The organism is Thermococcus sp. LS2, assembly GCF_012027375.1.
GTDB lineage: Archaea > Methanobacteriota_B > Thermococci > Thermococcales > Thermococcaceae > Thermococcus_B.
In genome coordinates, this window is the sequence record NZ_SNUI01000012.1 from 1 (window position 1) to 43,208 (window position 43,208).

Below are 43,208 nucleotides of genomic sequence, written 5' to 3' on the forward strand. Positions count from 1 at the left end.
GGGGTTTGGGTTATGATTTTCCTGGTAGGGTTTATTTGAGGGGGGCTCCTGTTGGGTTGAAGTTGTGGTGGTTGTTCAGGGGGGTGAGTGCTGTATGACATCCGCGAAAAAATTTCAGGATACAACAGCTCTTCAGTCTTTGCCTTATTCTGCAATAAGAGAAGAGCTTGAGAAGGAACACGAGAGCCTTACGGAATTTCTACACAGTATTGCAAATGCATATATTGTATATTACTGTGATCCAGTCTTACGCTCCCTGTTCTTCTACACACTAGCCGTGAAGAGCAAGATAAAGGAAGTTGAGGAAATTCACAAGACATTCTGCACGGAGGCTATTTCCAAGGGTGCTAAAAAGATATCACAACTTGCAAATGTAGATGAAAAAACCGCTATGGTTGTTTTTAAGGCGTTCTATGGCGCTCTACTTTCAAGATTGATCTTTGTTGAGTACTTGTGCACTCCAGATGTCGATTATGTCTCGGAAATTATCAGATTGATAGAGAAAAGTTTGAAAAATTAACACATTAAAAAGGAATATTTTAAATATTTTTTTGCATAATCTCATTTTTTCTGAGCATATTTGTACATTTGAACATTGTTGCTAAAAGTTAGTAAACAGGATTACTAATGGATTTTTATAATGTTAATTAGTTTGTTTTAAGTGAACAATGCTCTTTTGTATACATCTTAATGTTGCGCTCCAAAGTGCAACTTCATGTACACGGAATGTTACCCATTTTAGCATTTTCATGTTAGTTTGAATAATATAATTTAAATAGAATTGCAAAATTTATAACATATTGTCAGTAATTGACTAAATGGTCATAAATTTACATCAAAAAATCAACTATGTGTATAACACAACGTAAGGAAAAAATATTTAAATGGTTCATTGCTTACCATATCCGAATAAACTGACTAGTCAGTCACAGCTAATTGGGTGGTGGGTATGGCAGAGAAGCTTGTGCCAGTAGTATGTCCATGGTGTTCTGTTGGTTGTAGGTTCTATATAGTAAGCGTCAATGGATATCCTAAGAAAATTGAGTTCGATTATGAGCATGATACCAGGAACCATGGCAAGCTTTGTCCAAAAGGTGTTTCCTCATTCCAGTACCTCAGACATCCAGACAGGCTTAAGAAGCCCCTCAAGAGAGTTGGCGAAAGAGGTGAAGGTAAGTTCGTCGAGATAAGCTGGGAAGAGGCAATTAGGGAAATTGCGCAGAAGCTTAAAGAAATAAGGGAGAAATACGGTCCTGAGGCTCTTGCTTTTCTCGGAAGTGAGAGGTGTTCCATAGAGGAGAACTATGTCCTCCAGAAGCTGGCTAGAGCTTTGGGAACCAACAACCTTGACTACGTTTGTAGAATGTGTCAGTCAACGGCCGTCGCCGGCAAGGGAATGGTTCTTGGGCATCCTGGCCTGACGAATCCATTCGAGGACATTCTCAAGGCCAAGGTCATTGTTCTCTGGGGATACAATCCAGCCGCAACTAATCCGGTCTTCTTCGGTCAGTACATTGAGAAGGCAATTCTCGACAATAACGCCACTCTCATTGTCGTTGACCCAAGGAAAACGAAGACCGCCAAATACGCGGACATACACCTGCAGCCGTATCCCGGAACCGACCTTGCTGTTGCCTTGGCTATGCTCAACGTCATAATCACTGAGGAGCTTTACGACAAGGACTTCGTGGCGGAGCGTGCGGAAGGTCTTGAGGAGCTCGCTAAGACCGTTGAGAAGTACACTCCAGAATGGGCCGAGAAGGTCAGCGGTGTTCCGGCTGAGCTCATAAGGAAGGCCGCAATTACCTTTGCGACTGCTGGAACTGCCGCCTTGCTGACGAACGAGGGTGTTAACCAGCATGCCAACGGAACGAGGACAGTTATGGCCCTCACCGAGATGATGGTTCTCTGCGGCTACTTCGGAAAGGAGGGCGTTATGTCTGGAGCCATACCAGGTGCCCACAACGGTATGGGTGCTGGACTCATGGGTATTGAGCCAGATGCACTGCCAGGAAAGTTCCCACTTCACGCTGAAGAGCACAAGAAGAGAATTGAGGAAGTATGGGGCTTCGAGATTCCGGAGAAGCCTGGAATAACTTACGTCGAGATGATTGACGCAATCCTTGAGGGTAAGCTCAAGGCTCTCTACGTTATGGGAACTAACCCAGCAAAGTCCCTCCCGAACCTAAAGAAGGTTGAAGAAGCGTTTAAGAACATCGAGTTCCTCGTTGTCCAAGACATCTTCCTCACTGAAACCGCGAGATACGCCGACATAGTTCTTCCAGCTGCCGCTTGGTTCGAGAAAGATGGAACTGCTATAAGCTTCGAGAGGAGGGTTCAGAGGAGCTTTAAGGCTGCTGATGCACCAGGAGAGGCCAAGCCAGACTGGGAGATTATCGTAATGCTCGCGAAGGAGCTCGGCCTTGGGGAGTACTTCAACTACTCCGACGTAGACGACATCCTGAGGGAGATAAACAGAACGATTCCACCCCTTGCTGGCGCGACACCCGAGAGGCTCAAGAAGAACCTCCAAGGCTGTATGATACCGTGTCCAGACGAGAGCACCGAAACACCGAGGCTTTTTGTCCAAGGCTTCCTGACGCCAAATGGAAAGGCTCAGCTCATCCCCGTGGAGTATAAAGAGCCTGGAGAGGTTCCTGACGAGGAATATCCCTTCTGGCTCACCAACTACAGGCTTGTTGGCCACTTCCACACTGGAACCATGAGCCACAGGAGCAAGAGCCTGAGCAAGAGGTGGCCGGAGGAGTACATTGAGATCAACGAGAACGACGCGAAGAGGCTCGGCATAAAGGACGGCGACCTCGTAAAGGTCGAGACCAGGAGGGCAGCGCTGGTTCTCAAGGCTAGGGTCACGCCGCACATTAGAGAAGGCGTTGTCGCTGTTCCATGGCACTGGAACTTCAACTACCTGACCAAGGACGTTCTCGATGAGTATGCCAAGATGCCCGAGCTGAAGACAGCCGCTTGTAGAATTTCTAAGGTTGAGGGGTGATTTAAATGGGCAAGAAGATATTTATCGATTTTAGGCGCTGCATCGCCTGTAAGGCTTGTGAAGTTGCTTGTGAGATGGAGCATGGAGAGGCTAGAATTAGGGTTTTTGAGTTCCCCGACTTGACCAGCGTTGCCTTCAACTGCCGCCACTGTGAAAAGGCTCCGTGTATGGAAGTCTGTCCTGTCAACGCGCTCTCCAAGGACGAGGATGGCGCAGTTATTCTCGATCCCCTCAAGTGTATCGGCTGTCTTATGTGTGGTCTTGCATGTCCATTTGGTGTTCCAAAGGTAGACGAGTACAACAAGATAATGGACAAGTGCGATCTCTGTGCTCACCGCAGAGCAGAAGGAAAGCTCCCTGCCTGTGTCTCAGCGTGCCCAACTGAGGCTCTCAAGTACGGTGACATAAACGACGTTCTCTGGGCTAGAGAAGGAAGGATAATCGCTCAGCTCAAGGACATCGGCGACAGGACTAATGTCCTCGAGGCGTACATCATTAGGTGATAGGAGGTGCTGAGATGAACGCCTCTCTCTTCATCATCTCTTTTTTGATTCCACTGCTCTTCGGTCCGTTTCTGTTCAAATTAGATGGTAGAAAGGCTGATGTCTTCATGCTTATTGCGGTTGTGTCTTCTTTCTTGGCTAACCTAGCGGGAGTTATTGAGTATTTAAATGTGGGTGGCTCTTATCACATCGTTTACCTCAAAACTTCTTCCCTCGGTGAGGTCTACGGCATTATAATTGACCCGATGAGCGTTTTGGTGGGCTTCGTTGTTAGTCTCGCGGGTGTTCTGTTCCTCCTCTACGCGGTTGACTACATGAGCGAGAAGAACAAACAGCACCCCGTTTACTCCGATAAGGGTAGGTTCTACGCTTGGATGGTCATCTTTGTTGGAGCTACGCTGGCCTTCATATACTCCTCCACGACACTCCAGCTGCTCATATTCTTCGAGATAATGGGACTCGCCTGCTGGGGTGTTGTTGGCTATTATAAGAGTTCAAAAGCCGAGAGAGCTGCATACAAGGCTCTGCTCGTGCCGAACTTCGGTGCGATGGTTGGTCTTTATACTGCTGTTGGTATTGGCATCCTCAAGCTTCATGATCTGAGCCTTTATGCTCTTCAGAACCTGAGCGACGACCTTAAGCTTCTGGTCTTCTTGGGCATAATGGTTGCTGCTTTCACTAAGAGCGCCCAGTTTCCACTCTACTCATGGCTTCCGGATGCAATGGCGGCCCCAACACCTGCTTCTGCTTTTCTCCACGGTGCGGCAATGATTGAGATGGGTGTATACCTGCTCGCCAGGGCTGCCCAGTTCATGCAGCCGATTCCAGAGACAGCTTTCTACGTCATGCTGGCCTTCGTCTCGCTGACTTTACTCATAGCGATTCTTTATTACCCACTTCAGAAGGACGCCAAGAGGCTTTTAGCTTACTCCACTATAGCAGAGGCTGGAGTGATGTATGTCGGTGTGCTCTATGCTGTGCTCGGCTCCGCCTACGGCCTTCAAGCCGCGATGTTCCAGCTGGCTAACCATGCGTTTGTTAAGGGTTTAGCTTTCCTCACTGCGGGAACCTTCAGCTACGCCTTTGGAACGCTTGACATGGAGAAGATTAAGGGTCTTGGAAAACTCGCTCCCGTCGTCGGTGCAAGCTGGTTCCTGGCCCTCCTTGGATTGGCTGGAGTCCCTCCGCTCGGCCTGTTTTTCAGCAAGGCCTACCTCTTCATCAACGCCTCAGCGACAACTGACTGGGTCGGGTGGATTCCGCTCCTCCTCGTACTGGCAGATGCGACGGTTTTCCTCATGGTGTCACTCGGATGGATTAAGAGGATGGTCTTCAGCGAGCCAGCGGTGGAGAGTGCGGAAGTGTCCCCGCTGATGCGCTTTGTCCTTGTGGTTCTAATAGTCCTCGCCATAGTTGCCCCGTTCCTAAGCATGAAGCTCGTGACCAAGATAAGCTTCGTGGGGTGATGTGAGATGATTGAAATACCCATTGCGCTCTACTCAATCTCAGCGGTTTCTGGTCTTATTGGGGACTTTAAGAGGAGCATCAAGGTTTCGAGTGTCCTCTCTGCTGTAGCATCCTTGTCGCTCATAGGCATAGTTGCGGATGCATTATCCAAAGGGCTTCCTGTTCAGGAGAGCTTCTTGGGTGTATCTCTCACGATAGACAGCATCTCCCTTCCATTTCTCTTCATCCTTGCACTCCTCAGCCTCGTGGTTTCAGTATACTCTTTTTCATATATGGAAGTCCATAGAGACGTGGAAAGACCCTTTGCTTACACGCTCCTCTACGGCACGTTTGTAGTATCGATGGTGTTCGTGGTATTGGTTTCAAACTTGCTTTGGTTCGTTTTCTTCTGGGAGCTGATGACGCTGACGTCTTTCGTCTTTGTGAGCTGGAAGGAGCAGAACGCTGGGATTAAGTACCTCCTCACAATGCAGCTCGTCAACACGGTACCCCTATTTATAGCCCTCGGAGTAATCTACTCCGCCACAGGAAGCTTCATCGTTGACTATGCCACCCTTAAGGATGTCGTAGTGTCACTCTCCTCGACTCAGCTCAGGCTACTCTACGTGATGTTCCTCGTGACGTTCCTTGCAAAATCCGGAAGCGTGCCCTTCCAGTTCTGGGTACCTGATGCCTATGAGGCTGCTCCTAGCAACATAGCCTCCCTGATGGCTGGAGCCATGGAGAAGATGGCAGTTTACGGCCTGATAAGGCTCCTCTGCAACGTCCTTCCGTGCAATGAGACCATCGGCTATGTCCTCGTTATCATCGGAATACTTACCATGACCTTCGGCACCCTCTACGCCCTTAGAGAGACCCACGCGAAGAGGCTCCTTGCCTATTCAAGCGTTGGTCAGATGGGTTACATCTGGTTCGCGGTGGGCATGGGTATGGTCTTCTTAGCAAAGGGCATGGAGAGCCTGGCTTACCTGGCCTTCCTCGCCGGAGTCTTCCACTCCTTCAATCACACCCTCTTCAAGGGGCTACTCTTCCTTATCTCTGGCAACTTCGAGTACTCTGCAGGTACGGCAGACCTCAATGAGCTGGGCGGTCTGAGGAAGGCAATGCCATACTCATCGCTCTTCACTGTTATAGGCGCGCTTTCCCTCGCTGGAGTGCCCCTCTTCAGCGGCTTCCTCTCCAAGTGGATGATTTACCAAGTAGGCTACTACTCTGGAATCTCTCTCTTTGTCCTCGGTTCAGTTATGGCAGTGTTCATGAGTGCTGTAACCCTAGCGTATTCGCTCAAGCTTTACACATCTGCTTTTGGAGGTGAACCAAACAAGAAAATAGAAAACGCCGAGGAAGTTCCCTTAGGAATGCTCCTCGCCGAGGGGATACTTGCCATAATGTCACTCGCGGTTGGAGTCTTCCCAGCCATCGCTTATCCGATACTGACGGTTTCGCTGGAGGGGAACAGCGTTACAGTTACCGTTGACTCTATATTCACTGGCTTTGATTACTTCTCACCAATAGCCCTGCTCCTTGCGGTTTCATTCGTTGCAGTTGCTTTGTACTTTGTCCTTAGACCAAAGACGACCGATGTCAAACCTTGGAACGTGGGAGCTCTCTTTCTCCCAGAAGAAAGATACGGAGCAAAGGCTAGGGACTATTATGAGCAGTACTTTAGTGAAATGGAGGGTGTGTATAAACTTGGAAAAACCGCTGGTATGGTCGGAAAGGTCATTCTTTCAGCTTTACTATCTTTTTATCTCATCCTTGCCAAGGGACTCGTATATACAGGCAGAGAGAAAAAGCGCTCTTTCACCCTCAGTGAGCTTCGTCATCACAGCGCTAGATACCTAGACGAGGCATTCTTTGTTCCGATAATGGACTTGGTCAAGAACATTGTTGTGCTAATTTCTGGCATTTCAGTGTCCATGGATGATCTCTTCTTGGCCTCAATGCTGACTACGGCAATAATACTTGCACTCTTGGTGCTGTGAGGTGATGAGGATGGATTATGTAAGTTTAATTGCTGCTCCAATAGTCATTTTCCTCCTTCCTCCACTCCTTGATGGAATAGGACGAAAAATAAAGGCAAGGATTCAATACAGGAGAGGTCCACCGATAATGCAGACATTCTACGACCTTGAAAAGCTGCTCAAGCTACCGTCAGTGCTTCCAACCGAGAACCTTATCTTCAGATTAGCACCCTATATCGCACTGGCTTCTGCTGTTGCTGGAGGATTAATGCTTCCCTTTGGTAAAGAACCAGTATTAGCCTTTGGAAAAAGCCTCATAGTTTTCTTCTACGTTATGACAATGGTCAGCGTGGCTATGGTGTTAGCAGCTTTCTCCGTCCAGAATGCGTTCTCGCACATAGGAGGACATAGGGAGGTTATGCTGATACTTTCGATTGAGCCAGTGTTGGCCAGTGTCTTCGGTGTCCTAGCATTCAAACTTGGAACACTCAACGTTGCCGAGATGCCCTTCAGTGTTGGTCTTTCACTTTCCGTTGCCCTCGCTTACATCCTGCTGGCTTACGCGGTCTATGTTGAGGGTGGTTTCGTACCTTTTGATATAGCCGAGGCAGAGACCGAGGTAATTGGAGGGCCTCTCACCGAGTACAGCGGGAGACTCCTTGGGATATTCAAGTACTCCCTTCTAATAAAGAGGATAGTACTGCTCTGGCTACTGTCTTCATTGGTCATGATTCCCGCTCTGGATTTCCTCGGTATAACTAGCTCTATAGTAGTGTTTATCGCTCAACTTGTCATGACTTTCTTGTTGTATTCACTTGCTGTGGCATTAGAGGCTGCAAATGCTCGTTTGAGAATTGACCAAGCAGTTTCCCTGAATAAGAAGATATTCCTCATGTCCCTGGTTGTTTTGTTAATAGCGTTAGCGGGGTGGTGAATTATGGAGTGTAGCGTGTGTGCTGGTGGATGCAAATCTGCTGAAGTTGATGAGACTCTTGAGGATGGTCATCTGAGGAAGTTTGTGGAGAAATTCAAAGAAGTTATTTTTGAATGTAAAAAGCTTACGAGAAACCAGTACTTGTTCGTAGTCGATAAGAACGCCCTTCCAGAAATGGTGCTCTACTGGCACAACAACTCTGAGCTAAAAGAGACTCACTTCTCGATGGGAATTGGAACTGACGAAAGGAGCATTGCTGGAAAGTTTGCATACGCTCCGGTGATAAACGTTACCGTTGAGCCTGGAAATGGAGATAAGAACTACTGGGTTATCTTGAAAGCATATCTTGACGAGGACAACCCTGAATTTCCGTCAATAGCTGCAGAGCTTCCAGCTGCACTCTGGGCAGAGAGGGAGGTTTACGATCTTCTTGGCTTTAACCCTAAAGGTCATCCTGACTTAAGGAGGCTTGTCCTGCCTGAGGACTGGCCTGAGGGTGTTTATCCACTCAGAAAAGATCACGACTACAAAGCATCTCCGATGGATACTCCCAAGTGCTACTACAAGCCTGGACCACCAGACACCATGACAGTTCCGATAGGTCCTTATCATCTTGCACTAGATGAGCCAGCTCACTTTAGAATATTCGTCAAGGGAGAAACAGTAGTTGACGTTGATTACCGTGGCTTCTACTCCCATAGAGGAGTTGAGAAGATAGGAGAAGGGAGGCTGACCTACAACCAGGTTCTCTTCATAGCTGAGAGAATCTGCGGAATCTGTGGCTTTCAGCATTCAACGAGCTATGCTCAAGCAGTTGAGAACATTGCTGGTGTTGAAATTCCTGAAAGGGCAATGTACATAAGGACGATAATGCTCGAGATCGAGAGGATCCATTCCCACATGCTTTGGGCTGGCGTTGCTGCACACCTAACAGGATTTGATACTGGATTCATGCACGCTTGGCGCGTCAGAGAGCCAGTCATGTGGCTCGCAGAGAGGCTTACAGGGAACAGAAAAACCTACGGAATCAACATCGTTGGTGGCGTCAGGAGGGACTTCCTCGACTACCGCAAAGAGATGATAATGGAGAAGATTAAGGAGCTCAGAAGGCAAGTTGAGGAGTTTATCGAGATAGCGACCGGTACGGCAACCTTTGTCAAGAGGGCTGAGGGAGTTGGAATTCTGCCGTACAAGGTGGCCAAGGCTTACTCAGTCCTCGGTCCGAACGGAAGGGCCAGCGGGAGGAACATTGACGTTAGGAGAGACCAGCCCTTCGCGGCATACAAGGATCTGGACTTCAAGGTGCCAGTTTACAAAGAGGGTGATGTTTTAGCCAGATTCCTCATCAGAATGGACGAGGTTCTTGAGAGTATCTGGATAATTGAGCAGGCCATTGATCAGATGCCAGGAGGAGACGTCTTCGTACCAATAGGCGAGCTCCCGGAGTATGAGGAGGGTCTCGGCTACAGCGAAGCTCCAAGAGGTGAGGTCATCCACTACGTTATGACTGACAAGAAGAACAAGGTCTATCGCTGGAAGGTTAGGGCTCCAACTTACAACAATCTGCCAGCAGTTCCGGAGATGCTCAAAGGCTACAGCGTTGCCGATGCTCCTCTTATCATAGCGAGCATTGATCCGTGCTACTCCTGTACTGAGAGAGTCCAGATAGTGGACGTTGAGACTGGAAAAGCTAAGGTTCTGAATGAGCAGCAGTTCAACATGCTCTCAATACAGAAGGGCAAGGGGGTGGCATAATGGCCCAGACGATTTCATTCACTGACAGGCTCAAGTTCTGGAAGAGACCAGAGGAGGAAGTTAAGAAAGCTCCCGTTACTACACCATATCCCTTTGTTGACATCGAAAAGCCGCCTGAATACAGGGGAATACCCTACATAGATCCCCATCTCTGCATCGGTTGTGGCGCCTGTGTTAGGGCCTGTCCACCAGACGCGCTCACGATAGAGTGGGACTTTGAGAATGGGAGGAAGAGAATTGTCTTCAATGCAGCGCGCTGCATAAGGTGCCACCGCTGCGTCGAAGTTTGTCCAACCGGTGCGATGCAGGGCACAACGAGGTTCGAGATAGCAACACCGAACAAGGAGGACCTCATCGAGGTTGTTGACCACAAGCTCTACAGATGTCCGCGCTGTGGGAAGTACGAGGAGTTCACGGAGAGGCAGATACAAAAGATGTTCCAGATTCTTCCGAAGGAAGTCATCGACCAGCACGGCATAGCCGAGAGAGCTTTTCTCTGCAGGGAGTGCAGGATGGAGGAGAGTGCTAAGACCTTGGCGGTTCAAGGTCCCTATGCGGATAGCCTTCTCCTTTCCCTCTATCCGAGAGGTTCAAAGGTGATGGGTGAGAGGAGATGAGCAGGTTGAAGTCTGTTTGGGTCTTCCATGTTGACAGCGGCTCATGTAATGGTTGCGACATCGAGATACTCGACGTGCTCACGCCATACTACGACGCCGAGAGGCTGGGAATAAAGCTTGTGCCGAGCCCAAGGCATGCAGACGCCCTTCTCGTCTCGGGCCCGCTAACGAGGCAGACTTATTACGCTGTCAAAGCAGCCTACGAGGCAATGCCGCCAAAGCCAAGGATAGTTGTGGCTATAGGCACCTGCGCGTCCAGCGGTGGTATATTCTACAATGGATATCCAATCTACAATCCGAACCCGGAGAGGGGAAGTGACAGGCTCAGGACTGGTGGAATAGAGGTTCTTTTAGCGGAATACGGGAAAAAGCCCGATATGTACATCCCGGGATGTCCACCAAGTCCAGAGGAAATACTCTACGGGTTGGCTCAGCTCCTCGGCCTGAAGGAGAAAAAGATGAAGGGTGAGTACTACTATGCAGATGAGATTGAGTTCATTTTGCCTGACAGACCTATTGAGGAAAGGATTTATCTGACACTCAGAGAATCCCTGAGGCGCGTTGTGGGTTACTTCGATAGAGAGAAAGTTCTTGAAGATTTTATGCAACTTGTAAAGAAGGCCCAAGAGAGCGAGAACCCGAGAGAGAGGCTCCACGAGCTTGTCATTGGCTACTTCTTGAAGGAGAAAGATTCCCGCGTGAAGTTCGCGATAAGATTTCTCGAAAACGAATACTGGAGGTTGAAGGATGCCTACGAAAAGAGGCACATGGCACTTGTTAAAGCTAGTATACGTTAATCCTCCATATATTTCTAAGGCTATGGCACACTTCGCTGGCGACATGGCTGTGCTAGAGGAGCTGGGGACGCTTAAGGAGAAAACAGTTGAAGTAATCAAGGAAAGTCTTGGAACAAAAAGAGACGAAATAGACCTGTCCATAAGCGACCTGATACTGATACCAGTGGAAAGGCTGCCCGAAGACGATAGGAAGCTCCTCTTAAAGGTTGCCCAGGAGCTTGAGGGAGATGCCAAACTCAAGATAGTGAGGAGGTGATAGTGTGAGCCTTGAGTCCCAGTTCTTTCTGCTTATGAAGTTCGTGATACCAATTTACCTGTTAGCATTCATCCTCTACGCTGTTAGGGCATTTAAAGGCCCAACGATAGTAGACATAGTCCTTGCCGTTGACTGTCTGTCCTTTGATGTAGCTGCGTTCATGGCTATCCTTGCAGTTTACTTCAGGAGCGTCTTCCTTGTGAGCGGGGCGATGATTCTAGCGCTCTGGGGCTATTTGCTGGACATTTACATAGCAAAACACTTGGTGAGCAGGGAGGTGGGAGCATGAGCGTTCTGTTCTACGTTGGGGCAGTCCTCATCGTCATAGGCGCGCTCTGTGACTTGTTTGGTGCTTTGGGTCTGCTCCGCTTCCCGAACTTCTACGTTAGGATGCACGCTGCTACAGTGGGGATAATTGGCGGCGCTGCGGTTCCGCTCTTCGGCGTTGCCCTGCTTGCTCTTGGTGCGGACTTCCTTCATCATAGATACGCGATTGCCGGAGCGAGCTTCATCACTGGAGTGATAGTTCTCTTAGCCTCTCCAGCTGGAAGCCACGCCCTGGCCTACGCCGCTCATAAGGCCAAGCTTGTCCAGAGGCCAGAGATTGACCATTTGGCAGAGGTGAGGGGTGATGATTGAAATTCATCTGTTAATCCTCAGCCTTGCTCTCATGCTCGGCTTCGTTGCCAGCTATCTAGCTGTGACTGAGAAGGATCTGCTCAAAGCGGTCGGATTTTCGGCAGTGCAGGCCATAGCTTACGCCATAGCCTTCTACATCCTTATGGCTCCCGACATTGTCCTCGCCTACATAGCGATAGCCGTGGGAATTTACTCTGCCCTGCTGATATTTGCTATCAGCAAGACCGAGAGATACGAGGTGGTGTGAATGAGGAGCAAGAGTCTAATTACTGCCATTGCAATCCTCACCTTCGCTGCACTCATGACTTATGCCGTGGTATCTCTCGGTATCTTTGGTGATGGTACTGGGATTAGGCCCCTTGGTGAGTTCTATCTTGAGAACAGCTACTTTGGTGATTACTCGGCTAAGAGTCCGGAGGTTGTTACCTCAATTCTCTGGGACTATCGTGGTGTTGATACGCTCTTTGAGACTGCTGTCTTCTTCCTCGCCATAATAGGTAGCCTTACCGTCTTTAGGCTCACCAAAGAACAGGAGAAGGAAGTTAAAAAGGCTGAGAAAGCCCCAACTGAGCTGACACCAATAGTGAAGGACGTCACGAAAGTAATAGTCGTCATGATTCTTGCTGTTTCAGCTTCGATTGCTTTGCATGGTCATTTGACTCCTGGTGGTGGTTTCCAGGGTGGTTCAGCCCTAGCAGTAGCGCCTCTCCTCATCATCGCTGCTTATTCAAAGTATACCCTCGAGGAGAATGGCCTCGATAAGACGAGAGCATTAATCCTGCGTTCTATTGGTCTCTTAGGAATTGCATTGACTGCACTGGTTCCACTATTAACTGGTGGTTTCATCATGCAGAATCAACCAATATTCCCTGCCGAGCTCGATGGACAACTCATCGGCGGCTCACTGATTTACTACAACTTCTTCGAGTTTCTTGCGGTGGGAGCAGGCTTTACAGCAGTATTCCTGCTCTTAGCAATTCCAGAAGAGAAGTTCAAGAAAATCCTGGGGGTGAAAAAATGAGCATCTTGGAGTTCCTGTGGGATTATCTCTGGGTCGTCCTCCTGCTCACCTTGGCTGTCTCGCTGTACGGTATAATCGCCAGGCCGAACATGCTGAAGAAAATCATATCGCTCACGATACTCGGTGATGTTGTTAACGTCATGGTAGTCTTCATAGGCTACCGCCTCACTTATCCAGTGGTCCCGCCGATACTGCCGTCCCTTTCAAAGGAATCCCTCAGTCAGTTTGTGAACACTGCCGTTGACCCGCTTCCACAGGCCCTTGTCATAACCGCCGTAGTCATAGGAATGGCCGTGAACATGCTCTTGGCTGTGCTGACGATACAGCTCTACCGTCTCTACGGCACGCTCGACGTCAGGGAGATAGCTAAGAGAGGTGGTGAGGAATGAGGGGCGTCCTTCCAACTGCTTTACTTGCCTTTATTACCTACGTGCTCTTCACGGGCTCTGCCACTCCCTACGACCTGTTCACGGGTGCAATTGTCGCCGTGGGTGTAGGACTGCTAATGGGTAAATATGTCGTCCAGAGCGACGCTAAGGCATTGAACCCGGTAAGGTGGTTCTGGAGTATTGTTTACTTCATCTGGTACATGCTCGTGGCCGAGACCAAGTCTCACATTGACGTAATACGCAGAATAATTACTGGCAACTACAATCCTGGAATAGTTAAGGTTCCCGTTGATGTCGAGACGAGCTACGCGAAAACGCTCATCGCCAACTCAATAACCAACACCCCGGGAACATATGTGGTCAACATGGATGAGAAGTACCTCTACGTGCACTGGATTGACGTAGCAACTGAAGATCCTGAAAAGGCAAGGGAAGAAATCTCCGCCGACTTTGAGAGGTTCGCGAAGAGAATACTGGAGTGAGGTGAGAGGAAATGGACGTTGTAGGATTAACTCCCGTGATCCCGGTCATCTTTGCCTTTGCACTCCCTCTGACTTCGATCATCGTTAAGGGTAACAGGAAGATAATCCAAGCCTATGCACTACTCGGCACGGGTTTAACCTTAATCAGCGCGCTCAAGCTTTTCGAACTAGTGTACTCCTCTGAAAAGCCGCTGATATATACTTTTGGCGGCTGGACTGCTCCAATTGGCATAATCTATGAGGTTGACAGAACTGGGGCACTCATAACTCTCCTCACCGCCGCGCTGATGTTCCTCATTGCAATTTACAGCTACCGCTATCTTGAGCACGAGGAGGGTTTGGAGTGGTACTATACACTTTATTTAGGCTTGGAAGCTGGACTTTTGGGTGTTTTACTCACTGGTGATGCTTTCAACCTCTTCGTCATGATTGAGGTCACCAGCATTGCCGCCTACGCTCTAGTGGCGTTCTACAGGGGAAGGAAGGACGCAGTTCATGCTGCATTGAAGTATGCCTTCATAGGCGCGATAGGCACGACTATGTACTTCTTAGCGCTTGGAATTCTCTACGGGGCTTTTGGTACGGTTAATCTTGCTGATTTATCGGCAAAAGTTCATGGTTTGAGTTTTCCAGTGACTGGCAGTCCAGTTGGGAATATTGTAATTGCCTCTGGTGTTGCTTTAGCCTTAGCCACTTGGGCGTTTTTAATTAAAGCGGCAATTGTGCCGAATCACTTCTGGCTTCCGGAAGCTCACCCAGCGGCACCAAGCCCAATTTCAGCAGTCCTCTCCGGATTAGTCGTTAACGTCGGAGTTTATGCCCTGATTAGATTCCTCTACACGGTCTACGGTGGTGAACTCACACCGGGTCTGGCAAAAATCGTTGGAACCCTGGGGACAGTAGTCATAACCCTCGGTGCGGTTTCGGCACTTTTCGGTGCACTCATGATGAACGCCCAGAGGGACGTTAAGAAGCTCATAGCTTACTCCACGATAATGCACATGGGCTACCTCTTCATGGCTGTTGGATTAGGAACACAATTAGGCTTACAAGCAGCATTATTCCACATTGTCAACCATGCCATTGCCAAGGCATTACTCTTCCTTGCTGCGGGCATGTTCATCCACGCCGTTGGCTCAAGAGACATCAATGATATGGCTGGTTTGGGCAGGCAGATGCCAATGGCAACTCTCGGACTCGCAATAGCAACCCTCAGCCTCGTAGGAATTCCACCGTTCAACGTGTTCTTCAGCAAGCTGCTCCTCTTTGATGCCCTGATGGAGAGAAGTTTTGCTTTGGCAATGGTCATTGTGGTCAGCTCTGTGACGGCACTCGTTGCCTACATGCGCGTCTTCTACAAGGTATGGCTTGGCAAACCAACCAAGGACGTCACAGTGAAGGAACCAGTAAGCATGAGCCTAGTGGTTCTTCTGCTGGCAGCGACGGTTATTGTAATAGGTCTCGTTGCACCGATAGTGCTCCAAAACTACATAGAACCTGCAGTAGCCCAGACAGTGAATTATAAACTATACATTCAGACTGCACGTGAATATGCGTTAAGGTTAAAACTCCCCTAACCTCTTAAATTTTTGGAGGTGCTGAAATGAGTATTGAAGAAGCAAAGCAAAAGCTTTTCCAGCGGATAACGGAGTTCTACGGTGATAATTTGCTCTCTGTGGTCTTCTATGGGGCTCACCTGAAGGGCAAGCTCAATGAGATTGACGTCCTCGTGATCATTGACAAACCCTACGACCCAGTCAAGCTCAACCGCGTGGCGGACTTCATAGAGAATATTAAGGAGCCTGTTGAGAGGGAGTATGGTTACTTTATAGCTTTTGAACTCTACACAAGAGAGGAGGCGGAAAACTTTCACGCGTCTTATCTTGACATTGCAAAAGCTTATGAAGTAGCATATGATAAAGGTGATTACTTCAAGAACCTTTTAAGGAGAATGACTCATCCAGACACATCTATGGAGCATATAAAGTACCTCACAACTATTGAGATTTTAAAGGACGAATGATTTTCGAAATTCCTATTTTTCTGTCTTAAACCTTTAGTTGAACACCTACCGTTTTAAAAAGCGTTAAAAATTGCCATTTTAATTCTCATTTGATAATACAAAATCTAAAATCAGTAGCACAAATGGTGGTGAAATTTATGAAGAGTAACAAAAAATTTTTGGCTTTGCTTGTGCTGTCAGTTTTAGTTTTCAGTGTCTTCAGTGCCGGTTGTATAAATCAAAACTACCAGACAGAAACAACAAGCAAGGTTACAGCTAAATCCTCTCCTACCCAAAGCCTTCAGGAGCAGAAACCTGAAACAACTACGAGCAAAGCTAAATATCCAATAACGCTTACGGACTTTGCTGGAAGAACTGTAACAATAGAAAAGCCACCGGAGAGAGTTATTGTCCTTACGAGCTATTGGGCAGAGATTTTGTGTATTCTTGGGATTCAAGACAAGATTGTAGGTATTGGAAAGTACATCCCTTACGATCCGTATATTCCAGATGATGTTAAAAAGAAGCCCGTAGTGGGGAGCAGCTTCAAAGGCTTGAACTGGGAAACTGTTGCAAGCTTGAATCCAGATTTGATAATCGTGGACTGGTATGGAGGAAAGTACAAAGACGCTGAGACGATTAAGAAAGCTGAAGAGCTTGGGATACCTGTTATAGCTCTGAGTGCAAAGAGTGTTGAGGATAATATCAAGGTCATTGAGCTTCTAGGAAAAGTTTTTGGAAAAGAGGAGAAAGCTGAGGAACTTACAAGCTGGATGAAGGAAAAGCTGGATGAAGTTAACAAAATAGCAAGTCAGATTCCAGCAGATAAGAAAAAGAACGTTCTTCTCATAAGCGCTCCGAAAGATATAGGTGGTCCAATCACTGTTTATGCAAAAGGAAGCGCATGGGCAAGTATTGTTGAACTCGTTGGCGCTCACAACTTGGCTTTTGACAAGGAGTTTGACACCCAGTGGCCAAAGCTCGACTTGGAGAAGATAATAGCCTACTGGGGAGACAAGGCTGATGTTATAATCGTAACCTCCTTCAGCCAAGACAAGCTTGAGAAAGCAGTTAACGACATCAGAAATGACCCAAGATGGAGAGAAATTAAAGCAGTTAAAGAGGCCCATGTTTACGGAATTTTGGCTGGCTCTAAGGGGTTCTTGGACTGGGGGCCGAGAATAATAGTCGGCGTCTATCAGATGGGTGGGTTAATTTATCCAGAATATTATCCAGAGTGGAAGCCAATAGCAAAAGAGCTGCTTGAGAACTTCTATGGGGTTAAATACGAAGTTCCAGTAACTGTCATGGATTCAATGGGGAGAAAAGTAACTTTTGAGAAAGTTCCGGAGAGGGTAATCGTTCTGAGTAGCTACTGGGCTGAAGTTATGTACTGCTTGGGAGTTGCAGACAAGATAGTGGGAATTGATAAGTACACACCAAAGAATCAGTTCTTGCCTGAAAGCGTTAAAGAAAAGCCTCAAGTCGGAAGTACTTACAAGAAGGGCATAAACTGGGAGACCGTTGCAAGCCTAAACCCAGACTTGATAATTATGGGCCGCTGGAAGGGAAGCTTTACTGAAGGCGAGCTTGATGTTATTGAAAAGTCAAAAGAGTTTGGCTTCAAAGTTTTGGCATTTGGAATTCCCGACTCTAATGTAACTGGAACAGAAATGCCATACGAAAACATCAGGATAATCAGAGTTCTTGGAAAAGTTTTTGACAAAGAGAAAAGAGCTGAAGAGCTTGCAAGCTTCTTAGAGAAGTATTACAACGAAGCGCTTGAGATAGCGAGTAAAATACCAGAAGACAAGAAGAAAAACGTCCTTATAGTTTATGGTTCATCAATCGCAGGAAAATACGCGACTGGAGCTATAAGCATCTCCTACAAGGGATCAGCTTATGCTGAAACCGCTGAGCTTGTAGGAGCGCACAACGTTGCATTTGACTACAACTTCTCAACACAGTATCCAAAGCTTGACTTAGAGAAGCTCATAACTTACTTTGGAGATAAGACAGATGTTCTGATAGTGGTTGACTGGGATGCAGAGAGGCTCAATGAAGCTGTAGAAAAGATAAAGAGCGACCCAGCATGGCAGGAAATCAAAGCTGTTAAAGAAGGAAATGTCGTTGGAATATTGGTGAGCTCATGGAGAAAAGACGCCACAGCATTATATGGACCAAGATTCATCACCGGAATCTATGCCTTTGGACATGCGATTTATCCGGAATACTATCCAGACTGGAAGCCAATATATGAAGAGCTTCTCAAGAGGTTCTACAACATGGAGGGCTGAGTATGAGAAGGCTTCTCTCTCTTTTCCTTTTAGTTTCTCCAATTTTTGCATTCTTCATAAGCTTATGCATTGGAGCTTATCACATCCCTCTCTCTGCTATTGTGGATATGGTGACGCTAAAAATCCTCCAGCTCATTTCTGGAATTTTAGCTAAAATAACTTTTGGAAAGGTTAATTTCACTGTTCAAATCCCCTATCCAAGCGTTTATCAGACTATTCTTTTCAAAATAAGACTTCCAAGGGTTATCTTGGCGATGATTGTCGGTTCTGCATTGGCCCTCTCTGGGGCGGTTCTTCAAGCTATATTTAGAAATCCCTTAGTTAACAGCTATATTTTAGGAATCTCAGCGGGGGCTGCTTTTGGCGCTGCTTTGGCTATAGGTCTTTCTCTGAGCTTGGGTGTTACTCCTTTGGCCTTTGCTTTTGCTTTACTCGCTGTGTTCTTGACAACTTCTCTGGCCAAAATCGGTGGAAGAATAACTCCTGTTTCGCTCGTTCTTGCTGGAGTAATTGTCAATGCATTCTTTTCGGCGTTAACTTCCCTGTTGAAGTTTTTGATGGAGCATGAAAAGCTGGCGAGCGTTGTTTACTGGCTCATGGGAAGCTTTGCAGACGCTGACTGGCATTCAGTCAAAGTTGCATTTCCTGTGATACTTCTTGGATGTGCATTGATTTATCTAATGCGCTGGCAGCTGAACGTCTTGTCTTTTGGAGAAGAAGCCAAAATCGTTGGAGTTGAAACTGAAAAGCTGAAGTTTGCTTTTATCATAATAATCTCTCTCATAACCGCTGTTTCAGTTGCTTTCTGTGGGATAATTGGCTGGGTAGGCTTAATGATTCCGCACATTGTTAGAATGGCATTTGGGCCAGATCACAAAACACTGATACCCCTAACAATAACTGTAGGGGCTTCATTCATGGTTTTAGCTGATACATTGGCGAGGTCAATTGCCACTTATGAAATCCCAATTGGTATTTTGACAACAATCCTTGGAATTCCATTCTTTGCGTATCTGCTAAGGAAGACGGGCGGTGGTTGGAATGCTTGAAGTCAAAGGCTTATCATTTAGCTACGGTGATTTCAGCGTTGAGGATGTCTGCTTTGAGGTGAGAGAGGGTGAGATTTTAACGCTGCTTGGCCCAAATGGTAGCGGGAAAACAACGATTCTGAAAAGCATTTACGGATTGCTGAAACCAGAGAAAAAATGTGTCTTCATAGATGGCAAAGACTTTCACTCACTTCCCCTAAAGGAGAGGGCTAAGTTAGCCGGCTATGTTCCTCAGTCTCATCATCCTCCTTTTCCCTATACTGTTTTGGACGTTGTGGTTATGGGTTTAGCTTCTCAGCTAGGTATTTTTGAGAGCCCAAGGGAAGAGCACTATCAAAAGGCTCTGGAGAAGCTCAAGCTCATAGGAATGGAGCGTTTTAAGGATAAACCCTACACACAGCTGAGCGGAGGTCAATTGCAGCTTGTTCTGATTGCTCGTGCTCTCGTGCAGGAACCAAAAGTCCTTCTCTTGGATGAACCCACTGCTCACTTGGATTTTAAAAACCAGGTAAAGGTTCTCGGGATTGTGAAGAGATTAGCAAAAGAGGAAAGTATCTCCGCTATCATGACTCTCCACGACCCGAATTTGGCCTCACTTTATTCAGACATGATTGCTCTTGTTAAAGGGGGCAGAATTAGAGCTCTTGGGAAACCGAATGAGATTCTAAGAGAGGAAATTCTTGAGGAAGTGTATGGCGTCCCGATATGCATTCTTGAATTCAACGGATTTAGACTTATACTTCCAAAAACAGAGGTGGTTTAAAAGTGGAATTGCTGATAATTTCAGCTGGAATTGCATTCAATTTCCTAAAGCGCTCTGTCCCCGGGTTACTTATTGGGATATTCATAGCTGAGCTTCTAATCGAGAAGGGCATAGTGGAGAAAGTATCATTCATTGGTAAACCATTTGTTAAACTCTCAAACCTACCAGCAGAGTGTGCATTAACCTTTGCAACAGCTTTTTTGAACACGAGAGCCGCTAATGCCATGCTTGTGGATTTTTATAGGGAGGGCAAAATTGGAAAGAGGGAACTCTACATTGCCTCGCTCATGAACGCTTTTCCAGCAATGGTTAGGCATTGGAACTCGCTAATTCCTATCCTCTTGGCTACACTCGGAAGGCTTGGCTTGCTCTACTTTGGAATTTTGGTTTTCATAGGACTAATCCAGACAACGGTTTTTGCAGTGGCTGGGAAGATTTTGATTAAAAATCCAAGAAAAATGAGCAATCCTCAAAATCAGAGGAGAGAGAAAAAGCCTTTTAAAGATGTCTTAAGAAATGCTTTGGCAAAAACAAAGAAAACTTCAATCCCAATTCTGAAGACTATGATTATAGTGACTTACATAACGGCCCTGCTCATAGCGGTTGGATTTTTCAATCATCTAAGTGACCTTGTGAGGAACTTTGCAGAGTTCTTACCATTTTCGCCAGAGGAGCTGAGTGTGGCCCTAAGTGCAATGGCTAGCAGTATAGCAGCCTATACTCTCGGCGCAAACCTATTAAAAGCTGGTTTAATAAGTGAAAAAGCTCTAATAAGGGCTCTTCTTCTCGGTTCAATTTTCGCAAATATAACCTTCCTAAGGGTGTTGATTCCCTATTATGTCGGGCTTTATGGTCCAAAAGATGGAACAAAGCTCATGCTCATCTCAATGATAACGAGGAGCGTGATTATCTTGTGCATTATCGCTGTTGTGGGGGTGGTGTTGTGATATGTTTAATCATAGGTTATGGAGCAAGGGCTTTGCCTTTGCTTCAGGAAATCCTTAGAGAAGAAGGAATAAAGGGAATTGTGCTCACTGACCAGAACTGTGAGAGGGAGCTGGATAAGGTAGAGACAGCTGAGGTAATCTTCATCTATGCCCACGAGCTTCCCGAAATAGTAGAGGAGAAAATTAAAGAGAGCAAAGCTAAAGTCATCGCATGTGCTGGGCTTGAAAGCCTAGCCAACGTTCCAGAAGAAATCCTAATCAAAGCGAAGACGTATTATGTCCTTGGAGGCGAGAAGAATCTCAGAAATCTGGTCAGATTTTTAGCAAGCTTATCTGGAGAGGCAATTGAATACGAAGAACCGGAAGAAGTTCCTATGCACGGCATCTATCACCCGAATTTTGGAGTTTTTGAGAGCTTGGACGACTATTTAATGGTTTACAAGAAGAGGCCGTTAGTTGGAGTTCTTTTCTGGAGGAGTGCCTGGCTTTATAAGGAATTTAAACCAATTGGAGAGCTCATCAAAGCCCTTGAAGAAGAAGGCTTTGGTGTAATTCCAGTGTTTACCTATGGGAAAGACTCGACGACAGGGCTTGGGAGAGAGAAGAGCGAGGCTGTTGAAGAGTTCTTCATGAAGGATGGAAAGCCGATTATAGATGCCCTCGTGAGCTTAATTTCCTTCGGCACGGTTGATTTAAAGAATCTGCAAAAGCTCAACGTTCCAGTTTTTGCTCCGATAAGGTCTTACTACCAGTCCCTTGAAGGGTGGAAGAAGAGCGAACAAGGCGTTGACTATATGACTCAGGTTTATGGAGTGATAATCCCAGAGGTTGCGGGAGCAATTGAGCCAATTTTCATAGCTGGGACCAGAAACATTGAAGGCTACAAGGTTGGAGAGCCTTACGAAGAGCACATGAAATATTTAGCCAAAAGAGTAAAGAAGTGGATCGAGCTCAGGAAGAAGCCAAAAAGCGAAATTAAAATTGCTATAGTCCTAATAAACCCTCCATGTAAAGGGCTTGAGGCAAACATAGCGGTTGGACTTGGTTTGGATGTCCCGGAGAGCATCGTTAGACTTCTGCACAAGCTTAAGGAGGAAGGCTACTACGTTGGTGAAGATTTGCCAAAGAATGGGGAAGAGCTGATAAAACTAATTTTGGAGAAGAAAGCGATAAGCGAGTTCAGATGGACAAGCGTTGAGGAGATAGTCAAAAGCGGAGGAGCAATTGACTTTGTAGGCTTGGAGGAGTATCTGGAGTGGTTCAACGAGCTTCCGGAGGATTTGAAGGAAAGAATCATCAAGGACTGGGGAAAGCCAGAGGATGTCTTAGCTGGGAAAGTAGACAAAGCATTGGTTGGAATGGTCTACGAAGGGAGATTTGTCGTTCCGGGAATAAGGTTCGGAAACGTCTTCATAACCCCTCAGCCAAAGTTCGGCTGTGCTGGAGCTAGGTGCGACGGAAAAGTTTGTAGAATTTTGCATGATCCAACAATAGTCCCACCGCACCAGTGGTGGGCAGTGTATAGGTGGATAACGCGCAAATTTAGGGCTGATGTAATGATACACTTCGGAACCCACGGCTACTTAGAGTTCAGACCTGGAAAAGGCGTTGGGCTTTCTCCTTCATGCGTTCCTGAGGCAAGCTTAGATGACGTTCCGCACTTATACGTTTATGTAGTTTCAAATCCAATGGAGGGCGTTATTGCTAAGAGGAGAGGCTACGCGACGCTTATAGACCACATCTATCCTCCAATGGGGATGGCTGAAGTTTTGGATGATTTGGATTCTCTCCTAACCCAGTATGCAAAGGCAAAGAGCTTGGGAGATGAGGCAAGGAGAAAGAAAATTTATGAACAGATTCTGGAGAAAGCTAAGGAAAACAAGCTGAGAATAACGAATCCAGAAGATGAAGAGCAGACGATAGAGGAAATACACCGCTACGTTGAGCTGATGAGAGGCTCTCAAATAAATCTTGGCCTTCACATCTTTGGACATCCACCAAAAGAGCCCGAGAGATTGGCGGAATATATTGCCACGGCAATGGCCTATGATTCTTACGCTTCCCCTTCAATTAGGCGCGTTATAGCTGAAGTAGTAGGCTTGGACTATGACGAGATAAAAAAGAACCCCTTGGAGACGACAAATGGATTTACGAACAGAGAACTGTTGGAGATCTTCCACAAGATAGCCATCAAGAGCTTAGAGCGTCTGCTTAGGGGAGAAAGCTTTGAAGTTATTGAGGAAGAGATTGAAAAGTTTGGATTCAAAGTTAAGGAGAAAGAAAAGCTTGAAGAAACGTTTAAAAAAGCCCTTGAAGTTGCAGAGAAAATAATTGAATGTGAAAAAGAATACGACGGCTTCTTGAAGGGACTGAGTGGAGAGTATGTAGAGCCTGGTTCGTCGGGAGCGATAACGAGAGGAAAGTTTGAGATTTTACCGACGGGGAGGAACTTCTATGCAGTTGATCCAAGGACTCTACCAACTAAAGCAGCATGGCAGATAGGAGTTGAAACTGCTGAAAAACTTTTGAAAGCTTACAAAGAAAAGCATGGGAAATATCCAGAGAGTGTTGGACAAGTTCTCTGGAGCATAGACGGTTATAAGGCTGATGGAGAGCAGATAGCCCAAATTCTCTATTTGATTGGAGTTAGGCCGGTTTGGAAAGGAGATGTAGTTGCTGGGCTCGAAGTAATTCCCTTAGAAGAGCTCGGAAGACCAAGGGTTGATGTTCTGGTTAGAATAAGTGGAATCGTGAGAGATACACTGCCGAATTACATCTATCTAATTGATGAAGCCATAGAGAAAGTTGTTACGCTGGATGAACCCTTAGAGATGAACTACATCAAAAAGCACTACGTTGAGCACATTAAAAAGCTCATTGAACTCGGCAAGAGTTTTGAAGAAGCCCAAAGGTTCGCAAGGTTTAGAGTTTTTTCAGCTCCACCTGGTGCCTACGGGGCTGGAGTAAATTTAGCAGTTGAATCATCGGGCTGGAGGAATGACGAGGATTTAGCTAAAGTGTGGGTTCAGTGGAGCGGCTATGCTTATGGAAAAGATGCCTTTGGCGTTGAAGCTCATGAATCATTGGTTTTGAACTTAAGAGAGGTGGATGTAATCAACAGAAACCACATAAGTGATGAGCACGACCCGACGAACTGTTGCTGCTATTTTGCACATCACGGGGGCTTTAAGACGGCTGTTGATGCCTTAACAGGCAAGAACGTTGAAGTGGTTCAGACAGACACAAGGGACATAAGCGATGCCAAAATAGTTGACATGAAAGTTGAGCTTGAAAGGGTCGTTAGGGCAAAGCTCCTCAATGATAGGTGGATTGAGGAAATGAAGAAGCATGGCTACAGAGGGGCTAGTGAGTTCTCCAAGAAGATTCTTCACTTATACGGCTGGGAGGCAACGACGAAGCTCGTTGAAGATTGGGTTTTTGACGAGATAGCACAGAAATACGTTCTAGATGAAGAAATGCGGAGATGGTTCGAGGAGCACAATCCTTACGCTATTGAGGAAATTGCAAGGCGTTTGATTGAAGCTTATGAGCGCGGCTTATGGAAGACGAGTGATGAATTAATTGAAAAGCTCATGGAGGTCTATTCCGAGATTGAGGGAATTTTGGAGGAGAGTCTTGGTGAAGGGGAAGTTCAAGGTGGGACAATTGAAATCTACACAGCTGAGGATGACGAACACTGGAGTGAAAAAATTGAGGAGGTGGATAAAATATGGAGCCTCGTGAAAAACGCTTAGTCTTTCCATTCTCTGCAATAGTCGGGCAGGAAAAGGCTAAATTAGCTTTACTTTGTGTAGCCGTTAATCCGCTAATTGGTGGTGTCTTGCTTAAAGGAGATAAGGGGACGGGGAAATCAACCTTAGTTAGGGCTTTGGCTAACGTTTTGCCAGAAATTGAGGTCGTTGATGGCTGTCCCTTCAACTGCAATCCGAGGAATCCTTTGGAGATGTGCGACAGCTGTTATGAGAGATATGAAAATGGGGAAGAGTTACCCACAGCAAAGAGGAAGATGCGCGTTGTGGACTTGCCCTTGAGCGTTACGATAGACAGATTGGTTGGAACAGTTGACGTTGAGCGCTTTTTAAAAGAGGGCAAAAAAGCTCTGCAGCCGGGAATACTTGCGGAAGCAAACAGAGGGGTTCTTTACATTGATGAAGTGAACCTCCTAGATGACTACATAGCTGATTCACTCTTAGATGCTGCGGCAATGGGATGGAATACAATAGAGAGGGAAGGGATTTCCTTTAGGCATCCAGCAAGATTCATCTTAGTTGGAAGCATGAACCCAGAGGAAGGTGAGCTCAGACCTCAAATCCTCGATAGATTTGGTTTATGCGTCGAGGTAAGCGCTCCAATGAACCCAGAGGAGAGAATAGAGATAGTTAAGAGAGTTGAAGAATTTCATGAAGATCCGATAAGCTTCTATAAGAAGTTTGAGAGCGAAGAGAAAAAGCTTACGGAGAGGATTGTTAAGGCAAGGGAGATTCTGCCCAAAGTTGAGATAAGCGACGATTTGCTGAAGCTTTTGGCTGAAACAGTCGTTAATTTGGGAATTAAAACCAACAGGGCTGAGATAGCCACGATAAAGACAGCCAAAGCAATAGCTGCCCTAAACGGAAGGAGAAGGGTTTCACTGGAAGACTTAGAGAAAGCTATGGAATTGGCTTTACCGCACCGCTTGAGGGATAAGCCCTTCCAAAAGCCACCCCAGATGAGGCCTCCAAAGTCTAAAGATGATAAGGAGCACAATCATGACCACAAACACGACCATAAGCATGAGCACAAGAAGGAAGAAAAAAGTGAAAGGAGAAACCCGGAGTCTCGAAGTCAAGGGATTGGGAATTTAGAGCAGAATTTTCGCTCAAGTGAAGCTAAAATCCCAAGGATAGAGAGTAGAAACTTTGATGAAAGCGAATTCACAGGATACCGCTCCTCAAGAGACGTCAGCATTACAGTGGTAAACTTTCCAAAGGGAATTCCCGTCTCTTACGTTCCCCCCAAAGGTGAAATAAGGGATGTTGATTTTTACAACTCGGTTATTTGCGCTGTATTGAATGGAAAAAAGCCTCCGATAAAGCTTGATTTAAACGACCTTCGCGTTAGAGTCAGGAAAGCAAAAGCTCCTACGCTCTGGGTTTTGCTCTTGGATTCAAGCGGAAGCATGGCTGTGCAGAAAAGAATTAGCATCGCGAAGGGAATAGCGGAGAAATTGGTTGAGAACGGCTACATCAAAAAGTCAAAGATGGCTTTGATAGTTGCAAAAGGTAATCAAGCGGAAATATTCGTTCCACCTACGAAGAACTACTGGGAAGTGCTTGAGAAAATAGAGAGCGTTCCAACTGGAGGGAGAACGCCTTTGAGTTCGGCCCTCTATAATCTTCTTCTGCTTGCCGAACGTGAGAGGAGAAAAGACAAGTCCCTGAAAGTTAGGGCATTCTTGATAACTGACGGAAAGGCCAACGTCCCACTTTTTGGAAAGCGAATTAAGGATGAAATCATTGAGCTGGCAAAAGCTCTGAGGAGAAAGGGAATAGAACTTAATATCTACGATACGAGGGGAAGAGGAATAAATCCAGGAATTTCGTATGTTCCAGTTTTGAAGGAAGTTGCAAACGCTAAAGTTTACAGGGCGTGAGAGCTTGGACTTTTTGGGGCTCTACCTAATTTCAATAGCCTCAATTACTTTTGGGTATATTTTAGCCGAGACTCTAAGTGAGACTAACCTGATAAAGCTCATTGGGGCTAAAACTTCCAAGATAGCAAAGCTTGGCATTCACCCGGCTCTGACGCCAGTTCCAGCGTTGTATTTGGTTAGCCCAAGAGTTGCCCATGCAAATGCCTCTGCCTTGTTGAAAGAAGGGTTAATTGAGCCAATTGACCTTTACATAGCCATCCTTGCTTCAAATCTCTCGTTGAGGGTTATGTATATTTATCGCTATTATTTACCCGTGCTTCTACCTCTCTTGGGGATTGTAACGCTTTATTTCATTGGTTTGAGGATTCTCTTTGATTTTCTTCTTGTTTTTGTTGTTTTGATGATTGGACGTAGGAGATACAAGGGTGTAAAAGTCAACGGCGAGAATAACAAAATTAAGCTTAACTTTTCAAAGAAGGCTTTCAAAAAGGGATTAATCAAGGGATTAAAAGCCTCACTAAACTTTGCTTTAAGGTTTACGCCTCTTTTCCTCTTGGTTGTCTTTATGCTTAAGTCGGGTATCTCAGATAAGATGACTCTTGTTTTATCTCCCATACTTGGAAAGCTTGGCTTAGACTCTTTGGGTATCACTTACATTACAACCGCTATCTTCAGCCCGAGGGCTGCTTATGGAATAGCAAAGATAATGCTGAGCCATAACTATCCACTGCAAGAGGTTTTAGCCTGCATGTTCCTTGGGAATGGATTGTTTGTTCTCTTCAATGAAAGCTGGGTTAGGATTTTGCCATTTTATTCTGGACTCTATCCGAGGGAAGTGACTTTAAGGCTTCTATTTCTTCAAGCTGGATTATCTTCTCTTTACAACATCTTTTTGGCAATTGTTCTGCTTAAACTCTAAAATTCTGGTCCTATTGGTAGTCTTCTTTTGTGTTCGGTTTTCTTTATTAGGTTTTCAACGTGTTCGACTTTCTCGATTGGAATATTCAACTCCTCAGCAATTTTTTCTTTTGGCATTTTCAAGTCAACTAATCTGTAAAGAATTTCATCTAAAAGTCTGTAGCTTATGCCGAGTTCATCCTCGTCTGTCTGCCCAATCCAGAGGCCAGCAGTGGGCTTCTTCTTAATAATCTTCTCTGGAACGCCTAACCTCTTAGCAATCTCCCAGACTTCAGTCTTATAGAGGTTTATTAATGGAGCATAATCACTCGCCCCATCGCCCCATTTAGTGTAGTAGCCAGTCAAAAGCTCGCTCTTATTACTCGTGCCCAAGACGAGAAGATTGTACTGGTTTGCGTGAGCGTAAAGTAAAATCATTCTTGTTCTTACCATTATGTTGCCTTTGGTAATCTTGTCCGGCTCGAAATCAATGCTCTTTTCAAAAGCATCAACAATTGGCTTGATGTTAATGATTTTGTAGTTAATTCCAAGAGTCTCACAAACTAATTTCGCATCTTCCACGTCTTGATTCTCGTAGTATGGCATTATCAAGCCAAGAACCTTCTCCTTCCCCAAGGCCTTCACTGCAAGGAAAGCAGTAGTAGCACTATCAACACCACCACTAACACCAACCACTACACCCTCTACCTTGGCTTCATCAACCTTCTCTCGAATAAAAGAAAGCAGCTTTGTAATTACCTCATCATAGTCAAGTTGCCTCATTGCAATCACCCCTAAGGTGATATAAAATAAAAGAAAGCTTTAAACCTTTACATTTCAACGGCAAGTATCTTCACGTGTTTATCTCTGTTTTTTATGAGCTCCTCGAAGCCTTTCTCTATTATTTCTTCCAGCTTAACCTTTGAAGTTATTAGAGGTTTAACATCAACTCTCTTTGATGCAACTAAAGAAATTCCCCTACAGAAGTCATCGGCGCTGTGGGAGACCGATCCAATTATACTTTTTTCTCCAACTACAAGTCCTTTAGCATCAAAAGAGGTTAGGCATTTAAAAACTCCCAGAGCAACTGCTCTACCGCCTTTTCTTATGCTCTCTACAGCAACCTTGAACGTTTCGTTTAGTCCGACACACTCAAAGCTGACATCAGCTCCAAGTTCTGTCTCTCCTCTTATCTCTTCAATAACTTCCTCAATACTTTTATCACTTGGATCAATTGCTATATCGGCACCGATCTCCTCTGCCTTCTTTCTCCTTGCTTTGGAAGGCTCTACAACAATTATTTTCCCTGCTCCAGAAGCTTTTGCAACCAAGAGGACACATAAGCCAATGGGTCCAGCACCAATTATCACTACGCTGTCACCGGGCATCAGCTGAGCCTTTTTAACAGCTCTAACGCCGACTGAGAGCGGCTCAACTAATGCACCCTCTTCAAATGAAACGCTATCCGGTATTTTGTATGCCTGATATGGCCTGACTAAGGCATATTCGGCAAAACCTCCGTCTTCACTTAGCCCCGTTACTCCAAAGTTTACACATAGGTTTTCCATACCTCTCTTACAGAAGTAGCACTCGCCGCAGTGAATTACTGGAAAGACAGCAACCCTATCACCTACTTCAAAGCCTTTAACTCCTTCTCCGACCTCAACAACTTCGCCAGCAAATTCATGACCAATGGTGACTGGAGCAGTTTTTCCTGTGAGGGGGTGGGGCTCTTTGGTTGGTATAAAAATTGGGCCATTTAGATACTCATTTAAGTCTGTCCCACAGATGCCACAGGCTTTTACTTTGATTTTAATGAAGCCTGGCTTTATACTTGGCTCTCTAACTTCTTCGAGCCTTAGGTCTCTCTTCCCGTACCATCTAACCGCGAGCATTTTTTTCACCTGGCATTCATGAACAAAAATTCATGGATTTAATTCTTTCCCTTTAATTCTTGAAGAAATGACAACCCAACTTTTTTATACCCCTTGCTATGTAGGGGGATGCGAGGAAGATGATAGCGGCAGTACTGGCTGGTGGAAAATCCCGAAGATTTGGTGAGAATAAGCTACTCTACAAAGTTGATGGAAAACCTATTATCATGCACACCATAGAGCGGTTGCTGAAAGCTGAGGATATTGATGATGTAGTAATTGTTACATGCCAAGAAAAAAAGGAAGACTTTGAGGCATTAGGGTTTAGAGTTCTGATTGATGACCTTTTAGTTGGGCCGATTGGGGGCATTTTTGTGACTCTAAAAGAGGTTGGCGATGCCTTCATTGCGGCTGGGGACATGCCACTGATAAACCCAAAATTTGTGGACTACATTGTTGAGCGCTTTTATGAGAGTAAATCTTTGGCATGCATCCCAATGTGGGTAAATGGATATATAGAGCCGTTGCATGCTGTTTACTCCAAGGATTTTCTCCCCATTTTAAAAGAGCAGATAGAGAAAGGAGAGTACATGATTCGAAAAGCGATAGAGAGGGCAAATCCTTGTTATATTACGATTGATGACCTTCCTGAAGAATTTAAAGAGAGCTTCTTTAACATAAACACGAAGCATGATTTAAAACGTCTTTTGGGTTGAGCACAGCGATAGGGTTTTCACAGTGTCTTCGCAAGAATGACAAATATGTCAAGGACTTTGGGCTTGAAAGCTCCAATTTTTTCAAGGTCTTTTTCTGAGATTGAAGTCCTAATCTCTTTAAATCCTAACTCCTTTGCTCTACTTCCAATCTGCAAAATAAGCTTTTCAGCGTCTTCTCCCCATGCATATAACGTTGCAATGTCTTTTCCAAAGAAGCTTCCCTCAAGGATATAATAGCTCTCTCTGATTTGTCCGCTCTCAAAGTAAAGAACATCATCTACCCAGCTATTCTATCCTTGAATGGTGTGAACCAGTGATGATAAGAGCTCTGAAATTTTCCGAGAATTATTTCTTTGTCTTTGACTTCTTCCCAAGAGAACTCTCGAACGCTAAATTCGGCTTTAACATCTTTATTCGGAAGCATTGAGAGGTTGAGACTGATGAAGCAGCCCTTATGAAGAATGTCTTTAATTCCAACTTTTTCATAAAATCCTACTGCTTCTTTCTCTGGTGTAACTGTTAAAAGTCCACATTTCTCTTTTCTTGCAAGCTCTTCAGCTGCTTTTACAAGTTCTCGTCCTATTCCTTGTCCTCTAAACTCCCTGTGAACTTCAAGGACATCTATGTGGGCTATCTTCTTGATTCTTCCATTTATGCGCTCTTCGCTTATGAACAGCTCTAATTCTCCAACAATTTTGCCTTCAATTTCTGCTACCAGTGGAATCTGTCCGTTAAGAAGGAGGTTATTCAAATGAATGGCACATGTTTCAATACTCATCCAAGGTCCACCGTGCAGATACCTTTCCTTGAGGGTTAAATTATCGTAGAAATCTGCTTCTCTTCTCTGTCCATTTTCGTAGTGATACCACTCTTCTACATCGGAGCAGTGGACTTTTACAATCCCATTAGTATCTTCAAGCTTGGCAATCCTAATCTTCATTCCATCACCAATGAAAATTGAAAAAAGAATCAAAGCTCAGCTTCGCCTAAAAATTCGAGTAAATCAAGCAGCCTTCTGTCTTTAACTTTAAGCACTGCCTCACTTACTTCTTCCCTCCCAACCTTGCCATCTTTGAACAGTGCAATTGCTTTAATGCCCTCAAAGAAGTCCTTTAGCTCCGGAATGGCATTGGCGAACATATCAATGTTATTGTAAATTATCTCGAATTCATCTTCGATCATGAGCTGCCAGATTACGTCAATTAGTGCATCAAATGCAATATCGAAGTACTCCCCTTCCTTAGCTTCTATCATAGCATAGAGGCACTCCTGTAGAGCAGCTTCATAGTTGTCCTGCTCTTCAAATATTTCTTCAAATGCTAAGTGAATTTGGGCTTTGAGCTGGGGTTTGTCAAGAACCTTTGGCAAAATCTCGGCTAGTTTTGCTTTTGCTGTTGGAATGTCTCCTTTCTCAAAAGTTACGTATGCTCTATAAATCTGGATGTGGAGCACATCTTCATCTCTTCCAAGTTCTTTCAGAATCTCTTCTGCTTTCTCCATTAGTTCGAGTGCTTTGTCGTATTCCATTAGTTCCTCATGGATAAGTGCCATGTTGTAGTAAACCTTTGCGATGTTTTCCTTATTTCCTTTCTCTGTCTCTTCTTCAAGTATCTGTCTGTAAAGATCAAGAGACTTCTCGAGATTTCCAATTAGGAAGTATAAATCTGCTAGGTGATATTTAGCTTCGAATGTGTCTTCCTTCTCAGCGAGCTTTTCGAATTCTGATATTTTATCAATTTCAAGGAATTCGAGATAATAGTAAACAACCAACTTGTATAGCTCAGGATCTTTACACTCTAAGGCTAATTTCTCAGCTTTTTCGAGAACCTCTTTTAAGTCCTCTTCGCTGAGCTCGTCAACCTTATAGTACAAAAGGCGTGCAACCTTTTTGCAGTCCTTTTCTTCAATTGCTTTAAGAATCTCCTCCATACTTTCACCCCTAATATTTTTGGAGTTTTGAATATTTAACCTTATGGACTAATTCTTTCGATTGATAATTTGGAACTAGATGGAGCGATAACCTTTTTACCTCCCCTCCCTACTCTAAATCATGCTTGAAGTTATATTTTTGGGAACCGGCGGGATAATGCCAAATAGAGAGAGAAATGTTCCTTCAATAGCTCTGCGTTATAATGGTGAGATTATACTTTGGGATGTAGGGGAAGGAACTCTAAGACAGCTCAACATCGCTAAGCTCAGTCCAATGAGGATTGAAAAGATTTTCATAACTCACTTTCATGGAGACCACTATCTTGGCTTGATGAGCCTAATTCAGACGATGACTCTTTGGAATAGAGAAAAGCCTCTCCACATTTATGGTCCAAAATATACCTTTGAATTTATACAAAACTATTTGAAGAGCGGCTTTTTTGCTCCGAGCTTTGAAATTCATGTCCATGAGCTTGGTGAGACAAGGTTAAAATTTGGGGATTATGAAATTTGGAGCTTTAAGGTTGAACACGGCATTCCAGCTTTGGGTTATGTATTTAAAGAAAAAGACAAGCGTGGAAACTTTGATTTGGAAAAGATTAGCGAGCTCGGCTTAAAACCCGGTCCTTGGATGAAAGAGCTTGAGCTTAAGGGAAATATTGAGATAAACGGGCAGATTATTTACCTTGAAGATGTCACTGGGGAGAGGAGGAGAGGAGTTAAGGTTGTTTACACGGGAGATACAGAGCCTTGTGGGAGAGTTAAGTTATTCTCAGAGAGAGCGGATTTGCTTATCCATGAGGCAACTTACCTAAGCGATGAAGAGAGAGGAGAGAGTTACCACACGACGGTGAGCGAGGCATGTGAAGTTGCAAAGAAGGCTAAAGTTAAGCTTTTGGCTTTGTTCCATAGGGCACCGAGATATGAATATGATGAATATCTCCAAAAAGCGAAGCAGTTGTGTAGCCATAAATTTATAGTGCCAAAAGATTTTGATAAAATAAGCTTCAAGGGTGAAAGTTATGAGTTATCTTCGATACGTTAAAGTCATTGGAACGATGCACGTCTCTCCAGAAAGCAGAGAGAGAGTTAAGAAAACAATATTAGAAGAAAAACCGCATGCAATAGCTATAGAGCTTGATAGAAGGAGATTTTATGCAATACAGAATCCTCAAAAGATGACATTTGGAGATGCAGTTAAGTACGGGAGGAAAGGAATTATTCAGTATATCCTAACAAAAGTTGAGGAAAAGCTGGGAGAAGAGTTTGGTATGATGCCCGGTGGGGAAATGATGGAAGCAATAAATCTGGCGGGACTTTTGGGAGTTCCTTTATATCTCATCGATGAGGACATAAATGTTATAACAATGAAGATCCTCAAAGCACCTTTTAGAGAGAAGCTTTTACTTCTTTTGGAAAGCTTGGCAGTTTTTATGCCCTTACCACTTAAACGCGAGGAAAAGGATATTATTATGGATTTTAAAGTCATGATGACTCAGTTTAAAATGAGATATCCCTATCTGTATCGTGTTCTCCTCGAGGAGAGAAACGAGATAATGGCTAGGAATTTAATCGCCATTGTGGACAGTTTAAAAGCAAATGGGGTTAAAAAACCTAAAGTCGTTGCAGTCGTTGGTTTGGGACATAAGAAAGGTATAGAGAAGATATTGAACTCGCATAAGGCTTTTATATCGCCAAGATGATGTAGTTTTGGTGATAATTATGGAAAGGCAACAGTTAAGATGCCCGTTATGTGGCGGAACAGATTTTCGAGTTGAAGAAGGAAAGCTCGACAGTAAATGGGGGTTTACAGCTCATAAAGTGAAGATAGTCATCTGCAAAAACTGTGGCTATGTTATGATGTTCTACAAAGGAAGAACTATCTGGGACTTTGATTGAAGCAAGTGTTAAGGTTTATATTTGGACGGCTTAATGTACTTTGGGGATGAGAGATGATAGAACGCTTAAAGCAGATGCTTCGCGTTGATGTGATAGACGTTGAATACTCTGGGGACAAGATTATAGTGTATGTTCCAAAAGATCAGGTAAGAATTGCTGTTGGAAGCGGAGGTTCTGCTGTAAAAGCTGCAGAGCTTGTCTTGGGAAAGAAGATTGAAATCAGGGGGAGATAATGTGACTCTTAGAGATTTTAGGAAGCAGGAGCTTGAAGATTTGGCGGTTTCATATATAGTGTTGCTAATTCTGTTCTCAAACTTTGAGCTAAAGAACATGCCTTATGTAGCTTTGGCTGTTTTGACGGCTTTTGTTTTCCATGAATTGGCTCATAGGCAGGTTGCGAAGAGATATGGGTACGTAGCTTTTTACAAGCGATGGGACACTGGAATTTTAATAGCCCTCTTGCTTGGCATAGTGGGGAAGATAATATTTGGTCATGCAATATTTTTTGCCGCATTAGGGGCTGTTTACATCTATGCCCCTTATCAGTATTGGGAGGATAGAGAAGCAGAGGGATGGATAAGCTTATCTGGACCTTTGACAAACATAATAGTTGGAATAGTCGCTTTAATTTTGCTGAAGACGTTATCGCTTCCACTTCATGCAATGATATCCTTGTTCTACACTGCTATAGTGAACTTCTGGATAGCGTTCTTCAACCTTTTGCCGTTTCCACCTCTCGATGGCTACAAAGTCCTCAAGTGGAACGCTGGCTATTGGGCTGTTGCAATTGGGGTAGCGTATATTCTAAGGTCTCTGGTTTGATTCCTTTTCAACACTTCCGGTGATACACAAGGGAAAAGTTAAAATACTTGCTGCATTAGGCTATATTAGAGGTGATGCTGATGTACAAAGAGCCATTCGGTGTTAAGCTCGATTTTAAAACTGGAATAATTGAAAATGCCAAAAAGTTAGTGAGAAAGCTGAGCGACATGAAAGGGTATTTCCTTGATGAGGAGGCATGGAAAGAGCTTGTAGAAAAGGAAGACCCAGTTGTCTATGAGGTTTATGCAGTTGAGCAGGAGGAGAAAGAGGGAGATTTAAACTTTGCAACAACTGTTCTCTATCCAGGAAAAGTTGGAAAGGAATTCTTCTTCACAAAGGGTCACTATCATGCAAAGGCTGATAGAGCAGAAATCTACTTTGCTTTGAAAGGAAAAGGTGGAATGCTTTTGCAGACACCGGAGGGAGATGCGAAGTTTATTGAAATGGAGCCCGGGACAATAGTTTATGTTCCACCCTATTGGGCTCACAGGACAGTCAATACGGGGAATGAACCCTTCATATTCTTAGCTGTTTATCCAGCTGATGCTGGTCACGACTACGGAACGATAAAGGAGAGGGGCTTTTCAAAGATAGTCGTTGAAGAAGACGGTAAGGTTATTGTTAAAGACAATCCAAAGTGGAAAGATTAAATTGTCTTGTTTTGAATTTCCTCTTACTTCTTCTAAGTTGTGATAAAATTGTTCATGAGAGAAATATTTATATATAACTTTAGCAGATAGTGTAATTGAAACTTTCTCTTTGGAGGGGGGCGAATGCAAAGAAGAATAGTAAGTTTGATTATTGGAATTTTGTTTTTGGTAAGCTTGCCACAGAATAACAAGGTTTCAGCAGATTACGCAGTTTCGTGGAATGTATATGACGGATGGGGCTATGTTATTCTATGGGACACTATTCCAAATCCGGATAATCCAGATTTGACATATATTGCATATGAGGTCTATACTCAATTGGATCTAAGATGGGAACTTATTGGATGGGTTAGACCAACAGTAAAAGTTGATACATTAGATACAGGGGAAGGTTGGGTTTATGTGGGATCAGGAGGCTTTTACCTTACTTCAGGATGGTTTAAGTTCTATGATGAGGCCGGCTACATTATCAATGCATATACGGACCAGCCAGTTTATGCTAATGCATTTTCTTGGGATTATCCAAATATTGGGGTAGATACTACATTTAGATTCTCTTGGACTTATGAATACAGGGGGTATAGTCCATGAAAAAGTTAATGGTGGTATTGGTTTTTGTGTTTGTTATACTTTTGCCTTTAAGTTACTCTTACTTAACCTATAAACCACCATCAATTGACAAAATGAAAGATGAATTGGATTTGATAGCATCTAAGGATATTGTTTGCAGTGAGAAGGGTAAACTAATAAATCCTAACTTGACAATAGTGTATTATCACACAGTTAAGAAAATTGGAAGTAACTACATTGTTTATAAAGATGCGAATTTTTCAACAGGACGTAGGCTTCAATTGTACTTAACTATAAACAAAGATGGATACTCGGGATATATTCTAGTAAATAACACTGAGAAATATCCTCTGACAGATTCTAACTTTAGAAGATTCTATTTAATTCCTCTTCAAGAGTACATTTCCTATATCGAGAATAATGGATGCATAATTGGATGGAAACGTGGACTCTCAAAGTTAACTGATGTTAAAGTTGTTTCTCCATCACGTCTTCAGTCCCTTACAGGTGTTAAAGAATACAGGTTCACCGCAAAATGGGGAAGTGCCAATGTTGAAATAACAACAACATCAGAGGGCATTCCTATAAAAATTGTTCAAAGATTTCCTGAGGGATCATATATAGTGTCAAGGCTATACCTAATTAATGACGAGTCAAGTTAGTCTTTTTAGATATTTTATTTTTTCCTCAGAATATCCTTTTAGACCATAACCTTTAATTATTTCTGTTTTTGTAGCAATATTTGGTGATAGGAATGAAAGAAAGCCTAAAGGAAAAAATTAGACTCTGGAAGGGTCTTTATGTTAACGCGTTTGAGAATGCAACAAACGCGTTGCCGAGAGTTAGAGGGGTTCTCTTAGCTTACAACACCAACATTGATGCAATAAAATATCTTGACAAAGAAGACCTCGAGGAGAGAGTTGAGAAAGTTGGAAAAAAGAGGGTTTTTGAGCTGATGGAAAATCCTCCTGAGAAAGTTACTTCCCTCGAAGAGCTTTTCGCTGGAATTTTGAGGAGCATTAAGCTTGGAAAGGCTATAGAATGGTTTGTCGAAGACAAAGGTGTGCGCAATTATTTGAGAGAATGGGGCTGGAATGAGCTTAGGATTGGTGGACAAGCGGGAATAATGGCCAATTTGTTGGGTGGAGTTTACAAAGTGCCAACTATAGTCCATGTTCCTCAGAATCCAAAGCTCCAAGCTGAGTTATTTGTTGACGGTCCAATTTATGTTCCGGTTTTTGAGGGGGGAGAATTTAAGCTTGTCCATCCTAAAGAAGCTGTGAGAGAGAACGAAGAGGAGTTAATTCACTATATCTTTGAATTCTCAAGAGGATTCCAAGTGTTTGACATAGTTGCCCCAAGAGAAAACAGATTCATAGCAAATGCTGATGACTATAACGCTAGAGTCCACATAAGGGATGAGTTTAAGGAGCACTTCAATAAAATCGTTAAGAACGTTGATTTAGCAATAATAAGCGGTCTGCAAGTTTTAAAAGAATTCTATGAAGATGGAACTACATACAGAGATGTGCTTAGTAAAGTTGAAGCTCAGCTTGATGTACTCAATGAGAGGAAGGTTAAGAGCCATTTTGAGTTTGCCTACACTGCAAACAAGAAAGTCAGAGAGGCTCTCATTAACTTACTGCCAAAATTCACGAGTGTTGGGCTGAATGAAGTTGAGTTGGCATCTTTGATGGAAATAATTGGAGATGAGGAGCTTGCAAGAGAAGTGCTTGAGGGCTATGTGTTCTCAGTTATAGATGCAATGCATCTTCTCATGGACGAGACTGGAATTCAAAGAATTCACTTCCACACCTATGGCTACTACATGGCATTGACTCAGTACAGAGGTGAGGAAGTTAGAGATGCTCTTCTATTTTCGGCATTGGCAGCTGCAGCTAAAGCAATGTACGGCAGCATAGAAAACTTGAGCCAGATTAGGGATGCTCTAAGTGTGCCAACAAATGAAAGAGCTTTCTTCATTGAGGAAGAACTTGAGAAAGAGTTTGGTGAAGTTGAAAATGGAGTAATTGATATGACCGACAGACAGCTAACATTTATACCAACGAAAATAGTTGCATCACCGAAGAGCACTGTTGGAATCGGAGACACTATCTCAAGCTCAGCCTTTGTTAGCGAATTTGCTATGAGGCGCTGATCTCTTTCCTTCTTTGGTAAATTTTATATACGTGGATTTACTAATAATTCATGGAGTCTCATTTGGGGTTTAAGGGCTCTTCAGTGGTTTTCAAAGGCTAGATTTCATTCTAATCATCTGGAGGTGATAATATGCTTTTAGAAGCTCCCGTTTACAAGGAAATATTCGGAGCTGTTAAGATTTATGAATTGCAAAAGCTCCTCAAAATGGACACTGAGACAGAGGAAGTGCCGATGTTTACTGTCATGAACATTCCGAGGGAGGACATTTACCGCACACTGGGAGAGATGGCAGTTGTTGTTCCAATGAAAAACGAAAAGCTGCACTTGGTTGATGGTGTTTTGAAGGCAATACCCCATAAGTGTCCTATAATCATAGTCTCGAACAGCAAAAGAGAGGGCCCAAATAGATACAGACAAGAGGTTGATTTGGTTAGGCACTTCTACAATTTGACTCACTCAAGGATTATCATGGTTCATCAAAAGGATTCTGGAATAGCCAAGGCATTTGAAAAAGTCGGCTACACTGCAATACTTGATGAGAAGGGAAATGTTAGGAGCGGCAAGGGTGAAGGAATGGTTATTGGAATTTTACTTGCAAAAGCTATTGGCGCAAAATACGTAGGATTTGTTGATGCCGATAACTACATTCCTGGAGCTGTTAATGAATATGTAAAAGACTATGCTGCTGGCTTTCTTATGAGTGAGAGTGAATACACGATGGTTCGTCTTCACTGGAGGCACAAGCCCAAAGTTACAAGGGGTAGCTTGTATTTCAAGAAATGGGGAAGGGTAAGTGAAATCACAAACCGCTATCTCAATCAGCTAATCAGCGAGCAAACTGCCTTTGAGACTACGATAATGGTCACCGGCAATGCTGGAGAGCATGCGATGACCATGAAGCTGGCTGAGATAATGCCATTCTCAACTGGCTACTCAATAGAGCCATATGAGATAGTCTATCTTCTTGAGAGATTTGGAAGATGGGAAGGGGTTGAGGAGTATCAAGATGTCTTTGATCAGGGGATTGAGGTATTCCAAATTGAAACTCTCAATCCGCACTTCCATGAGGATAAGGGACAGAGGCATGTGAAAGAAATGATTTTGATGTCTCTGGCAACCATTTATCACTCAACTTTAGCTTCAGAGAGCCTCAAGAGGAAGATACTTGAGGATTTAAGGATGCACAGCATAATAGGTGAAAACGAAGAGCCACCGAAGCCAATTGTAATGCCACCGATTAGGGATGTAGATGTGAAGAAATGGATGAGAATCGTTGAGAACAACTCTGAAACCTTACTCAAACTCGGTTTGTAGGTGATCCAATGAGAGTGATATTCCTTGATCTCGATAGGACTTTAATTGGAGACGATTACTCACCAGAACCAGCTAAAGCTGTGGTTAATGAATTAAAAAGGAGAGGCTTTGGAATAATCTTTAATTCGTCAAAGACCAGAGCTGAGCAGGAGTATTACAGAAAAGCCTTAAATGTTGAGGATCCCTTCATAGTGGAGACTGGGAGTGCAATATACATTCCAAAGAAATACTTCCCATTTAGTTTCAATTTTACGAGGGAAGTGGGAGAGTACTTTGTCATAGAGCTTGGCGAGAAATATGGAGCCATCAAAAAAGTCCTCGATGATCTTAGTGAAGAGTTTGGCTTAAAATATTATGGAAACTCAAGTATTGAGGAAGTTATGGAGTTCACAGGGCTTCCGAGACATTTAGCAGAGCTTGCAATGATGAGAGAATATTCAGAAACTATCTTTCGTTGGAAAAGTGAGAAATTCATTGAAGCAATTAAGTCTAAAGGTCTTAAGGTTTCAAAGGGAAGCAGATTTTACAACGTTCATGGAAACACAGACAAAGGAAAGGCTGCGTATATTTTGCTGCTCCTTTATTCTAAGTTCTTTGGAGATATTGAATCTTACGCTGTTGGTGATGGACTCAACGACTTCCCGCTCTTTGATGTTGTTGATAAAGCTTTCATAATTGGAAATCTAAAGCATCCAAATGCTGTAAATATCAGTTCAATAGAAGAATTATTGGAGGTGATAAAATGAAGACGCTGGTTTTGGCTGGAGGAAAAGGAACTCGCTTATGGCCACTAAGTAGAGAATTAATGCCAAAACAATTTATAAGGATATTTGATGATACCTCACTTTTCCAAAAGACAATAGAGAGGGCTCTACTTTTCTCAAAGCCAAAGGAAATTTTCGTAGTAACCAATAAAGAGTATCGTTTTAGAGTTTTTGATGAGCTTAGGGATATGGGCATTGAGATTCCAAAGGAAAACGTCCTCCTCGAGCCGATAGGGAAGAACACCCTCCCAGCAATTTACTGGGGGCTGAAAACAATCCATGAGAACTTTGGAAAATCAAAAGTCGCTGTTTTGCCATCAGACCATCTAATTGATGCAAATGAAAAATACATCAAAGCTTTTAGAACAGCAGAAAAACTTGCTGAGAACTACTTTGTAACATTTGGAATCAAACCTACAAAGCCCCATACTGGCTACGGTTATATAAAGCCCGGAGAGAAATTGGAAGGCGGTTATAAAGTTGCTGAATTTAAAGAAAAGCCAGACTTGGAGACTGCGAAAAAGTATGTTGAGGAAGGTTACTACTGGAACAGTGGAATGTTCATGTTTGACACAGAGCTTTTCATTGAAGAGGTCAAAAGATTGGCTCCAGAAATCTACAATGCATTTGAAGAGGCCAAAAGCATCGAGGAAGCTTATGAATTAGTTCCAGATATCTCAGTTGATTACGGGATCATGGAGAAGACTGACAAAGCCGCAGTTGTGCCATTGAATGTTTACTGGAACGATTTAGGAAGCTTTGATGCAATCTACGATGCATTCGAGAAAGATGAAGACGGGAATGCAGTTAAAATTAGAGGATTAAAGGCAGATTACATAGGAATAGACTCAAAGAACAACCTCATAATGACCGAGCGCTTAACGGCAACAGTTGGAGTGAAGGACTTAATCATAATTGACACTGGAGATGCACTGCTCGTTGCTCACAGAGGGGAAAGCCAGAAGGTTAAGGAGGTTTACAAGAAGCTCAAAGAGAAGGGTGACGAGAGGGTTATCGTTCACAGAACAGCTTACAGACCATGGGGAAGCTATACTGTCCTCGAAGAAGGAGACCGCTACAAAATCAAGCGCTTGACAGTTCTGCCTGGTAAAAAATTGAGCCTCCAGATGCACTACCACCGCTCAGAGCACTGGGTCGTTGTTAGGGGAACAGCAAAGGTCATAGTTGGGGATAAGGAAATCCTCCTGAGACCTGGAGAAAGTACATTCATCCCTGCTGGGGTTAAACATAGATTAGAGAACCCTGGAAAAGTAGTTTTGGAAGTCATTGAGACCCAGATAGGTGAGTATCTCGGTGAGGACGACATAGTAAGATTCCAAGATGACTTTGGAAGGGATTGAGATGGAGCTTTTTTGCTTTTAGCCTTTTTTATAAACATTAAAATCCAAGAAACTGCGAAAAGGTGATGGAAATGGGAAAGCTGTTTGGAACATTTGGAGTCAGAGGAATTGCAAATGAAAAGATAACTCCCGAATTTGCTCTTAAAATAGGAATGGCATTTGGGACTCTACTAAAAAGAGAACAGCCAGACAAAGAGCTTTGGGTCGTTGTGGGAAGAGACACAAGAGTGAGCGGTGAAATGTTGAAAAACGCTCTAATCTCTGGGCTTTTGAGTGTTGGAATAAATGTTATTGATGTAGATATTGCTCCAACTCCTGCAATTCAGTTCGCATGCAGATACTTTGGAGTTGATGGCGGGGCAGTGATTACTGCATCTCACAATCCTCCGGAATACAATGGGATTAAGCTTTTAGAGCCAAATGGATTGGGTTTAAAGAAGGAGAGGGAAGCTGTTGTGGAGGAGCTATTCTTCAAGGAAGAGTTTGATAGAGCAAAGTGGCACGAAATTGGCCGCTTGGAGAAGAGAGACATAATAAGACCTTACATCGATGCAATAAAGTCTAAGGTTGACGTGGAGGCAATAAAGAAGAGAAAGCCCTTTGTAGTGGTTGACACTTCAAATGGTGCCGGCTCGTTAGTTCTGCCCTACCTACTTAGGGAGCTTGGCTGTAAGGTTGTTAGCGTGAATGCTCACCCAGATGGCCACTTCCCAGCGAGAAATCCAGAGCCAAACGAAGAGAACCTTCAAGGATTCATGAAGATTGTCAAAGCATTGGGGGCAGATTTTGGTGTGGCTCAAGACGGAGATGCAGACCGTTCAGTGTTTATTGATGAAAATGGGAACTTCATTCAGGGAGATAAAACCTTTGCACTAGTTGTTAAGGCAATGCTTCAAGAGCACGGTGGAGGCTTGGTTGTTACAACAATAGCAACCTCACACATAATTGATGAGCTTGCAAAGCAGTATAATGGAAGAGTTCTCAAAACAAAGGTCGGTGATTTAATAGTCTCGAGAGCTTTACTTGAGCACAACGGTTTGATTGGCGGAGAAGAGAACGGTGGTGTAATTTTCCCAGACCATGTCTTAGGCAGAGATGGAGCAATGACTGTGGCAAAGATAGTCGAGATATTTGCAAAGAGTGGAAAGAAGTTCAGCGAGCTTATTGATGAACTTCCTAAGTTCTATCAGGTGAAGACAAAGAGACACATTGAGGGCGATAGGCATGCAATAGTTGGAAAAGTTGCCAAAATTGCAGAGCAGAAAGGCTTTAGACTCGACACAACCGATGGAACAAAGATCCTCTTTGATGATGGCTGGGTTTTAGTTAGAGCTAGCGGAACAGAGCCAATAATAAGAATTTTTGCAGAGGCAAGGAGTGAAGAAAAGGCTAAAGAATATCTTGATCTGGGACTGAGCCTTTTGGATGAGGCTTTGAAGGGTTAATTTTTCCAAACTTTTTTATTCTGCCAAAAATTTTTATGGTATATAATCGAATCTTTTTTCATATATTGTGGAGGGGGAATTCAATGAATGTGACTACTGTATTTATAAATGCTTTAGCTGTTGTATGTTTGGTGTTGTATCCTGAAATTTTTTCGCGGATGTCATACAGCACTCACCCCCCTGAACAACCACCACAACTTCAACCCAACAGGAGCCCCCCTCAAATAAACCCTACCAGGAAAATCATAACCCAAACCCC

General features: G+C 44.1%; 44 protein-coding genes. 39 read left to right on the top strand and 5 right to left on the bottom strand.

Translation table 11 applies throughout. The annotated features are described in order from the left end of the window. Window positions 1-94 precede the first annotated feature (94 nt). From E3E24_RS11605 to E3E24_RS11725, 25 genes are all read left to right on the top strand, one after another. Window positions 95-520, top strand: coding sequence for a hypothetical protein (locus E3E24_RS11605; protein WP_167916055.1), 426 nt, complete (start codon window positions 95-97; stop codon window positions 518-520). Between the two features lie 429 nt (window positions 521-949). Continuing rightward, window positions 950-3,013: a formate dehydrogenase subunit alpha gene (fdhF, locus tag E3E24_RS11610; protein WP_167885167.1), complete on the top strand. Its 2,064-nt coding sequence runs from the start codon at window positions 950-952 to the stop codon at window positions 3,011-3,013. Between the two features lie 5 nt (window positions 3,014-3,018). After that, entirely contained in the window at window positions 3,019-3,516 is a 498-nt protein-coding gene (locus E3E24_RS11615) for a 4Fe-4S dicluster domain-containing protein (RefSeq protein WP_167885168.1), read from the top strand. 14 nt (window positions 3,517-3,530) lie between these two features. Then, window positions 3,531-4,982 (top strand): hydrogenase 4 subunit D, encoded by a 1,452-nt coding sequence (locus tag E3E24_RS11620; RefSeq protein ID WP_167885169.1) that lies wholly within the window; start codon window positions 3,531-3,533, stop codon window positions 4,980-4,982. 6 nt (window positions 4,983-4,988) lie between these two features. Beyond that, a complete protein-coding gene (locus tag E3E24_RS11625; RefSeq protein ID WP_167916056.1) occupies window positions 4,989-6,968 on the top strand; it encodes a complex I subunit 5 family protein in 1,980 nt (659 codons plus the stop codon). A gap of 10 nt (window positions 6,969-6,978) precedes the next feature. After that, window positions 6,979-7,881, top strand: a complete 903-nt coding sequence (locus E3E24_RS11630; RefSeq protein WP_167885171.1) for a respiratory chain complex I subunit 1 family protein — start codon at window positions 6,979-6,981, stop codon at window positions 7,879-7,881. A 3-nt stretch (window positions 7,882-7,884) separates the two neighbouring features. Then, a complete protein-coding gene (locus E3E24_RS11635; RefSeq protein WP_167885172.1) occupies window positions 7,885-9,636 on the top strand; it encodes an NADH-quinone oxidoreductase subunit C in 1,752 nt (583 codons plus the stop codon). After that, window positions 9,636-10,253 carry an NADH-quinone oxidoreductase subunit I gene (locus E3E24_RS11640; protein WP_167885173.1) on the top strand — a complete coding sequence of 206 codons (618 nt, stop codon included), beginning with the start codon at window positions 9,636-9,638 and terminating at the stop codon, window positions 10,251-10,253. The genes E3E24_RS11635 and E3E24_RS11640 overlap by 1 nt, the downstream gene beginning before the upstream one ends. Then, window positions 10,250-11,050 (top strand): NADH-quinone oxidoreductase subunit B family protein, encoded by an 801-nt coding sequence (locus E3E24_RS11645; protein ID WP_167885174.1) that lies wholly within the window; start codon window positions 10,250-10,252, stop codon window positions 11,048-11,050. The genes E3E24_RS11640 and E3E24_RS11645 overlap by 4 nt, the downstream gene beginning before the upstream one ends. A 22-nt stretch (window positions 11,051-11,072) precedes the next feature. After that, window positions 11,073-11,306: a hypothetical protein gene (locus E3E24_RS11650; RefSeq protein WP_206205346.1), complete on the top strand. Its 234-nt coding sequence runs from the start codon at window positions 11,073-11,075 to the stop codon at window positions 11,304-11,306. 4 nt (window positions 11,307-11,310) lie between these two features. After that, window positions 11,311-11,595: a monovalent cation/H+ antiporter complex subunit F gene (locus E3E24_RS11655; RefSeq protein WP_167885176.1), complete on the top strand. Its 285-nt coding sequence runs from the start codon at window positions 11,311-11,313 to the stop codon at window positions 11,593-11,595. Beyond that, the gene (gene mnhG, locus E3E24_RS11660) at window positions 11,592-11,945 is read left to right on the top strand and encodes a monovalent cation/H(+) antiporter subunit G (RefSeq protein WP_167885177.1); all 354 of its coding nucleotides are present in this window, start codon (window positions 11,592-11,594) and stop codon (window positions 11,943-11,945) included. Before E3E24_RS11655 ends, mnhG begins: the two co-directional genes overlap by 4 nt. Further along, window positions 11,938-12,192 carry a hydrogenase subunit MbhD domain-containing protein gene (locus tag E3E24_RS11665; protein ID WP_167885178.1) on the top strand — a complete coding sequence of 85 codons (255 nt, stop codon included), beginning with the start codon at window positions 11,938-11,940 and terminating at the stop codon, window positions 12,190-12,192. Before mnhG ends, E3E24_RS11665 begins: the two co-directional genes overlap by 8 nt. 54 nt (window positions 12,193-12,246) lie before the next feature. Further along, window positions 12,247-12,966, top strand: coding sequence for a Na(+)/H(+) antiporter subunit B (locus E3E24_RS11670; RefSeq protein WP_240912131.1), 720 nt, complete (start codon window positions 12,247-12,249; stop codon window positions 12,964-12,966). Then, on the top strand, window positions 12,963-13,355 hold the full coding sequence (locus tag E3E24_RS11675; protein WP_167885180.1) for a sodium:proton antiporter: 393 nt from the start codon (window positions 12,963-12,965) through the stop codon (window positions 13,353-13,355). The genes E3E24_RS11670 and E3E24_RS11675 overlap by 4 nt, the downstream gene beginning before the upstream one ends. Beyond that, window positions 13,352-13,837 carry a Na+/H+ antiporter subunit E gene (locus E3E24_RS11680; RefSeq protein WP_167885181.1) on the top strand — a complete coding sequence of 162 codons (486 nt, stop codon included), beginning with the start codon at window positions 13,352-13,354 and terminating at the stop codon, window positions 13,835-13,837. Before E3E24_RS11675 ends, E3E24_RS11680 begins: the two co-directional genes overlap by 4 nt. Window positions 13,838-13,848: 11 nt before the next feature. Further along, window positions 13,849-15,414 (top strand): proton-conducting transporter membrane subunit, encoded by a 1,566-nt coding sequence (locus E3E24_RS11685; protein WP_167885182.1) that lies wholly within the window; start codon window positions 13,849-13,851, stop codon window positions 15,412-15,414. A 26-nt stretch (window positions 15,415-15,440) separates the two neighbouring features. Then, complete coding sequence (locus tag E3E24_RS11690) at window positions 15,441-15,860, top strand: nucleotidyltransferase (protein WP_167885183.1); 420 nt, start codon at window positions 15,441-15,443, stop codon at window positions 15,858-15,860. Between the two features lie 137 nt (window positions 15,861-15,997). Then, on the top strand, window positions 15,998-18,136 hold the full coding sequence (locus E3E24_RS11695) for an ABC transporter substrate-binding protein (protein ID WP_167885184.1): 2,139 nt from the start codon (window positions 15,998-16,000) through the stop codon (window positions 18,134-18,136). Between the two features lie 2 nt (window positions 18,137-18,138). Beyond that, a complete protein-coding gene (locus tag E3E24_RS11700) occupies window positions 18,139-19,185 on the top strand; it encodes an iron ABC transporter permease (RefSeq protein ID WP_167885185.1) in 1,047 nt (348 codons plus the stop codon). Beyond that, a complete protein-coding gene (locus E3E24_RS11705) occupies window positions 19,178-19,948 on the top strand; it encodes an ABC transporter ATP-binding protein (protein WP_167885186.1) in 771 nt (256 codons plus the stop codon). The genes E3E24_RS11700 and E3E24_RS11705 overlap by 8 nt, the downstream gene beginning before the upstream one ends. A gap of 2 nt (window positions 19,949-19,950) precedes the next feature. Then, window positions 19,951-20,895 carry a hypothetical protein gene (locus tag E3E24_RS11710; RefSeq protein WP_167885187.1) on the top strand — a complete coding sequence of 315 codons (945 nt, stop codon included), beginning with the start codon at window positions 19,951-19,953 and terminating at the stop codon, window positions 20,893-20,895. Next, complete coding sequence (cobN, locus tag E3E24_RS11715) at window positions 20,892-24,650, top strand: cobaltochelatase subunit CobN (protein ID WP_167885188.1); 3,759 nt, start codon at window positions 20,892-20,894, stop codon at window positions 24,648-24,650. Before E3E24_RS11710 ends, cobN begins: the two co-directional genes overlap by 4 nt. Then, window positions 24,626-26,548 carry a VWA domain-containing protein gene (locus E3E24_RS11720; RefSeq protein ID WP_167885189.1) on the top strand — a complete coding sequence of 641 codons (1,923 nt, stop codon included), beginning with the start codon at window positions 24,626-24,628 and terminating at the stop codon, window positions 26,546-26,548. Before cobN ends, E3E24_RS11720 begins: the two co-directional genes overlap by 25 nt. Before the next feature lie 4 nt (window positions 26,549-26,552). Then, window positions 26,553-27,467 (top strand): hypothetical protein, encoded by a 915-nt coding sequence (locus tag E3E24_RS11725; RefSeq protein ID WP_167885190.1) that lies wholly within the window; start codon window positions 26,553-26,555, stop codon window positions 27,465-27,467. Here the strand turns inward: E3E24_RS11725 and E3E24_RS11730 are convergent. Together E3E24_RS11730 and E3E24_RS11735 are read right to left on the bottom strand one after the other, a co-directional pair. Then, window positions 27,464-28,228: an NAD+ synthase gene (locus E3E24_RS11730; RefSeq protein WP_167885191.1), complete on the bottom strand. Its 765-nt coding sequence runs from the start codon at window positions 28,226-28,228 to the stop codon at window positions 27,464-27,466. The two genes, E3E24_RS11725 and E3E24_RS11730, sit on opposite strands and share 4 nt — an antisense overlap. Window positions 28,229-28,275: 47 nt before the next feature. Next, window positions 28,276-29,340, bottom strand: coding sequence for a 2,3-butanediol dehydrogenase (locus tag E3E24_RS11735; protein ID WP_167885192.1), 1,065 nt, complete (start codon window positions 29,338-29,340; stop codon window positions 28,276-28,278). A gap of 119 nt (window positions 29,341-29,459) precedes the next feature. Here E3E24_RS11735 and mobA point away from each other — a divergent pair, with 119 nt between their 5' ends. Beyond that, window positions 29,460-30,035 (top strand): molybdenum cofactor guanylyltransferase MobA, encoded by a 576-nt coding sequence (gene mobA / locus E3E24_RS11740; RefSeq protein WP_167885193.1) that lies wholly within the window; start codon window positions 29,460-29,462, stop codon window positions 30,033-30,035. Window positions 30,036-30,052: 17 nt separating this feature from the next. On the opposite strand, the gene E3E24_RS12915 is transcribed toward mobA, so the two are convergent. From E3E24_RS12915 to E3E24_RS11750, 3 genes are all read right to left on the bottom strand, one after another. Next, complete coding sequence (locus E3E24_RS12915; protein WP_240912107.1) at window positions 30,053-30,190, bottom strand: hypothetical protein; 138 nt, start codon at window positions 30,188-30,190, stop codon at window positions 30,053-30,055. Window positions 30,191-30,312: 122 nt separating this feature from the next. Continuing rightward, on the bottom strand, window positions 30,313-30,975 hold the full coding sequence (locus tag E3E24_RS11745; protein WP_240912108.1) for a GNAT family N-acetyltransferase: 663 nt from the start codon (window positions 30,973-30,975) through the stop codon (window positions 30,313-30,315). A gap of 29 nt (window positions 30,976-31,004) precedes the next feature. Next, entirely contained in the window at window positions 31,005-31,964 is a 960-nt protein-coding gene (locus E3E24_RS11750; protein ID WP_167885194.1) for a tetratricopeptide repeat protein, read from the bottom strand. Window positions 31,965-32,085: 121 nt separating this feature from the next. On the opposite strand from E3E24_RS11750, the gene E3E24_RS11755 reads away from it, so the two are divergent. The 13 genes from E3E24_RS11755 to glmM all read left to right on the top strand — a co-directional run bounded on the left by E3E24_RS11755 (window position 32,086) and on the right by glmM (window position 42,949). Beyond that, window positions 32,086-33,009 (top strand): ribonuclease Z, encoded by a 924-nt coding sequence (locus E3E24_RS11755; protein ID WP_167885195.1) that lies wholly within the window; start codon window positions 32,086-32,088, stop codon window positions 33,007-33,009. Then, window positions 32,987-33,667, top strand: coding sequence for a TraB domain-containing protein (locus tag E3E24_RS11760; RefSeq protein WP_167885196.1), 681 nt, complete (start codon window positions 32,987-32,989; stop codon window positions 33,665-33,667). The genes E3E24_RS11755 and E3E24_RS11760 overlap by 23 nt, the downstream gene beginning before the upstream one ends. 19 nt (window positions 33,668-33,686) lie before the next feature. Further along, window positions 33,687-33,863: a zinc ribbon domain-containing protein gene (locus tag E3E24_RS11765; RefSeq protein WP_240912133.1), complete on the top strand. Its 177-nt coding sequence runs from the start codon at window positions 33,687-33,689 to the stop codon at window positions 33,861-33,863. A 53-nt stretch (window positions 33,864-33,916) separates the two neighbouring features. Beyond that, complete coding sequence (locus E3E24_RS11770; protein ID WP_042679281.1) at window positions 33,917-34,096, top strand: KH domain-containing protein; 180 nt, start codon at window positions 33,917-33,919, stop codon at window positions 34,094-34,096. Between the two features lies 1 nt (window position 34,097). Then, on the top strand, window positions 34,098-34,685 hold the full coding sequence (locus tag E3E24_RS11775; protein WP_167885197.1) for a site-2 protease family protein: 588 nt from the start codon (window positions 34,098-34,100) through the stop codon (window positions 34,683-34,685). Between the two features lie 80 nt (window positions 34,686-34,765). Continuing rightward, complete coding sequence (gene pgiA / locus E3E24_RS11780) at window positions 34,766-35,335, top strand: glucose-6-phosphate isomerase (protein ID WP_167885198.1); 570 nt, start codon at window positions 34,766-34,768, stop codon at window positions 35,333-35,335. A gap of 123 nt (window positions 35,336-35,458) precedes the next feature. After that, a complete protein-coding gene (locus tag E3E24_RS11785; protein WP_167885199.1) occupies window positions 35,459-35,926 on the top strand; it encodes a hypothetical protein in 468 nt (155 codons plus the stop codon). Further along, entirely contained in the window at window positions 35,923-36,567 is a 645-nt protein-coding gene (locus E3E24_RS11790; RefSeq protein WP_167885200.1) for a hypothetical protein, read from the top strand. The genes E3E24_RS11785 and E3E24_RS11790 overlap by 4 nt, the downstream gene beginning before the upstream one ends. Window positions 36,568-36,659: 92 nt before the next feature. Continuing rightward, complete coding sequence (locus E3E24_RS11795) at window positions 36,660-38,063, top strand: ADP-specific glucokinase (protein ID WP_206204912.1); 1,404 nt, start codon at window positions 36,660-36,662, stop codon at window positions 38,061-38,063. 131 nt (window positions 38,064-38,194) lie between these two features. Continuing rightward, a complete protein-coding gene (gene mpgS, locus E3E24_RS11800; RefSeq protein ID WP_167885201.1) occupies window positions 38,195-39,379 on the top strand; it encodes a mannosyl-3-phosphoglycerate synthase in 1,185 nt (394 codons plus the stop codon). 8 nt (window positions 39,380-39,387) lie between these two features. Beyond that, on the top strand, window positions 39,388-40,125 hold the full coding sequence (mpgP, locus tag E3E24_RS11805; protein ID WP_167885202.1) for a mannosyl-3-phosphoglycerate phosphatase: 738 nt from the start codon (window positions 39,388-39,390) through the stop codon (window positions 40,123-40,125). After that, window positions 40,122-41,504, top strand: coding sequence for a mannose-1-phosphate guanylyltransferase/mannose-6-phosphate isomerase (locus tag E3E24_RS11810; RefSeq protein ID WP_167885203.1), 1,383 nt, complete (start codon window positions 40,122-40,124; stop codon window positions 41,502-41,504). Before mpgP ends, E3E24_RS11810 begins: the two co-directional genes overlap by 4 nt. A gap of 71 nt (window positions 41,505-41,575) precedes the next feature. Beyond that, entirely contained in the window at window positions 41,576-42,949 is a 1,374-nt protein-coding gene (gene glmM, locus E3E24_RS11815) for a phosphoglucosamine mutase (RefSeq protein ID WP_167916057.1), read from the top strand. Window positions 42,950-43,208: the final 259 nt, after the last annotated feature.

Bases quoted from the DNA above. Each gene is read 5' to 3' on its own strand.
- E3E24_RS11640 (WP_167885173.1), top strand. From the start codon at position 9,636: ATGGCCCAGACGATTTCATTCACTGACAGGCTCAAGTTCTGGAAGAGA.
- E3E24_RS11635 (WP_167885172.1), top strand. From the start codon at position 7,885: ATGGAGTGTAGCGTGTGTGCTGGTGGATGCAAATCTGCTGAAGTTGAT.
- mpgP (WP_167885202.1), top strand. From the start codon at position 39,388: ATGAGAGTGATATTCCTTGATCTCGATAGGACTTTAATTGGAGACGAT.
- E3E24_RS11695 (WP_167885184.1), top strand. From the start codon at position 15,998: ATGAAGAGTAACAAAAAATTTTTGGCTTTGCTTGTGCTGTCAGTTTTA.
- E3E24_RS11615 (WP_167885168.1), top strand. From the start codon at position 3,019: ATGGGCAAGAAGATATTTATCGATTTTAGGCGCTGCATCGCCTGTAAG.
- E3E24_RS11680 (WP_167885181.1), top strand. From the start codon at position 13,352: ATGAGGGGCGTCCTTCCAACTGCTTTACTTGCCTTTATTACCTACGTG.
- pgiA (WP_167885198.1), top strand. From the start codon at position 34,766: ATGTACAAAGAGCCATTCGGTGTTAAGCTCGATTTTAAAACTGGAATA.
- glmM (WP_167916057.1), top strand. From the start codon at position 41,576: ATGGGAAAGCTGTTTGGAACATTTGGAGTCAGAGGAATTGCAAATGAA.
- E3E24_RS11685 (WP_167885182.1), top strand. From the start codon at position 13,849: ATGGACGTTGTAGGATTAACTCCCGTGATCCCGGTCATCTTTGCCTTT.
- fdhF (WP_167885167.1), top strand. From the start codon at position 950: ATGGCAGAGAAGCTTGTGCCAGTAGTATGTCCATGGTGTTCTGTTGGT.
- E3E24_RS11630 (WP_167885171.1), top strand. From the start codon at position 6,979: ATGGATTATGTAAGTTTAATTGCTGCTCCAATAGTCATTTTCCTCCTT.
- E3E24_RS11625 (WP_167916056.1), top strand. From the start codon at position 4,989: ATGATTGAAATACCCATTGCGCTCTACTCAATCTCAGCGGTTTCTGGT.
- E3E24_RS11770 (WP_042679281.1), top strand. From the start codon at position 33,917: ATGATAGAACGCTTAAAGCAGATGCTTCGCGTTGATGTGATAGACGTT.
- E3E24_RS11665 (WP_167885178.1), top strand. From the start codon at position 11,938: ATGATTGAAATTCATCTGTTAATCCTCAGCCTTGCTCTCATGCTCGGC.
- E3E24_RS11670 (WP_240912131.1), top strand. From the start codon at position 12,247: ATGACTTATGCCGTGGTATCTCTCGGTATCTTTGGTGATGGTACTGGG.
- mnhG (WP_167885177.1), top strand. From the start codon at position 11,592: ATGAGCGTTCTGTTCTACGTTGGGGCAGTCCTCATCGTCATAGGCGCG.
- E3E24_RS11700 (WP_167885185.1), top strand. From the start codon at position 18,139: ATGAGAAGGCTTCTCTCTCTTTTCCTTTTAGTTTCTCCAATTTTTGCA.
- E3E24_RS11765 (WP_240912133.1), top strand. From the start codon at position 33,687: ATGGAAAGGCAACAGTTAAGATGCCCGTTATGTGGCGGAACAGATTTT.
- E3E24_RS11705 (WP_167885186.1), top strand. From the start codon at position 19,178: ATGCTTGAAGTCAAAGGCTTATCATTTAGCTACGGTGATTTCAGCGTT.
- E3E24_RS11650 (WP_206205346.1), top strand. From the start codon at position 11,073: ATGGCACACTTCGCTGGCGACATGGCTGTGCTAGAGGAGCTGGGGACG.
- E3E24_RS11720 (WP_167885189.1), top strand. From the start codon at position 24,626: ATGGAGCCTCGTGAAAAACGCTTAGTCTTTCCATTCTCTGCAATAGTC.
- E3E24_RS11795 (WP_206204912.1), top strand. From the start codon at position 36,660: ATGAAAGAAAGCCTAAAGGAAAAAATTAGACTCTGGAAGGGTCTTTAT.
- E3E24_RS11810 (WP_167885203.1), top strand. From the start codon at position 40,122: ATGAAGACGCTGGTTTTGGCTGGAGGAAAAGGAACTCGCTTATGGCCA.
- mpgS (WP_167885201.1), top strand. From the start codon at position 38,195: ATGCTTTTAGAAGCTCCCGTTTACAAGGAAATATTCGGAGCTGTTAAG.
- E3E24_RS11620 (WP_167885169.1), top strand. From the start codon at position 3,531: ATGAACGCCTCTCTCTTCATCATCTCTTTTTTGATTCCACTGCTCTTC.
- E3E24_RS11760 (WP_167885196.1), top strand. From the start codon at position 32,987: ATGAGTTATCTTCGATACGTTAAAGTCATTGGAACGATGCACGTCTCT.
- mobA (WP_167885193.1), top strand. From the start codon at position 29,460: ATGATAGCGGCAGTACTGGCTGGTGGAAAATCCCGAAGATTTGGTGAG.
- E3E24_RS11675 (WP_167885180.1), top strand. From the start codon at position 12,963: ATGAGCATCTTGGAGTTCCTGTGGGATTATCTCTGGGTCGTCCTCCTG.
- E3E24_RS11690 (WP_167885183.1), top strand. From the start codon at position 15,441: ATGAGTATTGAAGAAGCAAAGCAAAAGCTTTTCCAGCGGATAACGGAG.
- E3E24_RS11645 (WP_167885174.1), top strand. From the start codon at position 10,250: ATGAGCAGGTTGAAGTCTGTTTGGGTCTTCCATGTTGACAGCGGCTCA.
- E3E24_RS11735 (WP_167885192.1), bottom strand. From the start codon at position 29,340: ATGCTCGCGGTTAGATGGTACGGGAAGAGAGACCTAAGGCTCGAAGAA.
- E3E24_RS11785 (WP_167885199.1), top strand. From the start codon at position 35,459: ATGCAAAGAAGAATAGTAAGTTTGATTATTGGAATTTTGTTTTTGGTA.
- E3E24_RS11730 (WP_167885191.1), bottom strand. From the start codon at position 28,228: ATGAGGCAACTTGACTATGATGAGGTAATTACAAAGCTGCTTTCTTTT.
- E3E24_RS11755 (WP_167885195.1), top strand. From the start codon at position 32,086: ATGCTTGAAGTTATATTTTTGGGAACCGGCGGGATAATGCCAAATAGA.
- E3E24_RS11790 (WP_167885200.1), top strand. From the start codon at position 35,923: ATGAAAAAGTTAATGGTGGTATTGGTTTTTGTGTTTGTTATACTTTTG.
- E3E24_RS11745 (WP_240912108.1), bottom strand. From the start codon at position 30,975: ATGAAGATTAGGATTGCCAAGCTTGAAGATACTAATGGGATTGTAAAA.
- E3E24_RS11750 (WP_167885194.1), bottom strand. From the start codon at position 31,964: ATGGAGGAGATTCTTAAAGCAATTGAAGAAAAGGACTGCAAAAAGGTT.
- E3E24_RS11605 (WP_167916055.1), top strand. From the start codon at position 95: ATGACATCCGCGAAAAAATTTCAGGATACAACAGCTCTTCAGTCTTTG.